Origin of the sequence: Kitasatospora sp. NPDC057500 (genome assembly GCF_042802195.1) — a bacterium.
GTDB lineage: Bacteria > Actinomycetota > Actinomycetes > Streptomycetales > Streptomycetaceae > Kitasatospora.
The window spans coordinates 1-44,289 of record NZ_JBHVER010000045.1 but is presented as its reverse complement, the minus strand read 5'-3'; the positions used below and the strand labels follow the sequence as shown (position 1 = coordinate 44,289).

Annotated in this window: 38 protein-coding genes, 2 tRNA genes, 1 rRNA gene, 1 pseudogene and 1 riboswitch; of the genes and pseudogenes, 25 read left to right on the top strand and 17 right to left on the bottom strand. The window is 75.3% G+C overall.

Annotation, left to right across the window (positions count from 1 at the left end):
- The 3 genes and pseudogenes from ACFU74_RS13045 to ACFU74_RS13035 all read right to left on the bottom strand — a co-directional run.
- Window positions 1-287: ribosomal RNA gene (locus ACFU74_RS13045) — 16S ribosomal RNA — on the bottom strand; the annotation flags it as partial.
- 606 nt (window positions 288-893) lie between these two features.
- Window positions 894-2,219: pseudogene (locus ACFU74_RS13040) on the bottom strand (PP2C family protein-serine/threonine phosphatase); the annotation flags it as partial.
- A gap of 203 nt (window positions 2,220-2,422) precedes the next feature.
- A complete protein-coding gene (locus ACFU74_RS13035; RefSeq protein WP_380755744.1) occupies window positions 2,423-3,748 on the bottom strand; it encodes an NAD(P)/FAD-dependent oxidoreductase in 1,326 nt (441 codons plus the stop codon).
- A gap of 596 nt (window positions 3,749-4,344) precedes the next feature.
- Between ACFU74_RS13035 and ACFU74_RS13030 the strand changes: the two genes are divergently transcribed.
- Both ACFU74_RS13030 and ACFU74_RS13025 read left to right on the top strand, forming a co-directional pair.
- Window positions 4,345-5,358, top strand: a complete 1,014-nt coding sequence (locus tag ACFU74_RS13030) for a TetR/AcrR family transcriptional regulator (protein WP_380755738.1) — start codon at window positions 4,345-4,347, stop codon at window positions 5,356-5,358.
- Window positions 5,359-5,696: 338 nt separating this feature from the next.
- Entirely contained in the window at window positions 5,697-8,042 is a 2,346-nt protein-coding gene (locus ACFU74_RS13025; protein WP_380755736.1) for a sigma-70 family RNA polymerase sigma factor, read from the top strand.
- A gap of 36 nt (window positions 8,043-8,078) precedes the next feature.
- On the opposite strand, the gene ACFU74_RS13020 is transcribed toward ACFU74_RS13025, so the two are convergent.
- From ACFU74_RS13020 to ACFU74_RS13010, 3 genes are all read right to left on the bottom strand, one after another.
- Complete coding sequence (locus tag ACFU74_RS13020) at window positions 8,079-8,783, bottom strand: DsbA family oxidoreductase (protein WP_380755734.1); 705 nt, start codon at window positions 8,781-8,783, stop codon at window positions 8,079-8,081.
- A gap of 104 nt (window positions 8,784-8,887) precedes the next feature.
- The gene (locus ACFU74_RS13015) at window positions 8,888-9,409 is read right to left on the bottom strand and encodes a universal stress protein (protein ID WP_380755732.1); all 522 of its coding nucleotides are present in this window, start codon (window positions 9,407-9,409) and stop codon (window positions 8,888-8,890) included.
- A 651-nt stretch (window positions 9,410-10,060) separates the two neighbouring features.
- Window positions 10,061-12,232, bottom strand: coding sequence for an asparagine synthase-related protein (locus ACFU74_RS13010; RefSeq protein ID WP_380755730.1), 2,172 nt, complete (start codon window positions 12,230-12,232; stop codon window positions 10,061-10,063).
- 713 nt (window positions 12,233-12,945) lie between these two features.
- Between ACFU74_RS13010 and ACFU74_RS13005 the strand changes: the two genes are divergently transcribed.
- The 7 genes from ACFU74_RS13005 (at window position 12,946) to ACFU74_RS12975 (ending at window position 20,801) form a co-directional block, all read left to right on the top strand.
- Window positions 12,946-14,373, top strand: a complete 1,428-nt coding sequence (locus ACFU74_RS13005; protein WP_380755728.1) for an MFS transporter — start codon at window positions 12,946-12,948, stop codon at window positions 14,371-14,373.
- A gap of 122 nt (window positions 14,374-14,495) precedes the next feature.
- Window positions 14,496-15,731, top strand: coding sequence for an L-2-hydroxyglutarate oxidase (gene lhgO, locus ACFU74_RS13000; protein WP_380755726.1), 1,236 nt, complete (start codon window positions 14,496-14,498; stop codon window positions 15,729-15,731).
- 80 nt (window positions 15,732-15,811) lie between these two features.
- Entirely contained in the window at window positions 15,812-16,642 is an 831-nt protein-coding gene (gene trmB, locus ACFU74_RS12995; RefSeq protein ID WP_380755725.1) for a tRNA (guanosine(46)-N7)-methyltransferase TrmB, read from the top strand.
- A gap of 126 nt (window positions 16,643-16,768) precedes the next feature.
- Window positions 16,769-18,046, top strand: a complete 1,278-nt coding sequence (locus ACFU74_RS12990) for a PrsW family intramembrane metalloprotease (RefSeq protein WP_380755723.1) — start codon at window positions 16,769-16,771, stop codon at window positions 18,044-18,046.
- Between the two features lie 97 nt (window positions 18,047-18,143).
- Window positions 18,144-18,217, top strand: a tRNA-Met gene (locus ACFU74_RS12985).
- 191 nt (window positions 18,218-18,408) lie between these two features.
- Window positions 18,409-19,164, top strand: a complete 756-nt coding sequence (locus ACFU74_RS12980) for a hypothetical protein (protein WP_380755722.1) — start codon at window positions 18,409-18,411, stop codon at window positions 19,162-19,164.
- A gap of 455 nt (window positions 19,165-19,619) precedes the next feature.
- The gene (locus ACFU74_RS12975) at window positions 19,620-20,801 is read left to right on the top strand and encodes a hypothetical protein (protein ID WP_380755721.1); all 1,182 of its coding nucleotides are present in this window, start codon (window positions 19,620-19,622) and stop codon (window positions 20,799-20,801) included.
- On the opposite strand, the gene ACFU74_RS12970 is transcribed toward ACFU74_RS12975, so the two are convergent.
- The 4 genes from ACFU74_RS12970 to ACFU74_RS12955 form a co-directional block, all read right to left on the bottom strand.
- Window positions 20,798-21,247, bottom strand: coding sequence for a GNAT family N-acetyltransferase (locus ACFU74_RS12970; RefSeq protein WP_380755719.1), 450 nt, complete (start codon window positions 21,245-21,247; stop codon window positions 20,798-20,800). The genes ACFU74_RS12975 and ACFU74_RS12970 overlap by 4 nt on opposite strands.
- 36 nt (window positions 21,248-21,283) lie before the next feature.
- Window positions 21,284-22,024 carry a class I SAM-dependent methyltransferase gene (locus ACFU74_RS12965; RefSeq protein ID WP_380755718.1) on the bottom strand — a complete coding sequence of 247 codons (741 nt, stop codon included), beginning with the start codon at window positions 22,022-22,024 and terminating at the stop codon, window positions 21,284-21,286.
- A gap of 100 nt (window positions 22,025-22,124) precedes the next feature.
- Window positions 22,125-22,862 carry a sensor domain-containing protein gene (locus ACFU74_RS12960; RefSeq protein ID WP_380755717.1) on the bottom strand — a complete coding sequence of 246 codons (738 nt, stop codon included), beginning with the start codon at window positions 22,860-22,862 and terminating at the stop codon, window positions 22,125-22,127.
- A 125-nt stretch (window positions 22,863-22,987) separates the two neighbouring features.
- A complete protein-coding gene (locus tag ACFU74_RS12955; protein ID WP_380755715.1) occupies window positions 22,988-23,572 on the bottom strand; it encodes a GNAT family N-acetyltransferase in 585 nt (194 codons plus the stop codon).
- 43 nt (window positions 23,573-23,615) lie between these two features.
- Here ACFU74_RS12955 and ACFU74_RS12950 point away from each other — a divergent pair, with 43 nt between their 5' ends.
- Complete coding sequence (locus ACFU74_RS12950) at window positions 23,616-24,503, top strand: hypothetical protein (RefSeq protein ID WP_380755714.1); 888 nt, start codon at window positions 23,616-23,618, stop codon at window positions 24,501-24,503.
- A 57-nt stretch (window positions 24,504-24,560) separates the two neighbouring features.
- On the opposite strand, the gene ACFU74_RS12945 is transcribed toward ACFU74_RS12950, so the two are convergent.
- The gene (locus ACFU74_RS12945) at window positions 24,561-25,418 is read right to left on the bottom strand and encodes a M23 family metallopeptidase (protein ID WP_380755713.1); all 858 of its coding nucleotides are present in this window, start codon (window positions 25,416-25,418) and stop codon (window positions 24,561-24,563) included.
- A 12-nt stretch (window positions 25,419-25,430) separates the two neighbouring features.
- A riboswitch (cyclic di-AMP (ydaO/yuaA leader) is annotated at window positions 25,431-25,589 on the bottom strand.
- Window positions 25,590-25,833: 244 nt separating this feature from the next.
- Between ACFU74_RS12945 and ACFU74_RS12940 the strand changes: the two genes are divergently transcribed.
- From ACFU74_RS12940 to ACFU74_RS12930, 3 genes are all read left to right on the top strand, one after another.
- Window positions 25,834-26,124 carry a YiaA/YiaB family inner membrane protein gene (locus ACFU74_RS12940; protein ID WP_380755711.1) on the top strand — a complete coding sequence of 97 codons (291 nt, stop codon included), beginning with the start codon at window positions 25,834-25,836 and terminating at the stop codon, window positions 26,122-26,124.
- Window positions 26,125-26,247: 123 nt separating this feature from the next.
- Window positions 26,248-27,075: an alpha/beta fold hydrolase gene (locus tag ACFU74_RS12935; RefSeq protein WP_380755709.1), complete on the top strand. Its 828-nt coding sequence runs from the start codon at window positions 26,248-26,250 to the stop codon at window positions 27,073-27,075.
- A gap of 43 nt (window positions 27,076-27,118) precedes the next feature.
- Window positions 27,119-27,688: a TetR/AcrR family transcriptional regulator gene (locus ACFU74_RS12930; protein ID WP_380755707.1), complete on the top strand. Its 570-nt coding sequence runs from the start codon at window positions 27,119-27,121 to the stop codon at window positions 27,686-27,688.
- Between the two features lie 71 nt (window positions 27,689-27,759).
- On the opposite strand, the gene ACFU74_RS12925 is transcribed toward ACFU74_RS12930, so the two are convergent.
- Window positions 27,760-27,833: transfer RNA gene (locus ACFU74_RS12925), tRNA-Ile, on the bottom strand.
- Between the two features lie 188 nt (window positions 27,834-28,021).
- Between ACFU74_RS12925 and ACFU74_RS12920 the strand changes: the two genes are divergently transcribed.
- From ACFU74_RS12920 to ACFU74_RS12880, 9 genes are all read left to right on the top strand, one after another.
- On the top strand, window positions 28,022-30,391 hold the full coding sequence (locus ACFU74_RS12920; RefSeq protein WP_380755705.1) for a SpoIIE family protein phosphatase: 2,370 nt from the start codon (window positions 28,022-28,024) through the stop codon (window positions 30,389-30,391).
- A 162-nt stretch (window positions 30,392-30,553) separates the two neighbouring features.
- The gene (locus ACFU74_RS12915) at window positions 30,554-32,149 is read left to right on the top strand and encodes an ATP-binding protein (protein WP_380755742.1); all 1,596 of its coding nucleotides are present in this window, start codon (window positions 30,554-30,556) and stop codon (window positions 32,147-32,149) included.
- On the top strand, window positions 32,133-32,546 hold the full coding sequence (locus tag ACFU74_RS12910) for a roadblock/LC7 domain-containing protein (protein WP_376086659.1): 414 nt from the start codon (window positions 32,133-32,135) through the stop codon (window positions 32,544-32,546). The genes ACFU74_RS12915 and ACFU74_RS12910 overlap by 17 nt, the downstream gene beginning before the upstream one ends.
- Window positions 32,543-32,893 (top strand): DUF742 domain-containing protein, encoded by a 351-nt coding sequence (locus ACFU74_RS12905; protein ID WP_380755703.1) that lies wholly within the window; start codon window positions 32,543-32,545, stop codon window positions 32,891-32,893. Before ACFU74_RS12910 ends, ACFU74_RS12905 begins: the two co-directional genes overlap by 4 nt.
- 25 nt (window positions 32,894-32,918) lie before the next feature.
- Window positions 32,919-33,521 (top strand): ATP/GTP-binding protein, encoded by a 603-nt coding sequence (locus tag ACFU74_RS12900; RefSeq protein ID WP_380755740.1) that lies wholly within the window; start codon window positions 32,919-32,921, stop codon window positions 33,519-33,521.
- A complete protein-coding gene (locus ACFU74_RS12895; RefSeq protein WP_380755701.1) occupies window positions 33,518-35,095 on the top strand; it encodes a cytochrome P450 in 1,578 nt (525 codons plus the stop codon). The genes ACFU74_RS12900 and ACFU74_RS12895 overlap by 4 nt, the downstream gene beginning before the upstream one ends.
- Window positions 35,092-36,177: a cytochrome P450 gene (locus tag ACFU74_RS12890; RefSeq protein WP_380755699.1), complete on the top strand. Its 1,086-nt coding sequence runs from the start codon at window positions 35,092-35,094 to the stop codon at window positions 36,175-36,177. Before ACFU74_RS12895 ends, ACFU74_RS12890 begins: the two co-directional genes overlap by 4 nt.
- A gap of 30 nt (window positions 36,178-36,207) precedes the next feature.
- Window positions 36,208-36,474 (top strand): hypothetical protein, encoded by a 267-nt coding sequence (locus tag ACFU74_RS12885; RefSeq protein WP_380755698.1) that lies wholly within the window; start codon window positions 36,208-36,210, stop codon window positions 36,472-36,474.
- Window positions 36,471-36,740 (top strand): hypothetical protein, encoded by a 270-nt coding sequence (locus ACFU74_RS12880; protein WP_380755696.1) that lies wholly within the window; start codon window positions 36,471-36,473, stop codon window positions 36,738-36,740. The genes ACFU74_RS12885 and ACFU74_RS12880 overlap by 4 nt, the downstream gene beginning before the upstream one ends.
- Here the strand turns inward: ACFU74_RS12880 and ACFU74_RS12875 are convergent.
- Both ACFU74_RS12875 and ACFU74_RS12870 read right to left on the bottom strand, forming a co-directional pair.
- Complete coding sequence (locus ACFU74_RS12875) at window positions 36,730-37,554, bottom strand: isocitrate lyase/phosphoenolpyruvate mutase family protein (RefSeq protein WP_380755694.1); 825 nt, start codon at window positions 37,552-37,554, stop codon at window positions 36,730-36,732. The two genes, ACFU74_RS12880 and ACFU74_RS12875, sit on opposite strands and share 11 nt — an antisense overlap.
- Before the next feature lie 12 nt (window positions 37,555-37,566).
- Window positions 37,567-38,049, bottom strand: a complete 483-nt coding sequence (locus tag ACFU74_RS12870) for a carboxymuconolactone decarboxylase family protein (RefSeq protein WP_380755692.1) — start codon at window positions 38,047-38,049, stop codon at window positions 37,567-37,569.
- Window positions 38,050-38,275: 226 nt separating this feature from the next.
- On the opposite strand from ACFU74_RS12870, the gene ACFU74_RS12865 reads away from it, so the two are divergent.
- From ACFU74_RS12865 to ACFU74_RS12855, 3 genes are read left to right on the top strand one after another with little or no spacing between them, the layout of a single operon-like run.
- On the top strand, window positions 38,276-39,076 hold the full coding sequence (locus ACFU74_RS12865; RefSeq protein ID WP_380755690.1) for an NRDE family protein: 801 nt from the start codon (window positions 38,276-38,278) through the stop codon (window positions 39,074-39,076).
- A gap of 36 nt (window positions 39,077-39,112) precedes the next feature.
- Complete coding sequence (locus tag ACFU74_RS12860; protein ID WP_380755688.1) at window positions 39,113-39,469, top strand: S26 family signal peptidase; 357 nt, start codon at window positions 39,113-39,115, stop codon at window positions 39,467-39,469.
- 40 nt (window positions 39,470-39,509) lie between these two features.
- Entirely contained in the window at window positions 39,510-40,049 is a 540-nt protein-coding gene (locus tag ACFU74_RS12855) for a GNAT family N-acetyltransferase (RefSeq protein WP_380755686.1), read from the top strand.
- On the opposite strand, the gene ACFU74_RS12850 is transcribed toward ACFU74_RS12855, so the two are convergent.
- From ACFU74_RS12850 to ACFU74_RS12840, 3 genes are read right to left on the bottom strand one after another with little or no spacing between them, the layout of a single operon-like run.
- Window positions 40,046-40,690, bottom strand: a complete 645-nt coding sequence (locus tag ACFU74_RS12850) for a response regulator (protein WP_380755685.1) — start codon at window positions 40,688-40,690, stop codon at window positions 40,046-40,048. The two genes, ACFU74_RS12855 and ACFU74_RS12850, sit on opposite strands and share 4 nt — an antisense overlap.
- A 4-nt stretch (window positions 40,691-40,694) precedes the next feature.
- Window positions 40,695-41,891: a sensor histidine kinase gene (locus ACFU74_RS12845; RefSeq protein ID WP_380755683.1), complete on the bottom strand. Its 1,197-nt coding sequence runs from the start codon at window positions 41,889-41,891 to the stop codon at window positions 40,695-40,697.
- 5 nt (window positions 41,892-41,896) lie between these two features.
- On the bottom strand, window positions 41,897-44,086 hold the full coding sequence (locus ACFU74_RS12840; protein ID WP_380755682.1) for an MMPL family transporter: 2,190 nt from the start codon (window positions 44,084-44,086) through the stop codon (window positions 41,897-41,899).
- Window positions 44,087-44,289: the final 203 nt, after the last annotated feature.

Sequence of the window (44,289 nt, the reverse complement as noted above, 5' to 3'; positions counted from 1 at the left end):
GGCCGGCTACCCGTCGTCGCCTTGGTAGGCCATTACCCCACCAACAAGCTGATAGGCCGCGGGCTCATCCTGCACCGCCGGAGCTTTACACCCGAGACCATGCGGTCCCAGGTCATATCCGGTATTAGACCCCGTTTCCAGGGCTTGTCCCAGAGTGCAGGGCAGATTGCCCACGTGTTACTCACCCGTTCGCCACTGATCCACCCCGAAGGGCTTCACCGTTCGACTTGCATGTGTTAAGCACGCCGCCAGCGTTCGTCCTGAGCCAGGATCAAACTCTCCGTGAATGATTACCCGTAATCGGGTTCACACCCGCGTTGAGCGGCACGGCAACCACCGGAACAGGGTGATCCCGCGCACTGCGTCCTCGCTGTGTTATTTCAAAAGGAATCTCCAACCCCAGGAAACCTGAGGCCGGGGATGTCAACATATCTGGCGTTGACTTTTGGCACGCTGTTGAGTTCTCAAGGAACGGACGCTTCCTTCAGGCGGCTTTCACACCGGCCCTCCGGGCGCTTCGTTCTTTCGTGTTTCCAGCTTATCAGATGTTTTCCGTGCCGTTCCCGGCGCTTCCTTCATCCAACTCGCTGGCGTCTTCTGCGGCTTGACGCCCCGTCCGACGTTTCAAACTCTAGCCGATCCCCGCTCCGAAAAGCGAATCCGGCCGCAATCCCCGAAAACAGGCACACCGAATAAACCCTGAGCCGGAACACGTCGAAAAGACGACGCGCCTCGGCCCGTAACCGGGAAGAGGTGGTGTTTCAGAGGATTGGCTACCCCGGGACCGTCCGCGCAGATACGTGTCCGGTGCTCCCAGCCAGGCAGCTCGAAGAACACTAGACCTCTCGGACGGCCGAGTCAAGCGCCCGTCTCCGTTCGGGCGACTCCTCGTCGGCCGGCAGCTGGAAGACCAGGACGGCGACGTCGTCGTCGTGCTCGGAGGTGACGCCCATGGCCCTCAGCAGGCGGGCGCAGACCACGTCGGGGGCGCCGACCGCGCCGGTGAGGGTGCGGGCGAGCTGGTCGAGGCCCTGGTCGATGTCCTCGTCACGGCGTTCGACCAGGCCGTCCGTATAGAGGACGCCGGTGGTGCCTGGCAGCAGCCGCAGGGTGTGGGAGAGGTGGACGCCTCCCCCGGTGCCCAGCGGCGGGCCGTTCTGTTCCTCGCTGCGCAGGACGGTGCCGTCGGGGCAGCGCAGCAGGATCGGCAGGTGGCCGGCGGAGGCGTAGCCGAGGGTGCGGCGCCGCGGGTCCCAGACGGCGTAGGTGCAGGTGGCGATCTGGTTGGCGTCGATCTCCATGGCGAGGCCGTCGAGCAGGCTCATCACCTTGTGCGGCGGGAGGTCGAGGCGGGCGTAGGCGCGCACGGCGGTGCGGAGCTGGCCCATGACGGCGGCGGCGCGCAGGCCGCGTCCCATGACGTCGCCGATGACCAGGGCGGTGCGGCCGCCGCCGATGGCGATGACGTCGTACCAGTCGCCGCCGACGGCCGCCTCGGCTCCGCCGGGCTGGTAGGTGGCGGCGACCCGGAGGTCGGCCGGCTGGTCGAGCTTCTGCGGGAGGAGGCTGCGCTGGAGGGTGACGGCGGCCTCGCGGTGGCGGCGCTCGGACTCGCGCAGCCGGGCGGCGGCGAGGACCTGGTCGGTGACCTCGGCGGCGAAGACGAGGACTCCGGAGGTCGGGTCGTCGCTCGTTGGAGTGGAAAGGACGGGCTCGCCGCCGGGGCCGGTGCGGCCCGGGTCACGGGTGAGGGGGACGCAGGAGACGTTGTAGTAGCGGTTGCCGGTGAGGCCGAGGATGCAGCGGGCCTTGACGCTGCGGGGGCTGCCGCCGCGGATGACCTGGTCCATGAGGGGCAGGACGCCGAGGGTGCCGAGTTCGGGCAGCGCGTCGCAGGCGGGCAGGCCGGTGGGGCGTTCGCCGAAGAGTTCGCGGTAGGCGCGGTTGGCGTAGCCGAGCTGGTGCAGCGGGCCGTAGGTGACGGCGACCGGGGCCGGGATGCGGTTGAGGACCTCGCGGAGGTCCTGGGGCCGGTGGGGGTCGAGCACGCCGGTGGGGTCGAGGGCGTCGGGCGGTCCGGCGGTGCCGGTGGGGTCGCGGGGGCCGGGCACCACGACGGCGTCGCCGGACGGCGCGGCGCGGTCGGTGCCGGCCCCGGACGGCGGGGTGGCACGCCACGGGACTCCGGTGAGCCGGGCGCTCCAGCGCATGAGGTTCAAACGACGGCCGCTTCCTCGGGTTCCAGACATATCATCACTTTTTGTGCACTCGTCAGCACACGGGGTAATGACTCGGTCGGGCAGATCCTGTCAGGCGGAGGCCCGATTCCGGAAGTCGCCCGCGCCACGGGTGGCCCTCCGATCGGCCACAGGGCCGTGTCCGTACTCCGACCGGGCGGTGGCGGGCGCACCGCCGGCGCGGCTCACACGGGCCGCTCGTCGGCCGGAGCCCGACGGTCCGGCCGGCCGAGCGGGACGACCTCGCGGGAGAACAGCCCCGCCAGCACCCAGTCCACGAGGACCCGCACCCGGCGCTCGCCGCTCGGCAGTCGGCGCAGGTGCCGGGCCCGGTGCAGCCACCAGGCCCGCCGCCCGGTGAGCCGCCCGCCGCGCCTGGTGTGGGCGACCGCCCGGCCGAGGCCCAGCGAGGTGGAACAGGCCGGGGCCTCCGGCCGGTACTCGGCGATGCCGGGCGCGTGCGGTCCGCCGTCCAGCGCCACCAGCACATTGGCGGCCAGCAGGGCGGCCTGGGCGAAGGCGTGCTGGGCGTTCGGCGCGCACGGCGCCCCGTCCGCCCCCGGGTCGGGCACGGCGGCGCCGTCCCCGGCGGCCCAGGCCCCCGGCAGCGCGCGGCCGTCCGGGCCGAGCACCTGGAGGGTGGGCAGGCAGCGGACCCGGCCGGCGGTGTCCAGCGGCAGGTCGGTGTCGCGCAGCAGCGGGTTCGGGCGGATCCCGGCCGTCCAGACCAGGGTGCGGGCCGCGAACCGGCTGCCGTCGGAGAGCGCCATGACCCCGTCGGCCGCCGACTCCAGGGTGGTGCGCAGGCGGACGTCGACGCTGCGCTCGCGCAGCTGGGCGAGGGTGTGGTCGGCGAGTTCGGGCGACTCCTCGGCGAGGATCCGGTCGGTGGCCTCGACCAGGACCCAGCGCAGGTCCTCCGGGGTGATGTTGTGGTGGCCGCGGACGGCGTACCTGGCCATGTCCTCCAGTTCGGCGAGCGCGCCGACGCCCGCGTAGCCGGCCCCGACGAAGACGAAGGTGAGCGCGGCCTGGCGGAGCGCCGGGTCGCGGGTGGTGGCGGCCAGGTCGAGCTGTTCCAGGACGTGGTCGCGCAGGCCGACGGCCTCGCCGACGGTGGAGAAGCCCCGGCCGTGCTCGGCCAGGCCGGGGACGGGCGCGGTGCGGGAGACCGCGCCGGGGGCGAGCACCAGGACGTCGTAGTCGAGTTCGACGGGTGCGGGCGGCTCGCCCGGTCCCGCGGCGTCGGCCCAGGCCCGGCGGGCGGCGTGCTCGATCCGGGTGATCCTGGCGGTGAGCACCCGGCACCCGGTGAGTTCGCGGCGCAGCGGCACGACCACGTGCCGGGGGTCGATGGTGCCGGCCGCGACCTCCGCGAGCAGCGGGTGGTAGGTGAGGTAGGCCTGCGGCTCGACCACGGTGAGCCGGACCTCGCCGCGCCGCAGCCGCTCGCGCAGGCCGCGCTGGAGGTGCAGCGCCGCGGACATCCCCGCGCACCCGCCGCCGACGATCAGGATCCTGATGGCGCACCTCCTGTCGATGGGCCCCGCGCCCGCCTTCGACCGGGCATGCCCCCATCACGCCCACCAATAAAGGACCGTCGGCGCCGTCTTGTCCACCATCCGTGCCGTGACGGATGGGGCCGCCGGGACCTCGCGGGGACGGATGTGCTGCCGGGGTGAGTTTCTGACGCACTTTCGGCCTCGAACGGCGGTGAACTATGGTCGGATTGTGTGGCGGCGCGGCCACTGCCATGTCAACTGGCGGCGACGCACCGTGGAGCGGCCATTACGGCCAGTTCTAGTGTTGGCGGGAGAACCCGACTGCGGGACCGTGATCCGGGGAAGGGTAGTTCCCGGACGAGGCCCCGGACGGGCGCCGACACGCCGGTCCGATCGCACCGATCGACCCGGCGGCGCCCGCCTGATCGGGGTCCGGGTGGACTGCGCGCGGCCGCACCCGCGGTCGGGCGCCACCCGGACGGCACCACCAACGGCACAAGCGATGGGTCATCGGTCATTTCTTTCAGGCTTAGCTGCACCGGGGGGTGCAGGGGCGGGCGACGACAGGATCCGGAATCGGATGCCTGCGGGGGAGAGTTGGGATGATGGAACAGGAGCGACTGTTGGGGCGAGCGGGTGCGGCACACCCCGGCCAGGGCGTGGTCCCGGAGCAACGCGGCCCCGCCGAGGCGGCCGGGCCGCCCGGGACCGCCGGTGCGCCGGGCGTGCCCGGGACGACCGGGACGGCGTACGCCGCGGTCCCGTACCGGGGCGGCGAGATGACACAGGCCGGCGGGCCTCCACCGGGCGCGCGGCTGCGGGTCGACGCCCGCCGGAACCTGGAGAGCGTGCTGCGTGCGGCCCGCGAGGTGTTCGGCGAGTTCGGCTACGGCGCGCCGATGGAGGAGGTCGCGCGGCGGGCCGGGGTCGGCGTGGGCACGGTGTACCGGCGCTTTCCGAGCAAGGAGGTGCTGGTCCAGCGGATCGCGGCCGAGGAGGTCGCCTGGCTGACCGCCCAGGCGCGCGAGTCGCTGTACGGCGGCTCGGGGGCGTGGGAGGCGCTGGCCGGGTACCTGGCGCGCGCGGTGTCCACCGGGGCCGGGCGGCTGCTGCCGCCGGAGGCCTTCCGGTACGCCGAGGAGCTCGGGCGGGTGCCCGAGCAGCGCTCGGCGGAACCGGCCGGGTCGGCCGGCGGGTTCGGCCTCACCCGGTACGAGCCGCTGGGCGGTGAGGCGGCGGCCGTGGTCGGCGGGTTCCCGGACACCGGGGTCGCGGCGACCGAGGCCGAGGCCGCGGCGCTGGGGACCGACGCGGATCCGCGGCTGCTGCTGCAGCTGCTCGCGGCGCTGGTGGCGCGCGCGGGTGCGGCGGGTGAGCTGCGGCCCGGGGTCACCGTCGCGGACGTGGTGCTGGTGCTGACGGCGTCGGTGCCGGTGCACGCGTGGCGCGGCGGGCCGGCGGGCGCCGCTCCGTCCGGGGCCTCCGGTTCCGGTGCGGCGGGCCCGGCGTCCGGGGAAGCCGCGCCGGCGGCGGGCGAACGGCAGGCGGACGGCCAGTCCGCCGAAGGCCCGTCGGACCGGCTGCTGCAGATCCTGCTGGACGGCCTGCGGGCCCGCTGAACGTCACCCCGCCGGACGGCCACCGTCCGTCGCGGGCAAGGAGGTTGCTGAACCGGGCGGCGCGGGGAACCGGATCGCGCGCCCGGCGCGAGCGACGCCCGCCGGGGCGCCGTGCCCTGGGCGAACACATCCGCGACGGCCCCACGGAAGAGTGGGTCACGGCCGGTCCGGCTACCGCCCAACTCTGCGCTATGCCATCCTTTGCCCGTGGTTGGAGCCAATGTCCCGATGCGCGCCGTTCGCGTGCCCTCGGCGCCGTGCAGCGGGAGCTCGTGCGCCCACGCACTCCCGTGCGCCCTGCCACACTACGGGGGCTGTCGTGGAATCTGGGGTCCGTTGTGAGCGCCGAGGAACAGAACGACTACGGCTACGGCCTCGACTTCGGGCGGTCCGCCGGGACCGGACCGGACTGGGGAGCCGATTGGGGTCCTGACGGCCCGGGTACCGACGCCGCCCGGCCGGGGCAGGTGCCGGACCAGGCCGGGATGCCCAGCCGCGAGACGCTCTCCGCCTCCGCCGCCGCCTTCCCCCAGGGCCGCGTACCCGGGCAGGCCCCCGCCGGGCGCGGCGGCGTCACCCCCGAGGCCTTCGTCGGCGCCGGCGCCCCGACGCGCCCCACCGTGCCGGCGCCCGCCGACCCGGTCGACGGCGAACGTCCGCCTTCCGACGCCGAGTTGACCGCGCTGGTGCGGGCCGGCGACGACACCGCGTACGAGGAGATCTACCGCCGGCACGTCGACTCGGTGCGCCGCTACGCCCGGACGTGCTGCCGCGACAGCTTCACCGCCGAGGACCTGGCGGGCGAGGTGTTCGCGCGCACCCTTCAGGCGCTGAGGGCGGGCAAGGGTCCGGAGTTCGCCGTCCGCGCCTATCTGCTGACCGCCGTGCGGAACGTCGCCGCGGCCTGGACCCGCAGCGAGCGGCGCGAGCAACTCGTCGACGACTTCAGTGTGTTCGCGCAGACCTCGGCCGCCGTCGTCGACCTCGACCTGGCCGACCCGGGCGCCGACGCCTGGGCGATGGCGATGGCCGACCAGCGCATGGTGATGCAGGCCTACGCCGAACTCCCCGAGGACGACCGGATGGTGCTCTGGCACACCGAGGTCGAGCGGGAGTCGCCCAAGACGGTCGCCGTGATGCTCGGCAAGACCGCCAACGCGACCGCCGTCCAGGCCCACCGGGCCCGCGACCGGCTCGCCGCCGGGTTCCTCCAGGCCCACGTCTCGGGCAGCCAGGACCGGGCCTGCCAGGCGTACGCCAACCGGCTCGGCGCGTACGCGCGCGGCTCGCTGCGCAAGCGGGCCTCGGCGGAGGTCGGGGGGCACCTCAAGGAGTGCGACCGGTGCACCGCGGCGTGCCTGGAACTGTCCGAGATCAACCACGGGCTGCGTGCGCTGCTGCCCGGCGGGGTGCTGGTCTGGGTCGGCGTGGGCGGCTTCGGTGCCGCCGCGGCCGCCGTGGGCGGGGCTGCGGTGGTCGGCGGCGCAGCGGCCGGGACCGCGGCCGCCGCGGCGGGCGGTGCGGCCGGGGGTACGGCGACGGGTGGTGCTGCGACGGGCGGTGCTGCCGCGGGTACGGCCGGTGCGACGGGTACCGCGGGTGGCGCCGGGGCCGCCGGCGCGGGCGGGGGCAGCGGGGCGGGTGCCGGGGCGGGCGCGGCCGGGGAGGGCCTGGGCACCGCCGCCAAGGCCGGCATCGCCGCCGCCATCGCGGTGGCGGCCGCCGCCGTCGCCGCGTACGCGCTCACCGGTTCGCCCGAGCCGAAGCCTCCGGTGGCCGCTCCCCCGGCGTCCGCCCCGGCGTCGCCCGCGCCGCCTGCCCCCGCGCCCGAACCGGCAGCCCCGGAACCGGCGCCGCAGCAGCCGGACGCGGCGAGCGCCGAGCCCGACCCGGCGGAGCCGCCCGCCCCCGCACCGTCCGCGCCACCGGCGTCGAGCGCACCGCCCAAGCCCGCGCCGCCGGTCGTGTCCGGCGCGCCGCGGGCCACCACGGCGCCCTCGCCGACGCCCGCGCCCGCGAAGTCCTCCCCGGCACCGGCGCCGACGCCCACGCCGGCCAAGCCGCAGACCCCGGTCCTGGTGACGCCGCAGCCGAGCCTGCCGCCGCTGCCGACGGTGCCGACGCCCGAGCTGCCGGTGGTCCCGCTTCCCGAGGTGCCGGTGATCCCGACGCCCACCATTCCGCCGACCGTCCCGCCGGTGGTCGTGCCGACGCCCACGACCCCGCCGCCACCGAGCGACTTCTGGGGCGACGACCTGCCGGTGACCAAGCCCGGCAACAACCGGGTGCCCCCGCCGGAACCGGCCATCCGGCAGAAGGGGAGCGACTGGTTCTGGCAGCGCGACACCGTCTCGGTCGGCGGCACCGAGCGCCGCCACGGCATCACCGTGCACGCGCCGGCGACCACGGTGATCGACCTCAACCGCACCTGCACGTCCTTCGACGCGGTGGCCGGGATGGACGACCTGAGCGTGACCCTCGGCGCCGTGGTCTTCTCGGTCCAGGGCGGCGACGGGCGGACGCTGTGGAGCTCGCAGCCGGTGCGGGCGGGCGACCCGGCGGTGCCGGTGCACGTGCCGCTGGACGGGCAGAAGTCGATCAAGCTGGTGGTGACGCCGGCGAGCGGCTTCTGGTCGGCGCTGAACATGGCCGACTGGGCCGAGGCCCGCTTCAGGTGCGTCTGAAACGGGCCTCGGGTCCGGCTGCCGGTCGGGTGCTGCTCAGATGGCGCAGGAGCCGTCCGCGCAGGCCTCGCCGGCCGGGGCGACCTGCACCGGCGCGGGCCGGTGCTCGCCGATCTCGGTGGCGACCTGCTCCAGCACCCGGCGGAAGGTCTCGGCCTCCTGGCCGCCCTGGACGGCCCACTTGCCCTCGAAGACGAAGGTCGGCACGGCGGTGATGCCCAGCTCGCGGGCCTCGGCCAGCTGCGCGCGGACCTCGGCGGCGCCCTCGTCGCCGGCGAGGTAGGCGGTCACCCGGTCGCGGTCCAGGCCGGCGCCGACGGCGACCTCGGTGAGCGCGGTGCGGTCGCCGACGTCCACGCCGTCGGTGAAGTGCGCCTTGAGCAGGGCCTCCTTGAGGCGGCCCTGGGCCTGCGCGCCGTACTCGGTCTCGGCCAGGTGCAGCAGGCGGTGGCCGAGGAAGGTGTTGGCGTGCAGGGCGGCGTCGAAGTCGTAGCCGATGCCCTCGGCGCGGCCCAGCTCGGCGACCCGGGCGTCCATCGCGACGGACTGCGGGCCGTAGCGCTCGGCGAGCCACTCGCGGTGCGGGCTGGCCGTGGCGGGCGCGTCCGGCACCAGCTGGTACGGCCGGTAGACCACCTCGACGTTCTCCTTGCCCGCGAAGCCGTCGAGCGCCTGCTCGAAGCGGCGCTTGCCGATGTAGCACCAGGGGCAGGCGATGTCGGAGTAGATCTCGACCTTCATGACGGGGGCTCCAGGGAGGTGGGGATGAGCGTGTGGTCCGAGATCGGTGAACGGTGAACCATCTCGGGACATTCCCGGCGCCCCCCTGGGCGTGCCGCCCGGGCTCAGGTCGCGGGCGGGGCGGGGACGACCAGGACGGGGCAGGCCGCGTGGTGGACGACGGCGCTGCTGACCGAGCCCAGGAGGAGGCGGGTGAAGCCGCCGTTGCCCCGGGTGCCGAGCACCAGGGTGTGCTGCCGGGCCGAGGCGGCCAGCAGGACCTCGATCACATTGCCCAGCACCACGTGCAGCGACATCTCGGCCGTGCAGGGGTGCGGGCGGGCCTGCTGGACGGTGGCCACCGAGCGGCGCAGGCCGTCGGCCATCGACTCGACCAGGGTCTCCACGCTCTCCTGGACCAGCTCGGCCATCCCCGGCGGGTAGCCGGCGGGCGCCGGGTTGACGACGGCGAGCACGTACAGGGGCAGGCCGTGCAACTCGGCCTCGGTCATCGCCCGTTCCAGCGCCCAGAGCGAGCCGTCGGACCCGTCGCACGCCGCGAGCACCCCCGGCGGCCGCCCCGTCGGCGGCCGCCCGAGCACCGAGAGCACGACGGGAACGGACTGGTCCGGACTGGCACTGGTCACCACGACCTCCGTGGGTGCGGGGGAAAGCAGGAGCAACGGGAGTAACGGGAACGGCGGGGGTAACGGGAACGGCGGGGGTTGACGGGGCAGGGGGGACGGGATGCCTCGCCATGATCGCCGCCCGACCCCCGCCCAGCCCCCGAGCCGCGCCGAACACACCCCCGAGCCCGCCGCCGCGAACCCGCCGCGCAGGAAGTCGGCTCCGCCGACTTTCCACTCCGCTTCCACTCCGCGCGCTCCGGGGGGCGGGTGAGTGAATCAGTAGACCGGTCTGCAGATTCATGGGCGCAGGAAGAGATTCACGGGCGCAGGAAGTCGGCCTGGCCGACTTTCCACTCCGGCGATTCGCGCGGAGGAGCCGGCTCGGGTGAAATCAGTAGACCGGTCTGCATATTTGGAGGCGAGGGGCTGGCGGGGCGGGCCGCCGCGGCGCGGCCGGGCGGCGGCCGGGACGGCTCCAGCGGCGGGTCCAACGGCGGGTCCGGCGGCGGGTCCGGCGGCCGGCGGGGAAAGGCCCGGGAGCGCAGGAAGTCGGACGGGCCGACTTTCCACTCCTGGCGCGCCGGGGATGGAAACCAGAATCAGTAGACCGGTCTGCATATTCACTGGCGCAGGAAGTCGGGCCGGCCGACTTTTCGCTCCGGGGGTGGGTCAGGGGAAGCGGGTGGGGGTGAGGGCGGGGTGGGTGGGGTGGGGGAGGCCGGTCCAGCAGGCGCCGTGGCGGCGGGCCCGGATGCGGCGGAGCCAGAGTTCGGTGGCGACCAGGTCGGCGAGGCCGGCGAGGGTGGCGGGCGGGAGGGGGGCGGACTGGTCGGCGGCGCGGGTGAGGGCGGTGCGGACGGCGGGGAGGTCGATCAGGCCGGCCTCCGCGAGCAGGGGGGCGTCGAAGAGTTCGGCCAGGCCGTCGGCGGCGAGCCGCAGACCCGCGCGGGCGGGGGCCGTGCGGTCGGGGCGGGGCGTGCGGCCCCAGTCGGACGGCAGGTCGGTGCGCCCGGTGCCGGCCAGGACGGACCGCAGCAGCGCGTGCCGGGCCCCGGGCTGGAGGCGGACGTCGTCCGGGAGCAGCCGGGCGGCGCGCACCACCTGGTTGTCGAGGAAGGGCGCGTGCAGGCGCTGCCCGGGCTGTTCGGTGGCGTGCACCAGCGTGCGGAACCCGCGCGCGTGCCGGTGGAGGGCGTGCCGGGCCCGGTACGCGCCCGGATGTTCGCCGGGCGCCGGTTCGCGCGCCGCCAGGCGGAGCCGCAGCGCGACGGCGGAGAGCGCCTCGTCGGACAGCCAGCGGGCGGCCGGCCCCGGGACCACCCAGGCGAGGTCGTCCACCGAGCGGGTACCCGCCGTGCCGCCGCCGTCGGAGGTGCGGCGCAGGGTCAGCCGCACGGCCGTGTCGTCGAGCGCGTCCGCCCAGCGGGCGCGGGCGAGGCGGTGGGCGGCGCGCAGCACGGTGAGCGGGGTCCGCAGCGCGCCCGCCAGGACGCCGGCGGTCGCCCGGTCGGCACCGGCCAGCGCGGCCACCGGGGAGAGGAGTTCGCGTGACCGCCCCGCCCGGACCAGGTCGGCCAGCCGGGCCGGGTGCCCGTCCAGGACGTGCCGGGCGCCGTAGCCGGTGAGGTGGTCGGTGCCGCCCGCCTCGAACCGGGCGCCGGCCCAGGCCGCGGTGACCAGTTCCGGCCCGGGCTCGTCGGTGAGCCGGCCGGCCGTCGGGTCGGTGCGCAGGTCCGCGTACGGGAGGGTGTCCGGGCCGACGGCGAGCACGGTGTGGCGCAGCCGGGGGACGTCCGGTGCCGGGGCGGGCGGCGCCGTCCCGCCCGAGGTGACGGCGGCGACCGGTTCGGGGGCGGTCCGCGGCCGGCCGGCGGCGCGGGCCCAGGAGCCCTTCACCGCCCCGGTGCGCGCCCCCCTGGGCCCGGACCCGGCCGGACCGGACCCGGCGGGCCAGGACCCGGCGGGCGGCCCGCCGGCGGGCGGCGGACCGGGCTGACGCGGTACGGCGGCGGCGAGCAGGGCGACCGTGGCGGACGCCGTCCCGTACGAGAGGTCGACGCCGAGCCTGGCCCGGCCCGGCGGCGCCGCCGGGCTGGTGCGGACCCGGAAGCGGACCGACTCCAGCAGGGCCCGGGTGAGCTCCCCGACGGCCGCCGCCTCGCCGCGCCCGCGCGCCCCGCCGGCGCCCGGCTCGTCGTACCCGGAGAGGTACGGCCGCCCGTCCCGCAGCCCCAGCGCGTGCCCGGGCGGCACCCGCCGCACGCCGAGGTAGGGCGTGCCGGTGCCGAGCGCCTCCGGGGCCTCGGGGCAGGCGAGCCGGGCGGCGAGGTGGCCGGTGTCCAGCGGCGCGCCGACCAGGTCGGCGAGCGGCAGCGCCGCGGTGGCGTACGCGGTGCCGCCGCCCCAGGGGGTGTGGAAGACGGGCTGGGCGCCGGCCAGGTCGGTGAGCAGCACGGTCGACCGGACTCCGCTGCGCAGCACCACGGTGTAGCCGCCGGGCCAGGCGGTGAGGTGGCGGACGGCGCCGCCGCGGGCGGCGGCCAGGCCGGCGGCGAGTTCGGCGTCGGTGGCGCCGCAGGGGCCGAGGACGGCGAGGCGCAGGACGGCCGGTCCGGCCTCGACCGGGTCCGGGGCGGTGGGCCCGGTGGTGACGGTGGCGGGGGCGCCGGGCCGCAGGGTGACCAGGCGGATCTCCTCGGGCCGCCAGTCGCCGACCGCCCAGAGCGGGTCGGGGCCGCTCCACAGCGGGCGCGCGGCGATCGGGGCGACCGCGCCGGGCGGCTCGTGCGCCGGTGCGCCCGGTCGGGGCGCGCCCGTGCACCAGCCCGTCAGCCACCGCATCGCGCCTCCACCGCACGAGGACCAGCACCGTGCGGCGCGCCCTTCAGCGGGCGGTCCCCCCGGCCGATCCCTGGCGCACCGTCAGAAGACATGGTGCCACCGGTCGTACGCCCGGCGACCGGAGTTGTCGTTTCCGGTACGCGCCGGGGAGGGCGCGTACCGGGCGGCGACGCACAGTGTCGAACATCCGGGCGATCCCCCGGACGGGCGTCCCCGTCAGGGCGGGCCGGGCCTCCCCCTCCTCGGCCCGGACCGCCCTCCACGGCGCCCTGTCATGGCCATCGCGAAATGGCCGAAAGGCGTCGCTCTGCCCGGGAGGGCATCCGCATGCCCTCCCGGACGTCGCCACCGCCCGCGGGGATGTAGGCGGCGGCGTCCCCCGGCCCGCCGGGTCCTCGACGGCGGGCCGACCCACGACCACCAGCGAATCGCCGACCAGCCGGTCGGGCCAGGGGGCACGGCCGGGCGCACATCGACACGGGACCGGAGCACGGCGCTCCGGCGCTCCGCCCGGACGCCCCGGGACGGCCGGATCCGGGCGGTCGCGGCCGATCCCCCGGAGCCCCCGCCGCCCGGGGCCGGGCGCACGATCCCGCCATCCGGAATGCGGCCTCTTAACCGTCGGAACGCGTCCGACTACTCTAGGTACAGCAGCTACGGCCCGGTGCCGCCCGGGCCCCGCGCACAAGGCCGCAGGAGGTGCCGCCGCCACCATGACCGTCAGCCCACGAGGACCGAACGAACGGCTCGGCACGCTCCTGACCCTCGCCCAGATCAGCAACGCGGGGCTGGCCCGCCGCGTCAACGACCTCGGCGCGCAGCGCGGGTTGACGCTCCGCTACGACAAGACCTCGGTGGCCCGCTGGGTGAGCAAGGGCATGGTGCCGCAGGGCCCCGTCCCGCACCTGATCGCCACCGCGATCGGCGGCAAGCTCGGCCGGCCGGTGCCGCTGGAGGAGATCGGCCTCGGCGACACCGACCCGGCGCCCGAACTCGGCCTCGCCTTCCCGCGCGAGGTCCCCGACGCCGTCCGCTCCGCCACCGACCTCTGGCGGGTCGACCTCGACCTGCGGCGCGGCCCCGGCGGCGGGCGCTGGAGCGACAGCCTGGCCGGCACCTTCTCGGTCGCCGCGTACGCGACCCCGGTCTCCCGCTGGCTGATCACCCCCGCCGACGGCTCGGTGGCCCGCGAGGTGCCGCGCTCCCCCGCCGAGGCCGGTTCCTTCCGGGTCGGCCACTCGGACGCCGCCAAGCTCCGCGAGGCCGCCCAGGAGGCCCGCCGCTGGGACTCCAAGTACGGTGGCGGGGACTGGCGTTCGTCGATGGTGCCGGAGTGCCTGCGGGTCGAGGCGGCGCCGCTGCTGCTCGCCTCGTACAGCGACGCGGTGGGCCGGGCGCTGTTCGGCGCAACGGCCGAACTCACCCGGCTGGCCGGGTGGATGGCCTTCGACACCGGCCAGCACGAGGCCGCCCAGCGGTACTACATCCAGGCCCTGCGGCTCGCCCGGGCCGCCGCGGACGTCCCGCTCGGCGGCTACGTCCTGGCCTCGATGAGCCTCCAGGCCGGCTACCGGGGCTTCGCCGAGGAGGCCGTGGACCTCGCCCAGGCCGCCCTGGAGCGCAACCGGGGCCTGGCCACCGCCCGGACGATGAGCTTCTTCCACCTGGTCGAGGCGCGGGCCCAGGCCAAGGCCCGCAACGCGGCGGCGTGCGCGACGGCGCTCGGTGCCGCGGAGAGCGCCCTCGAACGGGCGCGCGCCGGGGATCCCGATCCGGCGTGGATCGACTTCTACGCCTACGACCGGCTCGCCGCCGACGCCGCCGAGTGCTTCCGCGACCTCGGTGTGCCCTCCAAGGTCCGCCAGTTCACCCGCGAGGCGCTGGCGCGGCCCACCGAGGGGTTCGTCCGCTCGCACGGCCTGCGGCTGGTGGTCTCCGCGATGGCCGAGGCCGAGGCCGGCAACCTGGACGCGGCGGTCGCGGCCGGCGAGCGCGCCGTCGACGTGGCCGGGCGGATCTCCTCGCAGCGCAGCCGCGAGTACGTGGTGGAGATGCTGCGCCGGCTGGAGCCGTTCCAGGGCGAGCGCCGGGTCCGCGAACTGACCGAACGGGCCCGCGCGGTGATCGTCGCACCCGCCTGACCCGGTCGGCGCCGGCCCGTCGGCGCCGGCCGCGAGGCCGACCCCCTCGACCGGCCCCCGCCGACGTGGCAGCATCGCGGACGGACGGGGGCGGTCGGACGAGGCGAGGCGAGGAGCGGGCCGTGCGGTACGACGTCGACGTGCTGGTGGTGGGGGGCGGGATCGTCGGGCTCGCCACGGCGTACGCGCTGACCGGGGCCCGGCCCGGGCTGCGGCTCACCGTGCTGGAGAAGGAGCCCGTCCTGGCCTCCCACCAGACCGGGCGCAACAGCGGGGTGATCCACAGCGGCGTCTACTACCGGCCCGGTTCGCTCAAGGCCCGGTACGCGGTGGCCGGCGCCGCCGAGATGGTGGAGTTCTGCCGCGCCCACGCCGTCCCGTACGAGGTCACCGGGAAGCTGATCGTCGCCACCGGGCCCGCCGAACTGGACCGGCTGCGCACCCTGGCCGAACGCGGCCGGGCCAACGGCATCCCGGTCACCGAACTGGACCGCCGGGGCATCGCCGGGTACGAGCCGCAGGTCACCGGGATCGCCGGGCTGCACATCGGGACCACCGGCATCTGCGACTTCCCCGCCGTGGCCGCCGCCTACGCCCGGCTGGCCCGCGAGGCCGGGGCGGAGATCCGCACCGGGGCCGAACTGCGCGCGGTCGCCCGGCGGGCCGACGGCGTCACCGTGCAGACCTCGGCGGGCGAGCTGCGCTGCCGGGTGCTGGTGAACTGCGCGGGCCTGCACAGCGACCGGATCGCCCGGCTGGCCGGCGACGACCCCGGCGTGCGGATCGTGCCGTTCCGCGGCGAGTACTACGAACTCGTCAAGGAGCGGCGGGAGTTGGTCCGGGGCCTGGTCTACCCGGTCCCCGACCCGGCGTTCCCGTTCCTGGGCGTCCACCTGACCCGGGGCGTGCACGGGGACGTGCACGTCGGCCCGAACGCCGTCCCGGCGCTGGCCCGCGAGGGCTACGACTGGCGCACCGTGCGGCCGCGCGACCTCGCCGGCACCGCCGCCTTCCCCGGCACCTGGCGGATCGCCCGCCGGCACTGGCGGTACGAGGTGGGCGAGCTGCACCGCTCGCTCTCCAAGCGGGCGTTCACCGCCGCCGTCCAGCGGCTGCTGCCCGCCGTCACCCCGGCCGACCTGGTCCGCGCCGGGGCGGGCGTGCGGGCCCAGGCGGTGGCCCGGGACGGCTCGCTGCTGGACGACTTCGCCTTCGCCGGCTTCGGCCCGGACGACCCGCGCTCCACCCGCCGCCTGGTGCACGTGCTGAACGCGCCCTCCCCGGCGGCGACGGCCTCCCTGCCGATCGGCCGGGAGGTGGCCCGCCGGGCGCTGGCCGCGCTGGCGGCGGGCGGCTGAGGACGGCCGCCGCCCGGGGACGTGGGGACCGTCACAGGGCCCGCGGTCCGCGCCGGACGGCCCCGTAGACTCGGGTGATTGTGACTGCCTCCGCCCCGATCCCCCAGCCATCGCCCTCCGCCCGGCTCTCCGCGGCGCCCGCCGCGTACCCCGCGCCGATGTACCCGCACAAGGCCACCGAGGCCCAGCACAGCGAGCGGCGCATCCGCAGCTTCCAGCCGCGCCGGGGCCGGATGACCAACGCCCAGGCGGGCGCGCTGGACCGGGGCTGGGAGAAGTACGGCATAGCCATCGACGGCACCCCGCTCAACCTGCCCGCGCTGTTCGACGGCCTGCCGGTCACCCTGGAGATCGGCTTCGGCATGGGCGAGACCACCGCCGCGATGGCCGCCGCCGACCCCTCGACGGGCATCCTGGCCGCCGACGTCCACACCCCCGGCCACGGCAACCTGCTCGGCCTGCTGGAGCGCGACGGCAGCACCAACGTCCGCCCGGCCGCCGGCGACGCCGTGATCCTGCTGCGCGACATGCTCCAGGACGCCTCGCTGGCCGGCCTGCGGGTCTACTTCGCCGACCCGTGGCCCAAGCCCAAGCACCACAAGCGCCGACTGGTCCAGGCGACCTTCCTGGACCTGGTCCTCCCCCGGCTGGCGCCCGGCGCGCTGGTGCACTGCGCCACCGACTGGGAGCCGTACGCCGAGCAGATGCTCGCCGTGCTGTCCGCCTCCCCGGAGCTGGAGAACCTGCACCCCGAGGGCGACGGCACCGGCTGGCTGGAGCCGGCGGACCACCCGGACGGCTCCGTCCCCGGCTACGCGCCGCGGCCCGACTGGCGCCCGGTCACCAAGTTCGAACGGGCCGGCATCGCCAAGGGCCACGTGGTGCACGACCTGCTGTTCCGCCGCCGCTGAACCCCCGCCGGGTGTTCGACCCGGGAGGCCGCGCGGGCCCCGGCGTCCGCCGGCCGGCCGGGCCGGAGCGGGGAGTCCGCGCCGGGTCCCCCCGGCCGCCGGGCGGTGTGGCCTAACCTGTGGCGCGTGAGCGCCCCGTCCGGCGGTGGGTACCACATCACCGTGCGGGCCGCCGACGACCGAGAGATGCCCACGCCCACCGCCGGCACCCGGACCATCCCGGGGCCGCGGAGGCGCCGGGCGCAGCGGCTCGTGCCCGCCCCCGAGGCGACCGCCACGACCGCCACCACCGCCTCACCCTCCTCCCCCGCCGCCGCTGCCCCGCGCTCGCTCCGGTCGGTGGCTTTCTCCGCCGTGACCGCGTCCGTCGTGCTGACCCTGGCCGGCTGCGGCGTGCTGATCCTCCACCTGGTCCGCCGCCAGACCGGCACCGCCGGACTGCTGGTCGGCCTCGGACTGGCGACGGTCCCGCTGCCCTTCGTGCTCGGCGGGCTCGCCTGGCTCAACCAGACCGCCCGGGTGCCGCTGCGGCACACCGTCTTCTGCCTCGGCTGGGGCGCCTGCGCCGCCACCACCGTGGCGATCCTCGCCAACGGCTGGACCAGCAGCTACCTGACCGCCCATCAGGGCAGCCTGGGCGAGGCGCTGGGCGCCGATCTGGTCACCCCGGTGATCGAGGAGGGCGCGAAGGGCGCCGCGCTGCTCGTCCTGCTGCTGCCGCTCGGCCGGCGGTCGCGCTGCGCGGCCCGGCGCCCCGGCCGCCCCGGCGCCCGGCGCCCGCGCGGCTACGAGCGCCGGCCCGCCCTGCCGCACGCCCGCGTCCGGCTGCGACTGCGCCCCTACCTGCGCCCGCTGCCCCACCCGCGCCCCGCCCCGCTCCCCGGCCACCCGCGGGCCCGCTCCCGGCCGCGCGCCCTGGCCTCCGGAGTGGTGCTCGGCGGGGTCACCGCCTGCGGCTTCGCCTTCACCGAGAACGCGCTCTACCTGGGGCGGGCGTTCACCGACGACCAGCAGCAGCGGCTGGACAGCATCGGCCTCGGCGAGCCGCCGAGCCTGCGGGACTTCGACAGCACCGTGCAGACCTTCGTGCTGCGCGGCCTGCTCTCGCCGTTCGCCCACCCGCTGTTCACCGCGCTGACCGGGCTGGGCCTGGCGCTCACCCTCAGCACCGGGCGCCGCTGGCTGGCCCGGCTGGCGGCGCCGGCCGGGCTGGTCCTGGCGATGGCCCTGCACGGCACCTGGAACGCCGCGGCCGACCTCGGCACGCGCGGCTTCCTGCTGGTGTACGCGGTGCTGATGGTGCCGTGCTTCGCGGCGCTGGTCTGCGTCGCCGCCTGGGCCAGGGCGCGGGCCGGACGGCACCCCGCGCGGGGGCCGGCGAGGCGGCCGACGAGGGGGCGGTGAGGCGGGCGGGCCGGGTGGGGTGCCGGGCGGTGCGCAGGGGCGGACGTGGAACCGATTTCCCATTCGGGCGGCTTCCCCGTATGGTTGTGTTCACCGACGCGGGGTGGAGCAGCTCGGTAGCTCGCTGGGCTCATAACCCAGAGGTCGCAGGTTCAAATCCTGTCCCCGCTACTCAGTAGCCGAAGGCCCGGAGGATTCGTCCTCCGGGCCTTCGTCATGTCCGGGCGGCGGGTGCAGCACGGTCCTGGCACGAAGCTGTAACAGCGCGGCGCGTCAAGATCGGATAAATAATCCTTCGATCATACTGAGCGGGTAAGTCACCCGTTCGGACGCGCTCTGTCGCGCCGGGTTAGGAAGCACTCATGCTGTCGAAGCGCCTTGCCAGTACCGCCGCGATCTGTCTGCTGCTCGCGGCCGGCGCCACCGCCTGCGGTGACGACAAGCCCTCCGCGACGAAGCTGGACACCGCCAAGCTCAGCGCCGAAGAGATCCAGAAGAAGGCCAAGGACGCCCTGGCCGGCGCCGGCTCGGTCAAGGTCGCGGGCTCCGTCGGCAACGGCGCCGAGAAGATGACCATCGACCTCGCGCTGGACACCAAGGGTCAGTGCAAGGGCGGCATCACCATGCCGGGGATGGGCAAGTTCGAGCTGCTGGGCGACGGCAAGCAGGTCTTCCTGAAGCCCGACGCCGAGTTCATCACCAACGTCGCCGGCGGCGGCGCTGAGGGCGCCAAGGCCGCCGAGCTCCTCAAGGGCCGCTACATCGCGGGCGTCCAGGACGACCCGGAGATGAAGGAGCTCACCACCGCCTGCAACCTCAAGGAGCTCACCAAGAGCTTCCTGGACGACGGCAAGTCCACCGACCTCACCAAGGGCTCGGCCGGCACCGTCAACGGCGCGAAGACCTTCAGCGTGAAGTCGAAGAACAGCAGCGGCGACGAGGTCGTCCTGCACGTCGCCACCGAGGGCACCCCGTACCCGCTGCGGGTCGAGAAGACCGGCGACGACGGCGGCCAGATGGACTTCACCGAGATCGACAAGCCGCTGACCGTCCAGGCCCCGCCCGCCGACCAGGTCATCGACTACTCGAAGTTCAAGTCCGAGGCCACGCCCGCCTGATCACGTGGCGAGGGGCCCGGGAACGGGCCTGAAAAATGCGTTGCCCTCCGCCCGGCGGGCTGCCTATGGTGGCGGCACACTGAAAGGAGGTGATCCTGAATTGAGTTCCATCAGGATGCGTGAGGTGGCTGCTCGCTAGAGCCGCCCCTGCCTGCGCAGGGTGGGGCCCCAGGCCTCCGGCAGGCGAAATTCCAAGCAGTCACCCGGCCCGCGGGCTCACCGGTACATCCCCGGTGCCTCGGCGCCCGGCCCCTCGCGGGCCGAGCCGAGGAGCAGCCCGCGGGTCGTCTGCGTTCCCGGGCCGTCCGGGACCGTCGCCGGGGCCGCCTCCGGGGCCGTCACCGGGGCCGTCACCGGGATTGTTCGGGTGTGTCCGCAGGCCTGGCGGGGCATCCCCGCTAGAGTCGGCGCGCGCTCCGCAGGGGCGGAGGCGCGGGCACTGGGGGTGGTGGGCGATGGCGACGACAGGTCGGGCCGGCGGCGCGGCGGCGCTGGTGCGGACGGCGCAGCGGGCGGCGGCCGGGGCGCTGCCGGGCGCGGGGCTGCTGGGGCTGGTGCTGTTCTCGCTGGGACGGCCGCACCCCTGGCAGGCGCTGGGCGGCGGACTGGTGGTGGCCTGCGCGGCGACCTTGGTCGGCGGCGCCCTGGGGTTCCTGTTCGGGGTGCCCCGGGTGCGCGGCGGCTCCGGCGGCCAGGACGGCGCCGGGGGCGGTGAGTCCCACGGCTCGTACGCGCCGAACACCAACCTGGAGCAGGTCTCGGACTGGCTCACCAAGGTGCTGCTCGGCGTCGGGCTGACCCAGCTCGGCTCGCTCGGCGAGCGGCTCGACCAGCTCGGCGACACGCTCGCCCCGACCCTGGGCGGGGGTCCGGGCACGGCGCCGTTCGCGGCGGCGCTGGTCCTCTACTTCCTGCTGCTCGGCTTCCTGTCGGGCTGGCTGCTGACCCGGCTGGCGCTGCCCCGGGTGCTCTCCGGCGCGGACCAGGCGCTGGACCTCTTCCTGGCCGGGCAGGACCAGGACCGCAAGGGCGACAAGGTGGGCGCGGACGACCTGCGGATGCGGGCGATGCAGCACCTGGGCCTGATCGGCACCAGCACCGGGAAGGCGGACGACCTGCCCGGCTCGGTGCCGGCGGCGGACCGGACGGCCGGGCCGGAGCGGGTGGTCGCCGAGGTGCGGTCGACGGCCCGGCGGTCGGCGCTGACGGCGGCCCAGGTGCGGGAGCTGTTCGCGGACGGCTCGGAGGGGCGGCGGATCCAGGCGCTGGCGCTGATGCAGGGCGATCCGGCGCTGGCCGACCTCGCGAGCGTGCTGGAGGCGATCGAGCACCCGCGCTCCGGGTTCGAGCAGTACCACGCGCTGCTGGCGGCGCGCGGGCTGATGTCCCGGCTGCCGGCCGACGAGGCCCGGCGGCTGCGGGACGCGGTGGCGGGGCGGCTGATGGCGCCGGACGGCATCCCGTTCGGCTCCGACCGGAGCTGGCTGGCGGAGAAGATCCTCTCGGGGCTGGACACCCCGGCGTTCCTGCCGCAGCAGCAGGGCGGCGAGCCGGCCCGGAAGCGGGAACGGGAACGGGAGCAGGAGCAAGAGCAGCCGCAGCCGCAGCCGCAGACCGCGTCCGGGGACCGGCCCTAGAGGGCGAAGCGGAGCTCGGGGCGGTCCCAGCCGATCGGCGGGCGGGCCGGGAAGGTGCCGATCCGCTCGGCGCCCATCCTCAGGTAGAAGGCCTCGGCGGGCGGGTGGGAGATCACCCGGACACTGCCGCTGACGCCGATGGCGCGGGCGCGGTCGAGCAGGTGGGTGATCAGCCGGCGGCCGATGCCGAGGCCCTGCGCCGCGTCGGCGACGAACATGAGGTCGAGCTCGGCGGGGTCGGTGATCATCGAGTAGAAGCCGAGCAGCCGGTCGTCGGCGGCGCGGACGGCGAGGTGGACCTCGTGCCGGGCGAGGTAGTCGGCCGTCACCCGGTAGCCGGCGATCATCGGCGCGTAGTCGCCGCGGTAGGCGGAGCAGTCCTGGATCAGGGCGGTGAGCCGGTCGGCGTCCGAGGCCACGGCCGGCTTGATCAACGTCTCGGTCATGGCGGCGAGTATAGGGGTGAAACCCACTTGCGGTCATTACCGGGGCCTGCGGTCGTCGCCGGGGTGCCCCGCCCGGCGCAGGACGAGGACCCGTTGGGCGCGTCCGCCCCGGTCGGCGGGCGGCAGCACGCGGACCTCGCTGGCGATCCGGCGCTCGCCGAGCACGTGCCGGACGGCGTCCAGGGCGGCGGTGCGGCGGCCCTCGCCGTCGTACAGCGGGTGGACCCTGACCTCGCCGCCGGGGGCGGTGACCCGGACCAGTTCGGCCAGCGCGGCCACCTGCCGCTCCGGCCCGAACAGCTCGGGGTAGGCGAAGACCAGGTAGCCGCTCAGGGTGAGGGCGAAGGTGCCGTCCGCGAAGGGCAGCCGGGGCAGCGCGGCGGCGACGTACTGCCCCGGGTGGGCGGCGCGGTCGGCCGCGAAGAGCCGGCGGGCCCGGTCCCAGCCGCGCAGGTAGTGCTCGGGCCGGCGGTGCCGGCGGGCCGGGTAGAGGTCGGGTCGGGCCGCCATCGAGGCGGCCATCGCGGCCCGGGCGGCCAGCGCGCGGGCGGCGATCTCCTCGGGCGGCCGGGCGTACACCGGGTCGGCGGCGATGACCCGGCAGCCGAGCGGGCGGGCCTCGGCGGCCAGCCCGGCGGCGCCGCCGGGGCAGTCGAGCAGCGGGCCCGGCAGGGCGGCGATCCCGGCGCGGGTGAGGCCGAAGAGGCCGCAGTACTCGTCCAGCGGGCGGGAGGTGACCAGGGGCGCGGCCGGGGCGCGGGCGGTTCGGTCGGCCATCGCGGCCATCCGACCACGGGCCCCGGCGGCCCGCACCCGGGGGCGGCCGGGCGGGTGGCCGGGGCCGGGGCCGGGGTGGGGCCGGGGCCGGGCCGGGTGCTCAGCGGCCGAGCAGGCCGCGGGCGGCGAGGCGGTTGACGTTGGTCAGGCCGCGCACCAGCTGCGGGGTCAGGAAGACGAACAGCATCCCGAGCAGGCAGACGCCGGCGATCTGCAGCGGCGACTCGATGTAGTACTCGTGCCGGACGCCGTCGTCGCCGGTGAAGTCGAAGACCCGGTAGCCCGGCCAGTCGACGTAGCGCGGGAACACCCAGTGGTAGACGGGGTAGAGCGCCAGCGTCCAGCCGACGCAGAGGAAGACCAGCGACAGCGTCATGCTGAGGATCGCCCACGGGAACATCACCACCTGGTACAGCACGGCCTTCCAGCCGGCCGCGTCCGCGAGGCGGGCGGTGATCGCGCCCCAGGCGCCCGGCCGGACGGCGCGGACCGGCGCCGGACCGGGCACGTCCAGGGCGAGCATGCCGCGCACCCGGGCGCGCTCCAGCCCGCCGAAGCCGCGGGCGAAGGTGGTCAGCGCGGCCAGCACGGGCAGGCCGAGCACGGTGACGAAGGTGCCGAGGCCGAGGCAGAACAGCGCGACGGCCACGGTGAAGCCGACGACCGCGACCGGGAGGCCGGTCAGCGTGTAGCCGACCTCGCGGTAGAAGTAGGAGGTGAACGGGGCCCGCCAGGCGTACGGCGGCTCCTCGATGCGGCGGGCCGAGGCGTGGTGCTCGCCGTACTCGCGGCCGTCGTACGCGTCGAACTCGTTGCGCTGCATGCTGTGGGTGCTCATGGCCGGTCTCGGTCCCTCGGGTCGGTCGCGGTTCGGGGCTCGTGGGGTCTGTCCTGCTGACTCCTCCAGCCTGTCAAAGCGCGCCCGGGCCGGACATCCGGCTCCCCGGCGAACCGGGGGTGGGGTTATCCCCCCTGACCGGCGCCCCCGGCCGGCCCGTCGTCGGCGAGCAGCGCGTACTGGTAGGCGTCGCGCCAGCCGTCCCCGCGCCGGTAGTCGTGCCGGACCAGGCCCTCCAGCCGGAAGCCGGCCCTGGTCAGCACCCGGATCGAGGCGGCGTTGTCGACGTCCGCCCGGGCCTGCAGCCGGTGCAGGCCGAGCGGGCCGAAGGCGAGGTCCCGCAGCAGGGCGACGACCTCGCCCGCGTACCCCCGGCCCCAGACGTCGCGGCGCAGGGCGTAGCCGAGGTGGGCGGAGCGGTGCGGGCCGAGGCCGAGCGCGGCGTTGCCGATCGGGACGGCGCGGGCCGGGTCGTCGGCGTCGGCGAGGCGGGTGACGGCCAGCCGGTAGACGGTCCGGTCCTCCTTCTCCGCCTCCTCCAGGTACTGGGCGATCTGGTCCGCGCAGTCCTCGTGGTCGCGCGGCTCGAAGGCGAGGTAGCGGGTGGCCTCCGGATCGCCGAACACCGCGTGCAGCGCGCCCACGTCCTCGGGGGTGTGGTGGAACTCCCGGACGGCCAGCCGGGGCCCGGTGAGTCGGACGGGAACCATGGCTCCCGACCCTACCCCCGACCAGCGGTTACGGTTCGTGGTTATGGAAGACGAAGACCTGCGGCTCGCCCCGCGCACCAAGGCCGCCGAACTGCTCGCCTGGGCGGAGGCCGAGGGCCGCGAGCCGGTCGCCGGGGCCCCGCTGCGCGCGGTGCTGGCGCTGCTGGAGCTGGGCGGCGGCAGGATGCACGACGGCTGGCCCGAACTGACCTCCGCCGCGGTGGAGCACCTGCTGTACGAGCGCATCCACCTGTACGTCCAGCCGGAGCCGGGCCAGGACCCGCTGGCGTACGGCGCGGCGGTGCGGCTGCTGGTCGACCACCAGCGGGCGGCGAAGCGGCTGAACGCCAAGCGGCAGCAGCGGCTGCACGCCGAGGCCGAGTGGCAGGGCGAGCTGGCGGCCGGGCTGCTGCGCCGGGCGGACCTGGTGACCTGGCCCCGGCTGTACACGCTGCTGCTGCGCGCGGCCGGGGTGGACACCGGTGACGAGTCGGCGGTGCGGGCCTGGCTGGAGGGGTTCCGGGAGCTGCCGGCGCAGGAGCGCTCGGCGGCGTTCGAGGCGCTGGAGGCGGACGGAGCACTGGACCCGGTGGACGACGGGGGCTGGGACGGCGGGGCCCGGACGCTGGCGGTCGGGATGGCCACCGACGGGGCGCGGCGGCTGCTGGAGCAGGGGCTGATGGAGCGCAGCTACCGGAACCTGGCGGAGCTGACGGCGCTGGGCCGGCCGATGCCGGACGAGCTGGCCGGGGACTTCGGGGCGTTCGAGGAGGCCGCGGTCCGGGCGGCGCTGGAGCTGGCCGGCGCGTGGACGGTTCCGGGGCTGCCGCGGCTGCTGGTGGAGGAGTTCCCGGAGCTGGCGCCGGAGCCGGGGCAGGCGGAGATCGACGCCTATCTGGCGGGGCTGGAGCCCGTCGGGGACGGGGAGTAGGAACGCGCGGGGGCCCCGGCCGGTCGACCGGGGCCCCTCGTCGTGCCGGCGGATGCGTCAGAAGGTGACGCCGCGCTGCTCGAACCAGCTCTCCGGGTCGACGGGGGCGCCGCCGCCGGGGCGGACCTCGACGTGCAGGTGGGCGCCGGTGACGTTGCCGGTCGCGCCGACCTTGCCGATCTGCTGGCCGGGGACGACCTTTCCGGAGCCCTTGATGATCGAGGAGAGGTGGCAGTACCAGATCTCGGTGCCGTCGGGCAGGGTCTCGACGATCCGGTAGCCGTAGGCGCCGGCCCAGCCCGCCGAGGTGATGGTGCCCTGGCCGACCGCGTAGACGGGCTCGCCCTGGTCGGCGGCGAAGTCCAGGCCGGTGTGCAGTTTCGCCCAGTAGCGGGCGCTCTGGCCGTAGTGGGCGGAGAGCCGGTAGTCCTTCACCGGGAGCTTGATGGCGGCGAGCTTGGCCTTCTCGGCCTCCTCGGCGGCGCGCTTGGCCTGCTCCTGCTGGGCGATCTGGGCGGCGCGCTTGGCCTCGGCCTCCTGGGCGGCCTGGACGCGGGCGCTCTCCTCGGCCGCGGTGCGCTGGCTGTCGGCCTGCTGCTGGATGCGGGCGGCGAGGGCGAGGCCGGGGTCGGCGGAGAGCGCGACCGGCTGCTCGTCGGGCGCCTCGACGGCGGGCGCCGCGGCCGGGGTGGCGGAGGCGAAGCCGGTGGCGCCCAGGGTGGCGGCGACGGCGGTGACGCCGAGCAGCGGAGCGGTGCCGCGGCCCTGACGGGGCATCCGGTGCCGGCTGGTCTCGGCGGCCGGCGGGGCGGTCTCGTCGGCGGGGCCGCCGAACGGGCCCTGCCCGGTGAACGGAGCCGGGTGATCGAGCAGCTGGGTACCGGACGGGTGTGCCGGGGTGTGCGTCGACGCCACGGAGGCGCGCTCCTTTCCTTCCTTCGCGCCTACCGGGTTAGCTGACGGGTTCGGAGCAGGAAGGTCTCCTACGGCTGGGCCTGGGCCTGGCCGATTCACCCCAAGGAACGTGGTTCCCCGGCTCCCTGGCCTGCCCGGAGGCCGGCCGGCGGGATTAGGCGACGGCGCACGGTGCCGTCTGGTACGGCGTTGCGGACCGCGCTGCGTTATCAAACGTTAATCCGAGAGCCCCCCGATTCCAAGCCATCCGTTGGTGACGGCGGGATACGGATCGGGCACCACGCGGCCCGATGGGCGTTTTGGGACGTTTGATGACAACTGACACTACCGAACGTGTCAGGACGTCAACGAACGGCCCCTCACTTGAGTACCGCTACTCATGTGCGGCCGGGCCCGGCGCGGCCATCCTGGCGCCATGAGCACACCGATGCAGTCCCGCACCACGGCCGCGTACTACATCCAGGCCGTGCTGTCCTTCGCCCTCTCCTGCACCGCCCTCGGCGTCGGGATCGCCTTCCTCCCGGTGGAGCCGTGGACCCGGGCGTTCCTCGCCCTCGGCCTGCTCTACACGATCACCTCCACGTTCACCCTCTCCAAGGTGGTCCGGGACCGGCAGGAGACCACCGAGCTGGTGACCCGGGTCGACCAGGCGCGGCTGGACAAGCTGCTGACCGAGCACGACCCGTTCAAGGTGGAAGGGGTCTGACCAGCCTCCGCGGGCGGGCGGGCCACTGGCTGTCAGAGCCCATAGCTTGACGGCTAAGGCTATTAGCCTTAGCTTTATGGCTATCGGCGCTCGGCCGACGATCCCGCTCCCAGGAGGCTCCCCATGAACGGCACCCTCGCCCCCGTCACCCGCCACCTCGACCTGCCCGGCGGCCGGATCGCCTTCGACGACACCGAGCACGGCGAGGGCGCCCCGGTCGTCCTGCTCCCCGGGATGCTCGACAGCCGGGCCGCCTACCGCCACCTGCGCCCGCTGCTGACCGCCGCCGGCCGCCGGGTGGTCACCATGGACCTGCGCGGCTTCGGCGAGTCCTCGATCCTCTGGGACGACTACTCCCCCGCCGCGATCGCCGGCGACGTCCTCGCCCTGCTGGACCACCTGGGCATCGACCGGGCCGTGCTGGCGGGCAGCTCGTACACCGGCGCCAGCGTCGTCAAGGCCGCCGGGGACGCCCCCGGGCGGGTGGCCGGCATCGTCCTGCTGGACGCCTTCGTCGAGAACGTCCCGGCCGGCGCGCTCCAGCGGCTGGCGGTCGGCGCGATGGGCGCGCTGGTGGTGCACTCGCCCGCGTTCTGGGGCCTCTACCACCGGAAGGTGGCCTACCCGGGGCCCAAGCCCGCCGACCACGAGGAGTACGTGGCCGGGCTGGTCGCCGCGATGCGCACCCCGGGCCGGAAGACCGCCACCCGCGGCCATGTGCGCGGCGACTCGTCGCCCGTCGGCTGGACCGCCGCGGTGCGCTGCCCGGCGCTGGTCGTGATGGGCTCGAAGGACCCCGACTTCGGGAAGCCGGAGCTGGTCGCCGACCGGCAGGCCGCCGCGCTGAACGCGCGCAAGGTGATGATCGAGGGCGCCGGGCACTACCCGATGGCCGACCACCCGCGGGCCACCGCCGACGCCCTGCTGTCCTTCCTCGCCGACCTGGCCTGAGCGGTCCGGACGCCGTCGCCCACCCACCCCCAGGAGAACCGCTGTGCCCCGAGTCGGACTGACCCCCGAGCAGGTCGTCGGCCACGCCCTCGCCCTCATCGACGAGCAGGGCCCCGAGGCCCTCACCCTGGCCGCCGTGGCCGGCCGCGCCGGGGTCGCCACCCCCTCGCTGTACAAGCACGTCAGCGGCGGCCTGGCCGAACTGCGCCGGCTGGTGGCCGTCCGGGTCACCGAGGAGCTGGCCGACCGGCTGGCCGAAGCGGCGCTCGGCCGCGGCGGGGACGCGGCGGTCGCCGCCGTCCTGCGCGCCTACCACGCGTACGCCACCGAGCACCCGCACCGCTACGGCGCCCTGCCGCAGGCGCCGCAGCCGGACGCCGACCTGGCCGCGGCGGCCGGCCGGCTGGTCGGGGTGATCGTCGCGGTGCTGCGCGAGTACGGTCTCGAAGGCTCCGAGGCGATCCACGCCGCCCGCACCTTCCGCTCGCTGGCCCACGGCTTCGCCGCGCTGTCGACCGGCGGCGCCTTCCAGCTCGCCGAGGACCTCGGGGAGACCCAGGAGCGCATGATCACCGTGCTGACCGCGGGCCTGCGCGGCTGGCCCCGCCCCTGAGCGGCGCGGCAGCCGGACGCGGGAACGCCGAAGGGCCCGGAGCGGGATGCTCCGGGCCCTTCGTGGTGGTGTGGGGCTAACAGGACTTGAACCTGTGGCCTCTTCCTTATCAGGGAAGCGCTCTAACCGTCTGAGCTATAGCCCCGTACCGCACGACCCCGCCGGTGCGGCGGGACGTCGTACGGAGAAGGGTACCGGACCCGGCAGGGGTGCTCGCACACCGGGGAAACCCGGTGCACCGGGACCCGCCGTTCGCCCCACGCTTCACCCACTTAAGAAATAAGGTATTAAGAATTAACTGCCCCATAAGGAACCGGAGAGGCCGGCCGTCCCGTGGACCCGCGCAGCAGCCCCACCGCGCGCAGTGCCATGCGCTGCGTCCGCTTATTGCTCGGCTGCACCAGCGCCGCCGAACTGCTCGGCACCGTGCTCGCCGAGGGCCCCGGCTGGATCACCGGCGAGGGCTCGGCGCTCTACCTGCTCGACCCCGGCGGCATGCTCCGGCTCTCCGCCTCCCACGGCCTGCCCGACTGGGCCCACGAGCGCTACAGCGTGGTCGACCCGGCCAGTGAGCTGCCCGCCGCGATGGCGCTGAAACTGCGCCGCCCCTATCTGCTGAGCCCCGAACGCACCAGCGTCGACTACCCGAACCGGAACACCGGGATGGGCACCGGGATGGTCGCCGTCGTCACCCTGCCGATGGTCGTCGACGAGCGGCCGATCGGCGTGCTGGCCCTCGCGCTCGCCCACCGGGGCATCGTCCCGCGGCGCGACCTGGACGTGCTGGAGACCCTCGCGGACGCCTGCGCGCACCGGCTGGCGTACCTGCTGGAGCACGCCGGGTCGCCGCTCGCCCCGCACCGCCGCGCCGCCGCGCCGAACGGGGTGCGCCCGGGGCCCGTCCCCTGCGGCGACCCGGCCGCCGGAACGGCCCACCCGCTGCTCTCGCTCGCCGTCCGCGCCGCCGGGCACGGCGCCTTCGAGCGCGACCTGGTCACCGGCGAGACCCACTGGGACGCCCAGGCGCTCCGGCTGGTCGGCCGGCCCGCGCCGCCGGACGGCGGTCCGGCCCCCGCGCCCGACCTCGACCTCGTCGTCCACCCCGAGGACCTGCCGGACGTCCAGGCCGCGCTCGCCGAGGCGCTCGCCACCGGAGGGCCGTACCGGATCCGCTACCGGGTGCCGCGCGCGGGCGGCGGGGTGATCCGGATCGAGGAGACCGGCGAGGTGATGCTGGACGTGCACCGCCGGCCGGTCCGGATCTCCGGGCTGATCGCCGACCTCGACCACGGGCGGGCCCTCGACGAACACCCGGTCGTCGTCCATGCCGGCCGGGCCGCAGGGGCCGCCAACGGGAGGGCCGTCGACGGGACGGCCGTCGACGGGGCGGTGGCGAACGGGACGACGGTGAACGGGGCGTCCGCCGGCGGGACGTCCGCCGCCGGGGCCCGGTCGGCGCTGCTGCTGGCGCTCACCCGGGCGCTGTCCCGGGCGGTCACCGTGCGGGACGTCACCACGGCCGTCACCGACATCGCCCGGCCCGCCTTCGGGGCGGCCAGCATCGTGCTGGACCTGGTCGACGAGGGCCGGCTGCTGCCCGTCGCGCACACCGTCTACGGCGGGCCCCTGCGCACCGAGCTGACCCGGCTGGCCGACCTGTCGGAGGGCGTGATGCAGCGCGCGCTGGCCCGCTCGGCCCCGCTGTTCAGCGAGCCGGCCCGGCGGGGGCGGGGGCGCGGGCGGCCACAGGGGGCGGCCACCGGCGCCGGCGGCCCGCTCGCCCCGGCCGCCTGGGCGGTGCTGCCGCTGGTCGCCTCCGGGCGGCAGGTCGGCTCCTGCCTGATCACCTTCGCCACCGAGCGCGTCTTCAGCCGCGAGGACCGCACCCTCTACTCCGCCTTCGCCGGCATCCTGGCGCAGTCCCTGGAACGGGCCCGCCTCTACGACACCCACCACCACCGGGCCACCGAGCTGCAGCGCGCGATGCTGCCGCGCACCCTGCCCCGGCTGCCCGGGATCGCCAGCGCCGCCCGCTACCTGCCGAGCACCGAGGGCATGCAGATCGGCGGCGACTGGTACGACCTGCTGCGGCTGCCGGACGGCCGGATCGGCCTGGTGATCGGCGACGTCCAGGGCCACAACGCCGAGGCCACGGCGGTGATGGGGCAGCTGCGCAGCGGTCTGCGTGCCTACGCGACCGACGGGCACGACCCGGCCGCCACGCTGGCCCGCACCAGCCGGCTGCTCGCCGAGCTGGACACCGAGCTGTTCGCCACCTGCCTCTACCTCACCCTCGACCCGGCCGACGGCACCCTGCGGGCCGCCCGCGCCGGGCACCCGGCCCCGGTCCGGGTCACCGAGGACGCCCGGGCGGTGGAGCTGGACCTTCCCGGCGGCCCGCCGTTGGGCGTCGCCCCGGACCGGCCGTACCCGCTGGCGGTGGAGCACCTGCCACCCGGCGAGACGCTGCTCGTCTACACCGACGGCCTGGTGGAGGACCGCGAGGAGGACTACGACGAGTCGGTGCAGCGGATGCTCGGCGGCCTGGAGCTGTGGGCGCGCAACGCCGGTCCGGTGCGGGTGGAGCCGGGTCCGGCGCTGGAGCGACTGGCCGATCTGCTCACCCTGAACGTCACCGAACGGCGTTCGCGCCCGGACGATGTCGCGTTGCTGCTGTTGCACAGATTGTCGGCTGTGCACTAGCGGTGCTGGTGGGACGGCGATCGGGGGTCCACGGACCGTCCGATCGAGTCCGAAGCAGGGAGGATTGACGCGGTATTGACAGGATTTCGACGAGATCCGGTCACTTGGCGAGATCCGTTCACACCTTCGTAGGATCATCACCCTAGAATTCGCCGCGTGACGATGACTCAGTGGTGCGCAACGGCAACAGGCGTGCTCGCCGTCCTCGCCCTCGTGGCCGCCGTCCGCTACCGTGCGGTCGCCGCCGTCCAACGCCACCGGGCCGCCGAGCGGCAGCGCGAGATCGCCGCCCTCCGGGGCCGGCTCGACGCCGAACTCTCCCGCCGCAACGCCGAACTGGCCGCCGTCCAGCACGAACAGGAACTCACCGCCTCCACCCAGCGGGCCTTCCTCAGCGTGGCCCGCCGGATCCTCGTGATGGCGCACGACCAGCAGGCCCTGCTGGACGAGATGGAGCGCACCCACGACGACCCGGCCCTGCTGGAGGGCCTGCTCAAGGCCGACCACGCCGCCGCCCAACAGGCCCGCCTCGCCCAGACGCTGGCCGTGCTCTGCGGCGCCAGGGCCGGGAGGCACTGGCCCGAGCCGGTCTCGCTGGAGGACGTCGTCCGCGGCGCCCAGTCGCGCATCCTGCCCTTCCAGCGGGTGATGATCCGCAGCCGGATCGAGACCGCGGTGGTCGGCGCGGCCGCCGAGGCGCTGATCCACGCGGTGGCCGAACTGCTGGACAACGCCACCCGCTACTCCCCGCCCAGCACCCAGGTGTTCGTCACCCTCATGCCCGTGCACAACGGCGCCGTCATCGAGATCGACGACGGCGGCGTCGGCATGCCCGAGCAGGCCGTCGCCAAGGCCTCCGCCGCCCTGGCCGGCGGCTCCACGGTGGAGATCTCCCGCCTCGGCGAGGTGCCGCAGCTCGGCCTGGCGGCGGTCGGCCGGCTCGCCGAGCAGTACGGGTTCCGGGTCACGCTCAGCTCCGCGCCCTCGCCGTACGGCGGGGTGCGGGTCGTGGTGCTGCTGCCGAACGCGCTGCTCACCGAACCGCTGCCGCCGACCGTGCCCGGCCTGGGCGTGGACGACGCGGTGTTCGGGGGCGGCCGGCGCCGCCCCGGTCCGCCGCCGGCCGGAACGGGCCGGGGCACCGGGTACGGCGCGGGGCCGACCCGCTCCGGACAGGGCCCGGCCGGCCCGTACGACCCGGCGCGGGCCTCCGGCTACCCGCCCGTGTACCCCTCGCCCGCCGGCTACCCACCGGCTTCCGCCCCGTCGGCCGCGACCCCGCCCGCCCCGGCTCCGCCCCCCGCCCCCCCGGCCGGCGGGTCACCGACGGACGGCCCCGCATCGTCCGGCGCCACCCCGCCGCCGCTGCCCCGCCGCAGCCACCGGCGCGGCCGCGCCGCCACCCGGCACGCGGCCAACGCCGCCGCCCCGCCGCCGGCTCCGCCGTACCGCTCGGCGCAGCAGGCGCAGGCGTTCATGTCGATGTTCCAGGCCGGCACCGCCAGCGGCCGCTCCGCCGCCCAGGCCAACTCCCAGGCCCAGACGGCGTACCAGGCCCGGTCGGCGTACCAGGCCCGGGCCGCGGCGGACGACCGGCAGCAGGACCGGACGGAACGCCCCCGCGGCCCGTTCGGCCCGGACCAGGGCGGTTCCCACCCCTCGGGCCACTCCCCGGCCCCCGCCCCGCACGACCCTTCCCTTCCCACTTCCCCCCAGCTTCCCCAGTGCTCCGGAGAGTTCCATGACCACCACCCCTGACCTCGGCTGGCTGCTCGCCGACATCATCAACGTCCCCGAGGTCCAGCACGCCGTCGTGGTGTCCAACGACGGCCTGGAGATCGGGCGCAGCGAGGGCATCGTCCGCGAGGACGCCGAGCGCCTCGCCGCCGCCTGCTCCGGCCTGCAGTCGCTGGCCCGCGGCGTCGCCCAGGGTTTCGGGGGTCACCACAGCGCCACCCGGCAGATCATCATCGAGTACGGCGGCGGCTACCTCTTCATCGTCGCCGCCGGCGCCGGCGCCCACCTGGCCGTGGTGACCGGCGAGGCCGTCGACGCCGGCCTGGTCGCCTACCAGATGCAGGTCCTCGTGGAGCGGATCGGCACCCATCTCACCAGCCCGCCGCGCGCCGACCTGGCGGCGGGGGGCCACCGGTGAGCGGCGGCCCGGTCCGCCCCTACGTCATCACCGGCGGCCGCAGCCGCTCCACCCGCCCCGAGCTGGCACTGGAGAGCCTGGTCAGCGCCTTACCGGAGCAGCCCGAACTGCCCGACGACGCGCTGCTCAACCGTGAGCACCAGCGCATCGTCCAGCTCTGCCGCAGCCTGCTGTCGATCGCCGAGGTGGCGGCCCACCTGGGGCTGCCACTCGGCGTCGTCAAGGTGCTGGTCGGCGATCTCTGGGACCTCGGCGCCGTCCAGGTGCTCCCGCCCGTCCCGCAGGCCGAGCGCCTGCCCACCACTCTCCTGGAAGAGGTGCTCGTTGGCCTCCGCCAACTCCGCTGAGCCGCTCGCCGACCCGCCGGCCGCCGTGCCGCTCGGCCCGCCCGCCGAGCCGCAGTACCTGCCGTCGTCCGTCCAGGGCGCGGTGAAGATCCTGGTCACCGGCCCGTTCGGGGTCGGCAAGACCACCCTGGTCGGCTCGCTGAGCGAGATCACCCCGCTGCGCACCGAGGAGACCATGACGGCGGCGAGCGCCGGTGTGGACGACCTCACCGGGCTCGGCGGCAAGACCACCACCACGGTGGCACTGGACTTCGGCCGGATCACGCTCAACCGGCGGCTCGCGCTGTACCTGTTCGGCACGCCCGGCCAGCAGCGGTTCTGGCCGCTCTGGGACGACCTGTCGCGCGGCGCGCTCGGCGCGATCGCCATGGTCGACCTGCGCCGCCCGGACGAGAGCTTCGACGTGCTCGGCCGGCTGGAGGAGCAGCGGATCCCGTTCGCCGTCGCGGTCAACACCTTCCCGGACACTCCGGGCTACCCGGAGGAGGAGATCCGCGCCGCGCTGGACCTGCTGCCCGGGGCGCCGATCCTGTTCTGCGACGCGCGGGACCGGCGGGCGGCGTACGACCTGCTGATCGACTTCGTCGACCACCTGCACCGCACCTCCGTCCTGGAGCTGGAGCGATGACCCTTCCCGACCCCGCCGGCACGGCCGCCGTCCCGCCGCCGGGGTGCCCCGCCCATGCGGGCGGCACGGCCGCCGCCACAGGCCCGGCCGCCACCGCCCACCGCGGGACGCTGCCCGGCGGGCTGCCCGTCGGGGTGCCGCTCACCCCGCTGTACGGCGCCGCCGTCGCCGAGGACCCGCACGGCCTGTACGCCCGGCTGCGCGCCCAGTACGGTCCGGTGGCGCCGATCGAACTGGAGCCCGGCGTCGAGGCCTGGCTCGTCCTCGGCTACCCCGAGCTGCTCGAACTCACCCGCAACGAGGCGCTGTTCTCCAAGGACTCGCGCCGCTGGCGGGTGCCCGCCGAGGGCCGGCTCGCCCCCGACTCGCGGCTCCAGCCGATGACCTCCTGGCGCCCCACCCTGCTCAACCTGGACGGCGCCGAGCACCAGCGGCTGCGCGCCGCCGTCGCCGACACGCTCGCCCAGATCGACCACCGGCAGCTGCGCGGGACCACCGAGAGCTCCGCCAACGCGCTGATCGACAGCTGGGGCCCGGACGGCACCGCCGACCTGGTCGCCCAGTACGCGCGCCGGCTGCCGCTGCTGGTCTTCACCCAGCTGCTCGGCCTGCCCGCCGACGCCGGTCCGCACCTCATCCGGCTGATCAGCCACATCGCCGACAGCGGCGCCGAATCGGTGCGCGCCAACCAGGAGTTCCAGGCGGTCCTGGTGGACCTGGTGCAGCGTCGCCGGGCCACGCCCAGTGCCGACCTCACCTCCTGGCTGCTGGCCCACCCGGCCGCGCTGACCGACGAGGAGGCGGTGCACCACCTGGTGGTGATGATGGTCGCCGGCAACGAGACCACCATCTGCTGGACCGGCAACACGCTGCGGCTGCTGCTCACCGACCGCCGCTTCCGGGCCACCCTCACCGGCGGCCGGCTGACCGTGGCCGACGCGCTGGAGGAGGTGCTCTGGCGCGACCCGCCGACGCAGAACTTCCCCGGCCGCTGGGCCACCGGCGACACCGTGCTCGGCGGCCAGTACATCAGCGAGGGCGACATGCTGGTGCTCGGCCTGGCCGCGGCCAACGCGGACCCGGCCGCCCAGGGGCCCGGCGCGCTCGGGCACGCCGTGCTCGGCGGCAACCGGGCGCACCTGGCGTGGGGCGCGGGCAAGCACGTCTGCCCGGCCCAGCACCCGGCCCGGATCATCGTCGAGACCGCCGTCGAGACCCTGCTGCACCGGCTGCCGGACCTCCAACTGGCCGTGCCGGCCCATGAGCTGGCCTGGCGCCCGTCCCCCTGGTCGCGCGCCCTGGTCAGCCTTCCGGTGCTCTACAGCGCCTTCACCCCGCCCCGCCAGCCAGCCCTCGAAAGGCCCTCCGCATGGACACCGCCGCAGATACCGGAAGAGCAGGACACGACCCCCGTCCCGGATTCGGTGGACCCGGTGGACCCGGTGACGACCGACCCGGACCCGTCCGGCTCGACGTCCTCGGACGCGACCAGCACGGGGAGAACGCCCGCCTCCGGGAAGCCGGCCCGGCGGTCCTGGTGGAGCTCCCTGGCGGGGTGGTGGTCTGGGCAGTGACCCACCACGACACCCTCCAGGAGCTGCTCGCCGACCCCCGGGTCGGCAAGGACCCGCAGCTGTGGACGACGTTCCGGGAGGGCCGGCTGCCCGAGGGCTGGCCGCTGACCACCTTCGTCACCGTCCCCGGCATGATCACCGCCGACGGCGAGGACCACCGCCGGCTGCGCGGCCTGGTCACCCAGGCGTTCACCCCGCGCCGGACAGCCGCCCTGCAGCCCGCCATCGAGGCCAGGGCCACCGCGCTGCTCGACCGGATCGCCGGCCTGGAGGGCCCGTTCGACCTGCGCGAGCACTTCGCCTACCCGCTGCCGATGCAGGTGATAGGCGAGCTGCTCGGCCTGCCGCCCAAGCAGCAGGACGAGCTGCACGAGCTCTCCGACACCCTGGTCTCCAGCTCCGCGACGCCCGAGGCCGCCGTCGCCGCGCAGCGGTCGCTGTTCGCGCTGCTCGGCTCGGTGGTGGCCGCCAAGCGGGCCGAGCCCGGCGACGACCTCACCACCGACCTGATCGCCGCCCGCGAGGACGACGACCGGCTCAGCGAGAGCGAACTGGTCGGCACCCTGCTGCTGATGCTGGTGGCGGGCCACGAGACCACGCTGAACCTCATCACCAACGCCGTCCGCGCCCTGCTCGCCCACCCCGGGCAGCTGCGGCTGGTGCTGGACGGCACGGTGCCGTGGTCGGCGGTCGTCGAGGAGACGCTGCGCTGGGACTCGCCGGTCGGCCAGTTCCCGCTGCGCTACGCGACCGAGGACATCCCGGTCGGCGACGCGTTGATCCGGCGGGGCGAGGCGCTGCTCGCCTCGTACGCGGCCGCCGGACGCGACGGCGCCCGCTTCCCGGACGCCGACCGCTTCGACGTCACCCGGCAGCCGAACCGGCACCTGTCCTTCGGGCACGGCCCGCACTTCTGCCTCGGCTCCGGGCTCGCCCGGCTGGAGGCGGAGACGGCGCTGCGGCTGCTGTTCGAGCGCCATCCCGGGCTGGCGCTCGCGGACGGGCCGGCGCCGGAGCCGATCGGGTCGTTCGTCAGCAACAGCGTGCGGACGCTCCGGGTGACCGTCCCCCCGGCGCGGTGACCGAGGGCGGCCCGGGTCGTTGGGGGGTTCATGAAGAAACTCGCCACCCTGGCCGCCCTCACCATGGCCGGTCTCGCCGCCGCCGTGCCCGCCGCCTCCGCCGCCACCTCCACCGCGGCCTCCCCGGACGCGCTCGGCGGCCTGTCCAACGGGCTCACCCTCTCCCCCGCCGACCTCGTCATCCACGAGGCGAGGGACCTTCCGCTGGTCGGCAGGGCCGCCACCGAGATCGAGGCGATCGGCACCGGCCAGCTGACCCACCCCGGTCTCAGCGGCCAGATCGGGCACGGCCTGTGACCGGCGTGCGGCGGCCCGCCGCGCTCGCGCTGGCCGCGCTGGCGCTGGCCGGCGCGCCGGCGCCCGCGTTCGCCTCCGCGACGGCGTCCGCGCCCGCGTCCCCGTCCACGCCGCTGTTCGACGGGGACTTCGGCGCCGCCGCCACCTGTCTCCAGGAGGTGGCGGTCGTCCCGGCGCTCGGCAGCCACGCCGCCGGGCCGAGCCACTGCGCCAACGGCAGTGTGCTCGACCACGCGGTGGGCACGCTCGGCCCGCTCACCCGGTGACGTACAGCCCCTGCAACTCCACGTAGCCCAGCCCGCCGTCGAGCGCGGTGTACGTTCCGTCCGCGTACACCTCCTCGGCGGCGCGGCGCACCGCCGCGTACGCCACCCGCGCCAGGCCCGGTCCCAGGCTCACCCGGGCCACGCCCAGCGCCGCCAGCTCCGGTACGGACCGCAGGCCCGGCCCGCCCAGCACGTTCAGCGGCCCCGGCACGGCCTCGACCAGCGCGGCGATCACCGCCGGGTCGGCCACCCCCGGCACGAACAGGCCGTCCGCGCCCGCCTCGGCGTACGCCCGCAGCCGGGCCACCGCCTCGTCGAACCGCCCCTCCGGCGCGCCGATCTGCCGCATGAAGACATCGGTCCGGCCGTTGACGAACAGCGGCACGCCGGCCGCGTCCGCCGCCGCGCGGGCCGCCGCGATCCGCTCCGCGGCCTCGGCGGCGGGCCGGGCGCCGTCCTCCAGGTTGACGCCCACCGCGCCGGTGGCGATCAGCGCCGCGACCGTCTCGCCGACCCCGGCGGCGGTGTCGGCGAACCCGCTCTCCAGGTCGGCGGTGACCGGCAGCGGCCCGGCGGCGCGGACCACCAGCGCCGTCTGCGCCAGCACCTCGTCCCGGTCGGCGGCGTCGCCGTCGGCACTGCCGAGCGCCCAGCTGACGCTCGCGCTCGCCGTGGCCACGGCCGGCGCCCCGGCGGCCGCGACCAGCCGGGCACCCGTTGCGTCCCACACGTTGGCCAGCACCAACGGCTTGCCGGGGCGGTGGAGCTCATGCAGGCGGCGGGCCTTGTCCCGCTGCTCCGTCGATGTCGGCATCGCGTGTTCCCCTTACTTCGCGGCCGGGCTGAGGCGGGAGGTCACACCGATCCGGTTCCAGGAGTTGATGGTGATGATCAGTGCGATCAGCTGCGCCAGTTCGACCTGCTCGAAGTGCGCGGCGGCCTCGTCGTAGACGGCATCCGGCACATGACCCTGCGTCAGAAGGGTAATCGACTCGGCCAGCGCGAGGGCGGCGCGCTCCTTGGCGGTGAACCACGAGGTCTCGCGCCAGGCGGGGAGGGAGAGCAGGCGGTGGTGCTGCTCGCCGTTCTTGACGGCGTCGGTGGAGTGCATGTCGATGCAGAACGAGCAGCCGTTGATCATCGAGGCGTGCACCTTGACCAGTTCCGCGATGACCGGATCCACCCCCTGCCGGGCGGCGCGTTCCACGGCGGACATCGCCTTGTAGTACTCGGGCGCCAGGTCGGGCAGCGAGATCCGCTGGGCCGGCGCGGACACGGGGGCGTCGGTGCTGTCGTTCGTGATCGTCATGACTGCCAGCCTAGGAACCCGGCGGCCCGCTGTCCCGGCACGTTCACGCGCGAAAATCCTGGGCCACTTCGGGGCGACCGAGCCGGGCGGCGTCGCGGAGTGTGGCACGGACGGGCGGCCGGGCGGAAGACCTCGCACGACTCCCGATTGCCGAACGGGCGTGCGAGGATCGCGGGGAGGGTGGTGTCGGACGAGGTCAGGGGGACGGGACGTGTGTACGGCGTTCGTGAGCATCGAGCCGGCGGCGGCGGCGCCGGTCCTGCTGCTGTCGGTGCGGGACGAGTACGCCGGGCGGCGGTGGGCCCCGCCCGGCCGGCACTGGCCCGCGCAGCCGTCGGCCGTCGGCGGGCTGGACCTGGTCGCGGGCGGGACGTGGCTCGCCGTGGAGCCGGGCGGGGCGGAGGCTCCGGGGCCGGTCGCGGCGTGTCTGCTGAACGGTTTCGGCACCCTGGCACCGAAGGAGGCCCGGCTCTCGCGCGGCGAGCTGCCGCTGCTCGCCGTCCGGGGCGGCCGGGTCGACGAACTGGACCTCGACCGGTACGACCCGTTCCACCTGGTGGTCGTCCGGCCGACCGGCGCACACGTGCTGAGCTGGGGCGGGAGCGGCAGTCGGCTCACCGGGCTGGAGCTGCCGACCGGCCTGAGCGTCGTCCTCAACGACGGCCCCGAGGGCCTGGCCGAGAGCCGCACCGCCTCCGAGCACATCCGCACCCTGATGGCCGCCCGAGCCGCCCACTTCCGGGCCCGCTTCGCCGCCGCACCCCGGCCGGAGCCGCGCCCCGGCCCCGCGACGGCCGAGGAGGCGTGGGGCGACTGGCTGCCGGTCGTCACCGGCGACGGCCTGGCGTTCGACGACTCCGCCGCCCTGGTCCAGCGCCGCGAGTTCGGCGACGGGCGGCTCTGGGGCTCGTCCTCGATCTCGCTGCTGGCCTTCGGCGGCGGCGGTGTCCGCTACGACTTCGCCACGGTGCCCGTGGACCCCGTGGAGCCGGGCGGCTGCGAGGGCTGGCGGCGGGTGGAGATCTAGGTTCTCCAGCCCGGCCGGATCTGCCAGGATCGTCGGATGGGCGTACTGGATGGCGTGGCAGCCCGGGTGGCGGGCGGAGCCACCGTGGAGTTCCGGCCGAGCGGCTCCTCGATGGTCCCGCTGATCCGCAGCCGGCAGCCGGTGGTCGTCGCGCCGGTGGACCCGACGAAGCTGGAGCTCGGGGACATCGTGCTGGCCCGGGTCGCCGGCGCCGTGTACCTGCACCTGGTGTCGGCCGTCGATCCGGCCAGAAGGCGTGTGCAGATCAGCAACAACCGGGGCCGGGTGAACGGCTGGACCAGCCATGACCGCGTCTTCGGCATCTGCCTCTCGGTCGACGGATCCCCCCGGGCCGGCGCCGCGCACAAGACGCGGGCGGCGGAGGCGGGCTGATTCGTTTGCCGGCTGACGGTTCGTCAGATAGGAATCCGACATGCTTCGAGGCGAAAAGATCGGGCTGCGGGCCCGGCACGACGAGGACATCCCCATCCTGCTGGCCGGGCTCTACGACGACGTGGTCGTCTCCGCGCGGTCGGAGGGCCGGCCGTGGCGGCCGTTCTCCCCCGGCAGCAAGGACCCCCGGCTGGTGGGGGACGACACGCAGCAGGCCCATGTCTCCTTCTCCGTGGTGGAGTCGGAGGGCGGCACGCTGGTCGGCACGGCGACGCTGTGGGGCATCGACACCCACAACCGGTCGGCGCACGTCGGCCTCGGCCTGCTGCCGTCCACCCGCGGCAAGGGCTACGGGACCGACGTGGTCGCGGTGCTGTGCCACTACGGCTTCGCGGTGCGCGGCCTCCAGCGGCTCCAGATCGAGACGCTGGCCGACAACACCGCGATGCTGCGCACCGCCGAGCGCAACGGCTTCGTCCGCGAGGGCGTGCTGCGCTCCTCGGCCTGGGTCCTCGGCGAGTTCCTGGACCAGGTGCTGCTCGGCCTCCTCGCCGAGGAGTGGCGGGCGAACGCGCCTTAGGGCCGGTCCAGGAGGCCGCGGTCCAGGGCCGTGACCACGGCGTGGGTGCGGTCGTTGACGTCGAGCTTGGCGAAGATCCGCAGCAGGTGGGTCTTCACGGTGGCCTCCGTGATGACGAGGCGGCGTCCGATCTCCACGTTGGACAGACCGTCGGCGACGGCGGTCAGCACCTCCGTCTCGCGGGCGGTCAACACCACGGGGGCCGGGCGGCGCAGGCGGGCGACCAGGCGTTCGGCGACCCGGGGGGCCAGCACGGTCTCGCCCCTGGCCGCCGAGTGGATGGCTTCGACGAGCCGCTCGCGCGTGGTGTCCTTGAGCAGGTAGCCGATGGCCCCGGACTCGACCGCGCGCTCGATCTCCTCATCGGTGTCGTAGGTGGTCAGGATCAGCACGCGGGTCGCCGATCGGGCGGCGGTGATCTCGGCGGTGGCGCTCGCACCGTCGAGGACCGGCATCCGCAGGTCCAGCAGTGCCACGTCGGGCCGCAGCCGGGCGACGAGTTCGACGGCCGCCCGGCCGTCGCCGCCCTCGCCCACGATCTCCACGGTCGGTTCGGAGGCCAGCAGAGCGACCAGTCCGGCGCGCATCACGGTGTGGTCGTCGACCACGACGACGCGGAGCTTCCGTGTTCCGGATCCCATGGCGTCACCCCTGCCCGTGGGCCGGGTGGGCCGGGACGGCGGCGAGCACCCGGGTGCCGTCACCGGGCGAGCTGGTCACGGTGAGCTCGCCACCGAGTTCGGCGAGCCGCCGGCGCATGCCGTTGAGCCCGAAGCCGTGCGAGTCCCGCACCACGAACCCCTGCCCGTCGTCGGTGATCTCCAGCTCGATGCCGTCGCGGACCGGGCCGAGGACGACCGACACCTCGGAGGCGGCCGCGTGCTTGCGGATGTTGGCGAGCGACTCCTGGGTGCAGCGCAGCAGCGCGATCCGGGTCGGCCCGTCGCACGCGACCTCCGCCAGCTCCGCCGCCACGGGGAGCCCGGTGTCCTCGGTGAACCGCTCCAGGGTCCGGCGCAGGGTCCCGGCGACCGAGCCCGGGGCGAGCCCGGATTGCGGGGCCGAGCCCACCAGTACGCGTGCCTCGGCGAGGTTCTCCCTGGCGGTCCGCTCGATCGAGAGCAACTGCTGGGCGGCGCGGCCCGGATCGGCGGCGAGACTGGACCCGGCCGCCTCCGCCAGCACGATGATCGAGGCGAAGCCCTGTGCGAGGGTGTCGTGGATCTCCCGGGCGAGCCGCTCGCGCTCCTCGGTGGCGCCCTGGAGCCGATGCGCCTCGGCCAGGCGCAGCCGGGCGGCCTCCAGTTCGGCGCCCAGCCGGCCGGCGCGCTCGTCGCCCTGCTCGACGATCCGGACCACCCCGAGCCCGACGAGCACCCCCGCCAGCCAGCCGATCAGCGTGAAGACGACGTTGCCCGATGCGAACTCCTGGGCGTCCCAGGCCTGGTGGCGGACGATGCCGGTCACGGTGGCCGCCGCTCCGGCGGCGCTGAGGGCGATCGCCCGGCGCGGGCTCCCGGCGAGCAGCCAGAACTGGGGAAGGGAGACGATGAACAGCGCCGCCCCGTCACCCCGGACGAGCGCCAGTGCCCCCATGCCGAGGACGAGCACACCCAGGAAGGCCCGCGGCCGCAGCACCGGCCGGTCGGGCCGGGCCGCGACGCCCGCGTAGCAGAGGGCCAGTGCCGCCGCCAGCCCGATCGACCAGTAGGCGGTGGCGCCGTGGTCGTCGAGCACGGAGACGACCGGGGGAGAGATCCCCAGGACGACCCACCCGGCCACGTACCAACGGCGGAGCGCGCGCAACCGGAACCGGTCGTCGGACTGCGGGAGGCGAGTCATGACGGTCAGCCTACGATCGTCTGCCGGGAGCGCGGGCGGGGGCGGGAGCGGGGACGCGGGCGCTGCGGCGGCCACCAGGCGGTGTCGCGGAGCAGCAGCAGGGCCGAGGGCAGCACCATGAGCCGGACCACCACGGCGTCCAGCAGCACGGCCACGGCCAGGCAGAAGCCCATCTGCTTCATCTCGGTGAGGTGCAGGGCGACGAAGGCACCGAACACCGTCACCATCACCACCGCCGCGCTGGTGACCACCCTCGCCGAACGGCCGATCCCGGCGAGGACCGCCTCGCGGGCCGGCATCCCGGCGCGCACGAACTCCTGGATCCGGCTGAGCACGAACACCTGGTAGTCCATCGAGAGGCCGAACAGGATCACGAAGAGGAACAGCGGCACCCGGGAGGCGATCGCGCCGAGCGAGTCGAAGGCGAGCAGGCCCTCGGCCCACGTCCCCTGGAAGACCGCGACCAGCAGACCCAACGAGGCCGCGGCGGACAGCAGGTTGAGGACGACGCCGAGCAGCCCGAGGACCGGTGAGCGGAACGCCCGGAGGGTCATCAGGAAGGTGGCCAGCAGCAGGAGGCCGACCACCAGGGGCAGCGTCTCGCGCTCGTGCGCCACGTAGTCGCGGCCCCGGGCGACGTCCCCGCTCACCGCGCTCTCAGCTCCGGCCAACGAGCCGACGGTGGCGGGCAGATGAATCCGGCGGAGGTGGTCGAGGGAGGCGATCGCCTGGGAGGAGGAGGCGGGGAAGGGGACGGCCAGCTCCAGCACGGTGATCCGGCCGTCGGCGGAGCTGCGCAGTACCGGTCCGGCGGTGGCGGCTTGGGCGAACAGCGGGTCGGCCTGGGTGCGCCGGCCGAGGTCGGCCAGTGCCCGCTTCACCTCCGGCGCTTGGCCGGGGGCGGCGCGGGTGACGACCTCGTGCCTGGTCAGGAGCTCGGGGAAGGCGTGGGTGAGGCGGTCGTGGACCCGCATCGCGGGGATGTCGCGGGAGAAGGTGTCCTTGCCGGGGTCGACGAGCCGCAGGCCGAGGGCGGGCGCGGCCAGGCCGAGCATGAGGAGGGTCGAGAGGCAGAGGGTGAGCGCGGGGTGCCGCTGCGCGGGGCGGAGCAGGGCGCCGACGATGCGGCCGGGGTCGTCCGCCGGGCGCTTCGCCCGGCTCTTGGTCCTGCGCTCGGCGCGGCGTTCGGCACGGCGGCCGATCGTCACCAGCAGGGCGGGCAGCACGGTGAGCGAACTCGCCACGGCGACCGCCACGACCAGGATGGTGCCCGTCGCCAGCGAGGAGAAGATGACGTCGGAGGCCAGGTAGAGGGTTGCGGTGGAGACGATCACGGCGAGACCGGAGACGACGACGGCCCGCCCGGCGGTGGCTGCCGCCAGCTCCACCAGCGCCTCCGGCGCGAGCCGCCCGCCGCTGCGGGCCCGCTCCTCGCGTTCGCGCTCCAGGTGGAAGAGGGTGTAGTCGACGCCCACGGCCAGTCCGATGAGCAGGATCATGTTGGTTCCGACGCCGGCGTCGGGGACCAGGTGCGAGACCAGCATGGACAGGCCCAGGGCGGCGGCGATCGAGGAGAGCGCCAGCAGGAGCGGCACGCAGGCCATCACCACCGAGCCGAAGACCAGCAGCAGGGTCACGAGCGTCACCGGGAGGGTGAGGCGCTCGGAGAGCGCGAGGTCCGCGCCGCGCTGCTCGTTGACGCCCTTGCTGATGGAGGGCGAGCCGGTCTCCTCGATGATCAGCCCGGGGTGGGCGGCCTGCGCCTTCGCGGTCCGGTCGAGGAGGGGGACGACGTTCTTCTTTCCTTGGAGTTCGGGCCCCTTGAGGACCACGGAGACCCGGAGCGCCTCGCCGTCCTGCGACCGGACGGGGTCGGCGACCTCGGCCACCTCGGGCAGTGCGCGCATGCGGGTGGTGATGTCCTGGGCCGCGGCGGTCGCGGCGGTCGCGTCCAGCCGCCCGGAGGCGGGGCGGATGAGGATGTGCTCGACGGGCTTGCGTTCCAGGCCTCCTTGGGCGGCCATCGCCTCGGCACGCCCCGCCTCGCCCACCCGGTAGTCCTCGCTGGTGGCCTCGTTGGTGCCGACGGCGATCCCGGCACCGAGGCAGAGGACGACGAAGGCGAACCAGCCGGCGATGGCGGTCCGGGCATGCCGGGCGCTCCAACGAGCCATCCGCACGGGGAGTTGATTCATACCGCCGATCCTCCGCAACCGGAGCCGGTCGAGGACACGCCCGCCCGGTGGAACCTGCCGTCCACCGGTCGGTGGACGGCAGGGGAAGAGGCGCCCGCACAACCGGGCCTGGCGTAGGAAGTCGGCCGAGTCGACTTCCTACGCCAGACAAGCCACCAGCAGCGGTGAAGGGCAGGGATAGAGACGAGACCTACCCAGCCTGC

Excerpts from the sequence above, each read along its gene's own strand:
- ACFU74_RS13030 (WP_380755738.1), top strand. The coding sequence starts at position 4,345 with ATGGAACAGGAGCGACTGTTGGGGCGAGCGGGTGCGGCACACCCCGGC.
- ACFU74_RS13020 (WP_380755734.1), bottom strand. The coding sequence starts at position 8,783 with ATGAAGGTCGAGATCTACTCCGACATCGCCTGCCCCTGGTGCTACATC.
- ACFU74_RS13010 (WP_380755730.1), bottom strand. The coding sequence starts at position 12,232 with ATGCGGTGGCTGACGGGCTGGTGCACGGGCGCGCCCCGACCGGGCGCA.
- ACFU74_RS13005 (WP_380755728.1), top strand. The coding sequence starts at position 12,946 with ATGACCGTCAGCCCACGAGGACCGAACGAACGGCTCGGCACGCTCCTG.
- ACFU74_RS12980 (WP_380755722.1), top strand. The coding sequence starts at position 18,409 with ATGCTGTCGAAGCGCCTTGCCAGTACCGCCGCGATCTGTCTGCTGCTC.
- ACFU74_RS12975 (WP_380755721.1), top strand. The coding sequence starts at position 19,620 with ATGGCGACGACAGGTCGGGCCGGCGGCGCGGCGGCGCTGGTGCGGACG.
- ACFU74_RS12970 (WP_380755719.1), bottom strand. The coding sequence starts at position 21,247 with ATGACCGAGACGTTGATCAAGCCGGCCGTGGCCTCGGACGCCGACCGG.
- ACFU74_RS12965 (WP_380755718.1), bottom strand. The coding sequence starts at position 22,024 with ATGGCCGACCGAACCGCCCGCGCCCCGGCCGCGCCCCTGGTCACCTCC.
- ACFU74_RS12960 (WP_380755717.1), bottom strand. The coding sequence starts at position 22,862 with ATGAGCACCCACAGCATGCAGCGCAACGAGTTCGACGCGTACGACGGC.
- ACFU74_RS12955 (WP_380755715.1), bottom strand. The coding sequence starts at position 23,572 with ATGGTTCCCGTCCGACTCACCGGGCCCCGGCTGGCCGTCCGGGAGTTC.
- ACFU74_RS12950 (WP_380755714.1), top strand. The coding sequence starts at position 23,616 with ATGGAAGACGAAGACCTGCGGCTCGCCCCGCGCACCAAGGCCGCCGAA.
- ACFU74_RS12940 (WP_380755711.1), top strand. The coding sequence starts at position 25,834 with ATGAGCACACCGATGCAGTCCCGCACCACGGCCGCGTACTACATCCAG.
- ACFU74_RS12935 (WP_380755709.1), top strand. The coding sequence starts at position 26,248 with ATGAACGGCACCCTCGCCCCCGTCACCCGCCACCTCGACCTGCCCGGC.
- ACFU74_RS12915 (WP_380755742.1), top strand. The coding sequence starts at position 30,554 with ATGACTCAGTGGTGCGCAACGGCAACAGGCGTGCTCGCCGTCCTCGCC.
- ACFU74_RS12910 (WP_376086659.1), top strand. The coding sequence starts at position 32,133 with ATGACCACCACCCCTGACCTCGGCTGGCTGCTCGCCGACATCATCAAC.
- ACFU74_RS12895 (WP_380755701.1), top strand. The coding sequence starts at position 33,518 with ATGACCCTTCCCGACCCCGCCGGCACGGCCGCCGTCCCGCCGCCGGGG.
- ACFU74_RS12885 (WP_380755698.1), top strand. The coding sequence starts at position 36,208 with ATGAAGAAACTCGCCACCCTGGCCGCCCTCACCATGGCCGGTCTCGCC.
- ACFU74_RS12875 (WP_380755694.1), bottom strand. The coding sequence starts at position 37,554 with ATGCCGACATCGACGGAGCAGCGGGACAAGGCCCGCCGCCTGCATGAG.
- ACFU74_RS12870 (WP_380755692.1), bottom strand. The coding sequence starts at position 38,049 with ATGACGATCACGAACGACAGCACCGACGCCCCCGTGTCCGCGCCGGCC.
- ACFU74_RS12860 (WP_380755688.1), top strand. The coding sequence starts at position 39,113 with ATGGGCGTACTGGATGGCGTGGCAGCCCGGGTGGCGGGCGGAGCCACC.
- ACFU74_RS12855 (WP_380755686.1), top strand. The coding sequence starts at position 39,510 with ATGCTTCGAGGCGAAAAGATCGGGCTGCGGGCCCGGCACGACGAGGAC.
- ACFU74_RS12850 (WP_380755685.1), bottom strand. The coding sequence starts at position 40,690 with ATGGGATCCGGAACACGGAAGCTCCGCGTCGTCGTGGTCGACGACCAC.
- ACFU74_RS12845 (WP_380755683.1), bottom strand. The coding sequence starts at position 41,891 with ATGACTCGCCTCCCGCAGTCCGACGACCGGTTCCGGTTGCGCGCGCTC.
- ACFU74_RS12840 (WP_380755682.1), bottom strand. The coding sequence starts at position 44,086 with ATGAATCAACTCCCCGTGCGGATGGCTCGTTGGAGCGCCCGGCATGCC.